Origin of the sequence: Pseudomonas nitroreducens (assembly GCF_014204515.1) — a bacterium.
In the GTDB taxonomy this organism is placed as follows: domain Bacteria; phylum Pseudomonadota; class Gammaproteobacteria; order Pseudomonadales; family Pseudomonadaceae; genus Pseudomonas; species Pseudomonas nitritireducens_A.
The window spans coordinates 1-55,290 of sequence record NZ_JACHLI010000037.1 but is presented as its reverse complement, the minus strand read 5'-3'; the positions used below and the strand labels follow the sequence as shown (position 1 = coordinate 55,290).

Sequence of the window (55,290 nt, the reverse complement as noted above, 5' to 3'; positions counted from 1 at the left end):
CGAGTAGCCCTTGAGCGGGTACACCGGGGCGTCGATGCCCAGCGGCTTGAGCATCTGCGGCGAGTAGCTGCCCAGCGCCAGCACGTAGCGGTCGGCGGTGACCAGCTGGCCATCGACCCACACGCCGTTGATGCGGTCGCCGGCGAAGTCCAGGCGCTGGATGTCCTGGCCGAAGCGGAATTCCACGCCCAGGGCCTTGGCCATTTCGGCCAGCTTGGTGGTGAACATCTGGCAGTCGCCGGTCTGGTCGTTGGGCAGGCGCAGGGCGCCGACCAGCTTGTCGGCCACCTTGGCCAGGGCCGGCTCGACGCGGGCGATGCCGGCGCGGTCGAGCACTTCATAGGGAACGCCGGTGCTTTCCAGCACCGAGATATCCTTGGCGGCGGCGTCCAGCTGGGCCTGGGTACGGAACAGCTGGGTGGTGCCCAGGGAACGGGCTTCGTAGCTGATGCCAGTCTCTGCGCGCAGCTCGTCGAGACAGTCGCGGCTGTACTCGGACAGACGCACCATGCGCTCCTTGTTCACCGCGTAGCTCTTGGCGTTGCAGTTGCGCAGCATCTGCCACATCCAGCTGTACTGGAAGGGATCGCCGGTCATGCGGATGGCCAGCGGCGCGTGGGTCTGCAGCAGCCACTTCATGGCCTTGAGCGGAATGCCCGGAGCCGCCCAGGGCGAGGCGTAGCCAGGGGAAACCTGGCCTGCGTTGGCGAAGCTGGTCTCCAGGGCCGGGCCGGGCTGGCGGTCGACGACCACCACTTCGAAGCCCGCACGGGCGAGATAGTAAGCACTGGCGGTACCGATCACACCGCTGCCGAGCACCAGAACACGCATCTTTGCCTCCTACGTCGCGCCGGGGGCGCAGACGTTTCTTATTCTGAACGTAGATGCGCGCAGTATAGGAAGTCAGGCTCAGCGATATTCACTGATTGCTACGGGGTATTTGACGAAAATTCCTGGTAAAAGTCGCTTTCACGGAGGGACATCCACCAGGATTAGCGCATTTTAACCCGAGACCGGATGGTCGAGGATCTGGCGAAAATTTCACCAGATCCAGAGGAAATAGCGAACGGAGAGGGATTGGCCAGAACTTCTCTTGCGAGAACCGAGGCCGGCGGGAATTACCTGCTCTGGCGACCAGCCTCCCCGCTCGCCGCGACAGGCGGCGGCAAGCAGGGAAATCCCCTTGATGCGCCTACTTGCGCACCCACTGACCATTGACCTGCACGTACTGCCCCGACGGCGTACGTTCGATGGCCTTCTTGCCGGCCAGGGATTCCACGTCTTTCAGGGTGGCGCCGCTCTGGCTGGCGACCTTCTGGTACTCGGCGCGGCGCGCGGCGTTGATCTGCGCAGCAATGTCGGAGGCGTCGCCGCCGTTCTTCACGACGCCCAGGTAGCCGTCGGCCTGCTCGCCGACCAGCCCCTGGGACTTGGCGCCGCCCAGGGCGGACATCGCCTGTTCCAGGCTCATGGCCATAACTGGCAGGCTCAGGCAGAGGGCGACCAGCGCGACGCCCAGTTTGCGGTGCAATCTCATGCAAAGGCTCCTTTAGAACAGGCCGCTGTTCTCGTTGATGATGCCATCGAGCGCCTTGTCGACCTTGATATAGATCTCGTGCTCGATCTTCACGTTGAGGTTGATGTTGATCGGCTCCTTGGGCGCCGCCAGCTGCACGGTGGGCGTGCAGCGCTGGGCCAGCGCGGCCAGGAGCAGGATGGAGATGAGGGCGCTCAGGCGCATTGCTGGGTTCTCCTTGCGGTCATGGCGCGGCGGTCGGGTCGTTGCGCAGGCGTTCCTGCACGCGCTTGCGGATGGTGTCGCTGACCCGGTCGCTCAGTTGCAGGCTGGTGAGCAGCTTGGGCACGTTCTCCTCCAGGTTGACGTTAAGGTTGATCGGCCGGCCCTGCTCCAGCGCGGGGTTGCGCCCGCTCAGGCTGAGGGCGAGGAGCAGCTTGCCGGATTCATCATAATCCACGCGGCTGCTCAGCTTGTCGTAGCGGAAATCGTCGATGGCCGTGGCCACCAGCTGCATGGCCGGGTTGCTTTGACCGAGCGCCTGGATCTTCGCCGAACGGAACTGCAGCACGCCCGGCTCACGCGCGGCCACCTCGCCGCCGTGAATCACCAGCTTGCCGGCGTTCAGGCCCAGCGGCAGGTTGCCGTCGAGGATGCCGTTGCCCGACAGGCCCTCCGCCGGATAGGCCGCGAGGATCGCCTCCAGCGCCAGGCCTTCGAGCTTCAAGGTCAGACCCTGGCCGCGGGCGGAAAGATCCACCGCGCCGGGCGGCAGCCAGGCGCGACCGTTGAACAGCCCCAGCTCCGCCTGTTGCCAGTCGACACGTCCGGCCAGCGGCGCGTCCAGCGAGCCTTTGTAGTTGCCCTGCAGGGACAGCGGCCCCAGCGTGACGCCTGGATTAAGCGTGGCGACTTTTACCTGTGGCAGCTGCAACTCCATCTGCAACCCCTTGAGCAGGAACTTCGCCTGCAGGTCGAGGCCATGGACTTCGCTGCGGTCGTAGACGCCTTCCAGCCCGCTGCCCCGCAGGTTCAGCTCCAGGCTTTGCGGCGCGCTGCCCGGCGGCAGGCGCCAGTTCAGGTCGAGACTGGCCTTGCCGTTGTTCAGGCTGAGCAGGCCCGGCCAGTCGCCGAGGGATTTTTCCAGCGGGTTGCCGGTGCGCAGGAAGAACTCCGGCTGCCGCGCGACCAGGGCCACACCCTGCTTCGTGGAATGGTTCAGATCAACTTCGGCATTCAGGCCGCCGCTGTTCAGCAGCCGGCCCTTGAACTGCTGGGCGTCGAGGCTCGCCGCCAGAGTGCCCATGGCGTTCCAGGACAAGGGTTTGACGTGGGGCTGGCGCAGTTCGCCCAGGGCGAGTTTCAGCGGGGCATCGAGTTGCAGCGTCGGCGGCGCTTCGCTGGCGTAACCTAGGGACAGCGTGCCTTTGCCCAGCGTGGCGGCGAGCTTGCTGGCCTTGAGCGACGCCGGGCCAGACAGCGTGCCGACCTGCAGTTGCGCGCCATCGGCGAAGTCGAAGCGCGCCGCCTGCTGGTCGGCGCGGGCATTGAAGCTCAGGTCCACGCGGCTGTTGTCGCCGCGCAGGCCGGCCAGCTCCAAGTGCGGGATTTTGCCCTCCAGCCGCGAGTCATTCAGTTGCAGCGCCAGCGGCGTGGCTTCCAGCAGCGCCACACGGGAACGCAGACGCAGATCGGCGGCGCCGACCGCGCGAAGATCGGCGCGCACGCTGCCGGCTTCTTCATCCACGCCGGGCTCCAGGTGCAACGTCAGGCGCGCCGGGCGCAGACCGACCGGCAGCGCCTGCAGCCAGTCGCCGTAAAGGTCGGAAAGACGCAGGTCGCCGCTGACCACCGAAGGGCGCCAACCGATGTCGGTTGCGCTGGCGATCAGCCGCAGATCGCCCTGCAGGTTGCCCACACCCGGCAGCGGCCAGGGCTGCGGCAATTGCAGGGCGAGATCGATGCTGCCGCGACCGTCGCGCAGGCCGGGCCAGTCCGGCCAGGCGGCGTCGCCGGCCAGTCGAGTCTCCCAACTCAGGCGCAGGCGCCCGGCTTCAGGAATCGGCAGCGGCAGGTTCGGCGTCGGCAGCCACATGCCCAGCCAGTTGCGCACGGCCTGCACCGGCGGTACGGCGGGGCTGGCAATACTGCCGCTGAGCTGGCGGCTGGCGGGTGCCCAGGTGGAGTCCAGGGACAGCAGCGGGTCGTTGTCCAGGTAGCTGTCCAAGTGCAGCCGCCATTGGCCATCGCCGGGTTGCAGCAGGCCGTTGAACGCCAGCTGCTGGCCACCTTGGCGCAGTTCGCCGCCCAGTGCTGCGGCGCCGCCCTGCAACTGCTGCCAATGCGCGCTGCCATTGAGGGTGCAGCGTTGCTCGCGGGCACAGGGCAATTCGAGGAACACCCGCTCCAGCGCCAGCCGTCCGGGCAGCAGCGCCAGCCAGCGGTTGAGCTGCGCGATGTCCGGCAGTGCAGCAGCTTCCTCCGGCGTCCCCTGCCCCGGCCATTGGCGTACGTCGATGTTGCCGGCGGCCAGCTCCTTCAGTCGCCAGCGCCCGTCTTCATGTTCTGGCCAGCCGACGCGCAGGTCCTGCAGCTGGGCCGCCAGGCGCGCGCCGTCCGGCGTCTGGCGCTGCAGGGCAAGGCGCTGCAGCGTCAATCCCTGGCGCGAAACGCCCAGCCCCTGCCACTGCTCGATGCTCACCCCGGCATTCGCCAGCAGACGCGGAACCGCCAGCCACGCCGCACCGACCGCCAGTGCCAGGAGCAGCAACAGCAGCAGGAGAACGGTGCGCAGGCGGGGAAGCGACATGCGAAAGCCTCTGCGGAAACAGGCGGTTTCGCCCGGCAGGGGCGAAGCGTTGGCCTACAGGCTGGCCGTCCGACGCGGGAAGTTCAAGGGTTGCCAGTGATATTCCCTGCACAACCGACTATATTGCCGACATTCCCCCAAGGCCAATCGGCCGACTTCAGAGCCATCCCATGAGAACCCAGCATCAGAGCCGCCGCGAACTGGACAAGATCGACCGCAATATCCTGCGCATCCTGCAGGAGGAAGGTCGCATCTCCTTCACCGAACTGGGCGAGCGCGTCGGCCTCTCCACCACACCGTGCACCGAGCGCGTGCGCCGGCTGGAGCGCGAAGGGATCATCATGGGCTACAACGCCCGGCTGAACCCGCAGTACCTGAAGGCCAGCCTGCTGGTGTTCGTCGAGATCAGCCTGGACTACAAGTCCGGCGATACCTTCGAGGACTTCCGCCGCTCGGTGCTCAAGCTGCCCCACGTGCTGGAGTGTCACCTGGTCTCGGGCCACTTCGACTACCTGGTGAAGGCGCGCATCTCCGAGATGGCCTCCTACCGCAAGCTGCTGGGCGACATCCTGCTCAAGCTGCCCCACGTGCGCGAATCCAAGAGCTACATCGTCATGGAAGAGGTGAAGGAAAGCCTCACCCTGCCCATCCCGGACTGAAACACGGCGGCAAAGCCCGCCAGTCCAGAAGATTTATTTACGACTTCCCGGCGCTTTTTGCCGCCCGGCTATTGGCTGGGCGGGAAGTCGGCGTTTATCCTGCGTAAAATTTTAACAACATAAAAATCAGGATATCGCACATGAACGCCCGCGTTCACCAGCCGGTGCACACCGACCAGCACGCCCCTTCCTATTACGCCGCCAGCGCCAATCGCCGCCTCGAGGTGCCGTGCCTGGCCGGCGAGGAGCAGGCTGACGTGTGCATCATCGGTGGTGGCTTCTCCGGGTTGAACACGGCGATCGAACTGGCCGAGCGCGGTTTCTCGGTGATCCTGCTGGAAGCCCACCGGATCGGCTGGGGCGCCAGCGGGCGCAACGGCGGCCAGCTGATCCGCGGCGTCGGCCACGGCCTGGAGCAGTTCGAGCCGGTGGTCGGCGCCGATGGCGTCCACGCGATGAAGCTGATGGGCCTGGAAGCGGTGGAGATCGTCCGCCAGCGCGTCGAAAAATACGCCATCGACTGCGACCTGACCTGGGGCTACTGCGACCTGGCCAACAAGGCCTCCGATGTCGCCGGCTTCCAGGAAGACTTCGACGAACTGAAAAGCCTCGGCTACCGCCACGAGCTGCGCCTGGTGCCCAAAGAGGACATGCACAGCATCGTCGGCTCCGACTTCTACGTCGGCGGTATGGTGGACATGGGCTCGGGCCACCTGCACCCGCTCAACCTCGCCCTCGGCGAAGCCGCCGCGGCGCAGAGCCTGGGCGTGAAGCTGTTCGAGAACTCCGCCGTCACCGCCATCGACTACGGCAGCGAGGTGCGCGTGCGCACCGCCAAGGGCAGCGTCCGCGCCAAGTCCCTGGTGATCGCCTGCAACGCCTACCAGAACGGCCTGAACAACTACCTCGACGGCAAGGTGCTGCCCGCCGGCAGCTACGTGATCGCCACCGAGCCGCTGTCCGCCGAACAGGCCCACGCCCTGCTGCCGCAGAACATGGCGGTGTGCGACCAGCGCGTGGCGCTGGACTACTACCGCCTCTCCGCCGACAACCGCCTGCTATTCGGCGGCGCCTGCCACTATTCCGGGCGCGACCCGGCGGATATCGCCGCCTACATGCGGCCGAAGATGCTCAAGGTGTTCCCGCACCTGGAAAACCTGCGCATCGACTACCAGTGGGGCGGCATGATCGGCATCGGCGCCAACCGCCTGCCGCAGATCGGCCGCCTGCCCGACCAGCCCAACGTGTACTTCGCCCAGGCCTACGCCGGCCACGGGGTGAACGCCACGCACCTGGCCGGCAAGCTGCTCGCCGAGGCCATCGCCGGCCAGCAGGGCAGCGGCTTCGAGCTGTTCGCCAGGGTGCCGCACATCACCTTCCCCGGCGGCAAGCTGCTGTGCTCGCCCCTGCTGGCGCTGGGCATGGCCTGGTACCGGTTCAAGGAAGCGCTGGCGAGCTGACCCTATCCACCGACGAGCGGCTAGAATCTCCGGCAGCCCGCCACCGGCGCGCTTGCCGGAGAAACTCGCGTTGTTGCCACGCTTCCTGCTGCTGATCCTGCTGACCCTGGGTGGTTGCGCCAGTGCGCCGCCGCCCGAGCCGTCGCACGTGCTGCCGGTGCAGGGCAGCGCGCTGGCCGACGATATCGACCAGCGCGCCACGGCCCATCCCGGCCAGTCCGGCTACCACCTGCTGGCTTCCAGCGTCGACGCCTTCCTCGCTCGCGCCGAGCTGATCCGCAAGGCCCAGCGCAGCCTCGACCTGCAGTACTACATCGTCCACGACGGCCTCACCACGCGCGCGCTGATCCGTGAGCTGATCAAGGCCGCCGACCGCGGCGTGCGCGTGCGCATGCTGATCGACGACACCAGCAGCGACGGCTGGGACTACGAACTGGGCACCCTGGCCGCCCACCCGAACATCCAGGTGCGCCTGTTCAACCCGCTGCACCTGGGCCGCAGCACCGGCGTCACGCGCAACCTGGGGCGCCTGCTCAACCTGTCCGAGCAACACCGGCGCATGCACAACAAGCTGCTGCTGGCGGACAACAGCGTGGCCATCGTCGGCGGCCGCAACCTGGGCGACGAGTACTTCGACGCCAAGGCCGAGATGAACTTCAGCGACCTCGACCTGCTGGGCGTCGGCCCGGTGGCGCAGTCGCTGGGGCAGAGCTTCGACCAGTACTGGAACAGTCGCATCAGCCGGCCCATCGAGGACTACCTGTGGAGCGCACCGGACCTTGCCGAGCTGCAGAACGTGCGCCACAAGCTGGACCGCTACCTGGCCAAGGAGCGGGTGAAGAGCTCCAGCTACATCGCCCGACTGAACCGCAACAGCGATCGCCCGCACCTGCAGAACTGGCTGGATGACCTGGTCTGGGCGCCGGGCAAGGCAGTCTGGGATACGCCGCTGAAAGTGCTCGACCAGGGCGACCCGAAGGGTGAGCAACTGCTCAGCACCCAGCTGCAGCCGCTGTTCGACGGTGTCTCGAAGGAACTGATCCTGGTCTCGGCCTACTTCGTGCCCACCAGCACCGGCGTCGATTACCTGACCCAGCGCGCCGACCGTGGCGTCAGCGTGCGCCTGCTGACCAACTCGCTGGAAGCCACCGACGTGCCCGCCGTGCACGCCGGATACGCGCCCTACCGCCTGGAGCTGCTGGAGCACGGCGTGAAGCTCTACGAGCTGCGCGCCGACCCGGACCAGCGCCTGTCCGGGGCACCGTGGATGGTGCGCGGGTCGAGCAGCGCCAGCCTGCACAGCAAAGCGGCGGTGTTCGACCAGCGCCAGGTGTTCGTCGGCTCGCTGAACTTCGATCCGCGCTCGGTGCTGTGGAACACCGAGGTCGGCATCATCGTCGACAGCCCGGAGCTGGCCGACCAGGTGCGCCGCCTGGCGCTGGCGAGCATGGCGCCCAACGTCAGCTACCAGGTGCGGATCGAGCCGGGCAGCGAGCCGCCCAGGCTGGTCTGGGTCGAGGAGCGCAACGGCAAGCTGGTGGCGCTGGAGCGCGAGCCGGGCAACGTCTGGCGCCGGCTCAACGCCTGGATCGCTGGCGCCATCGGCCTGGAGAAGATGCTCTAGGAGCGCTCCTGCTGCAGTTGCGCATCGGTAGCGCGCATCACCGGCGGCAGACCGCGCAGGCTCACCAGGACCACGAAGCCGAACGCCCCCAGGGCCATCACCAGCGGCAAGGCGTGGCCGCTGACCCACTGGCTGGCCGCGCCGGTGGCCAGCGGCCCGATCAGGCAGCCGATCCCCCAGAGCTGGGCGATGTGCGAGTTGGCGCGGACCAGTGCGTCATCGCGGTAGCGCTCGCCGATGAGGATCAGCGACAGGGTGAACAACCCGCCCGCACTGGCGCCGAACAGCACCAGCACCGGCCAGATGGTGATGTGATGCAGCAGCATGGGCATGGCCAGGCTGCTCGCGCAGAGAACGATGCCGCAGCCCTTGAACAGCGTCTGCCGCGAGATGCGGTCGGCCAGCCAGCCGATCGGCAGTTGCAGCAGCGCATCGCCGACCACCACGGTGCTGACCATCGCCAGCGCCACGGACTGGGTGAAGCCCTGCTGGATGCCGTAGACCGGCAGCAGGGTGAGGATCATCGCTTCGAAGCCGGCGAACAGCACCACGGCCCAGGCGATCGCCGGCAGCTGGCCGCAGAAGGCGAACAGCCCACGGCCATTGGCGCTGTGCGGGTCGACCTTGGGCGCGCCGGTACGCCCCAGCAGCAACAGCGAGCCGCCCACCAGCAGGCAGACGCTGATCCAGAAGCCACGGTTGTCGGCGGTGCCGATGAAGGTCAGCAGCACCGGGCCGGACAGTTGGCTCAGCGCGTAGCCGGTGCCGTAGAGGGCAACCAGGCGACCGCGCCATTTCTCGATGGCCAGCTGGTTGATCCAGCTCTCGCCGAGGATGAACACCACGGTGAGTTGCACGCCGATCAGCAGGCGCAGGAACAGCCAGATCGGGTAGCTCTGCAGCAACGCCAGCAGGCCGACGGAAAAGGCCCCGGAAATCAGGCACAGGCGCATCAGCCGCGGCGTACCGACCCGCGCGGCGAGGCGCCCGGAAATCATCGCGCCCAGCAGCACGCCCACCGCCGGCGTAGAAGCCATGACGCCGATGGCAAAAGTGCCGTAGCCCCAGCCTTCCAGGCGCAGCGAAACCAGCGGCATGGTCAGGCCCAGGGCCAGGCCGATGCTGATCACGGCGGCACAGACAGCGAAATACGGTCCCCAACGCATTGTTGTTCTCCTGTCGGAGCGCACGTCGGGCGCGCGGGTGCCCGATGCGCAAAGCACAGCGGCCGGGCTTCCCTGAGGGAAACCCGGCCGCGGGTGTGGCTCTGTGTCAGAGCCGGCCCCAGGCTCAGGGCCGACCTGCTTCAGCTATGGATTACAGCTTGATCCAGGTAGCTTTCAGCTCGGTGTACTTGTCGAACGCGTGCAGCGACTTGTCGCGGCCGTTGCCGGACTGCTTGAAGCCACCGAACGGCGCGGTCATGTCGCCGCCGTCGTACTGGTTCACCCACACGCTGCCGGCGCGCAGCGCCTTGGCGGTCAGGTGGGCCTTGGACAGGTCGCTGGTCCACACCGCAGCGGCCAGGCCGTACGGGGTGTCGTTGGCGATGCGCACAGCTTCTTCGGCATCGGTGAACTCGATGACCGACAGCACCGGGCCGAAGATCTCTTCACGGGCGATGCGCATGGCGTTGGTCACGCCGTCGAAGATGGTCGGCTCGACGTAGGTGCCGCCAGTCTCTTCCAGGGTGCGCTTGCCGCCGGCGACCAGCTTGGCACCGTCGTCGTGGCCGGCCTGGATGTAGCTGAGCACGTTGTTCATCTGGGTGGTGTCGACCAGCGCACCGACGTTGGTTTCCGGGTCCAGCGGGTTGCCCGGCTTCCAGCCCTTGATGGCTTCGACGACCATCGGCACGAACTCGGCCTTGATCGACTTCTCCACCAGCAGGCGCGAGCCGGCGGTGCAGACTTCGCCCTGGTTGAAGGCGATGGCGCTGGCGGCGGCTTCGGCGGCGGCTTTCAGGTCCGGGGCGTCAGCGAAGACGATGTTCGGGCTCTTGCCGCCGGCTTCCAGCCAGACGCGCTTCATGTTCGACTCGCCGGCGTAGATCATCAGCTGCTTGGCGATCTTGGTCGAACCGGTGAACACCAGGGTGTCGACGTCCATGTGCAGGGCCAGGGCCTTGCCCACGGTGTGACCGAAGCCCGGCAGGACGTTGAACACGCCTTTCGGGATGCCGGCCTCGATGGCCAGCTGGGCAACGCGGATGCCGGTCAGCGGGGACTTCTCGGAGGGCTTGAGGATCACCGAGTTACCGGTGGTCAGCGCCGGGCCGAGCTTCCAGCAGGACATCAGCAGGGGGAAGTTCCACGGCACGATGGCGGCAACCACGCCAACCGGCTCGCGAGTGACCAGGCCCAGCTCGTTGTGCGGGGTGGCGGCCACTTCGTCGTAGATCTTGTCAATGGCCTCGGCGCTCCAGCGCAGGCTGTTGGCCGCACCGGAAACGTCGACGTTCAGCGAGTCGCTGATCGGCTTGCCCATGTCGAGGGTTTCCAGCAGGGCCAGTTCCTGCGCGTTCTCCAGCAGCAGCTCGGAGAAGCGGATCATGACCTTCTTGCGCTTGGCCGGAGCCATGCGCGACCACACGCCGGAATCGAAGGTGGCACGGGCAACCTGCACGGCACGTTCGGCATCGGCCAGGTCGCAGCTGGCGACCTTGGCCAGGAAACGGCCATCCACAGGGCTGAGGCAATCGAAGGTGGCGCCGGATATGGCGTCGACGTATTCACCGTTGACGAAGGCGCGGCCTTCGATCTTCAGATCCTTGGCGCGAGCTTCCCAATCGGCGCGAGTGAGGGTACCCATGACAACGTGTCCTCTTATTAATGTACTTATCAGATGCAGGCGCCCGGCGGGCGCGCTGTCAAAAATTCCGCAAGGCGGAGCGAACGCATGCTGTTCGCCACCCTAAACCGGAGCCTGCCAATTTTCAATATTTTTTACACTAAGTGGCCAAATGGCCTTGTCACGTTCGTTTTATTAAACATAGACTGCCCGGATTCGTCGGCTGATGGTTTTCCGACAGCCGCTTCGGAGTAAATATCCAACAGCGCTGCGCGTGCCCGCACGCACTCTCGCCAACAACTCTAAAGAACCGAGACCGCCATGAACGTCGAGCAGATCGTCGATTTCGCCCAGGCCACCACCGCCCCCGAACACTACCGCCCCGCCCCGGAGCGCATCATCAAGGGCGACCCGGCGCAGAACGTGCGCAACCACTACGCCAGCGACTGCGGCCAGTTCAACGTGGGCATCTGGGAAGGCGAGCCGGGCCACTGGAACGTCAGCTACACCGAACACGAGTACTGCGAGATCCTCCAGGGCGTGTCGGTGATCCGCGATGCCAACGGCGGCGCCAAGACCGTGCGCGTCGGCGACCGCTTCGTCATCCCGGCCGGCTTCAGCGGCACCTGGGAAGTCCTGGAGCCCTGCCGCAAGGTCTACGTGATCTTCGAACAGAAGGCCTGAGCCCCCGAACATGAAAAAGCCCGCCGCTCGGCGGGCTTTTTTTCGTCTGCGATCTTCGCAAGGGAAAATCGCAGGCAAGAAAAAACCCGCCACGAGGGGCGGGTTTCTTCACAAGGGCGAAGATCAATTACTTGATCTTGGCTTCCTTGTAGATCACGTGCTTGCGAACAACCGGATCGTATTTCTTGATCTCGATTTTCTCAGGCTTGGTGCGCTTGTTCTTGTCGGTGGTGTAGAAGTGGCCGGTACCGGCGCTGGACACCAAACGGATCAGTTCACGCATGATTCGCTCCTTAGAATTTTTCGCCGCGGGCGCGCAGGTCGTTCAGAACGGCCTCGATACCACGCTTGTCGATGATACGCATGCCTTTGGCGGAAACGCGCAGACGCACGAAGCGCTTCTCGGCCTCAACCCAGAAACGGTGGTGCTGCAGGTTCGGCAGGAAACGGCGGCGGGTTTTGTTGTGTGCGTGGGAAATGTTGTTCCCGGTAACCGGACCCTTACCGGTCACTTGGCAAACTCTCGACATGGCTCAGCCCTCTGTAAACCACATGCCAAACCCGGCATGGGTTGGCTGCTTAACTCAATAGGATTCTCAGTTTAACCGGGGTCTTAACTGCCGCTTCGCCGCGATCGGGTCGCAGGATCAGGCAGGGCCCCAGAAAAGAGCGCAGCTTTATATCAGAAAGTCACTTCAAGCTGCAAGGGAAAGCATGAGTCGAAAAAGCCGATGCCAGCCCCCGCGGGCCGCGGCGCCGGTGCCGTTCGTCGCCTGTGATCGTTGTGACGGGCGGCGGCTTGGTCTAGGGTAGCTCCTTCGAGGCTGCCAACAGCCTTGCATGACCCCGCCCAGCCTCGCGGATGGGCATCTTGCCAGTTCACACGGAGTCCGTCATGCGTCTTGCCCTTCTCGCCCTCCTGCTTTCCCCGGCCTTCGCCAGCGCCGCCTCGCTGAGCGTGTGCACCGAAGCCAGCCCCGAAGGCTTCGACGTGGTCCAGTACAACTCGCTGACCACCACCAATGCTTCGGCCGACGTGCTGATGAACCGCCTGGTGGACTTCGACGCATCGCGCGGCGAAGTGGTGCCGAGCCTGGCCGAGAGCTGGAAGGTCGCCGATGACGGCCTGACCTATGACTTCCAGTTGCGCAACGGCGTGGCCTTCCACCACACCGACTACTTCAAGCCGAGCCGCGCGCTCGCTGCCGACGACGTGGTGTTCAGCTTCCAGCGCATGCTCGACCCGGCGCAGCCCTGGCACAAGGTGGCGCAGAGCGGCTTCCCCCACGCGCAGTCGATGCAGCTGCCGAGCCTGGTCAAGGCGGTGGAGAAGGTCGACGCGCAGCACGTGCGCTTCACCCTCAACCACCCCGATGCAACCTTCCTGTCGATGCTCAGCATGGGCTTCGCCTCCATCTACTCCGCCGAGTACGCCGACCAGTTGATGAAGGCCGGCACCCCGGAGAAACTCAACGCCCAGCCGATCGGCACCGGCCCCTTCGTCTTCAAGCGCTTCCAGAAGGACGCCGTGGTGCGCTACAGCGCCAACGCCGAATACTTCGGCGGCAAGCCGGCGGTGGATAACCTGATCTTCGCCATCACCCCGGACGCCGCCGTGCGCCTGCAGAAGCTCAAGCGCGGCGAGTGCCAGATCGCCCTGTCGCCCAAACCGCTGGATGTCGAGGAAGCGACGAAGAACCCCGACCTCAAGGTCGAGCAGACCCCGGCCTTCATGACCGCCTTCGTCGGCATCAACAGCCAGCACCCGCCGCTGGATGACCCGAAAATCCGCCAGGCGATCAACCTGGCATTCGACAAGGCCAGCTACCTCAAGGCGGTGTTCAACGGCACCGCCATCGCCGCTGACGGCGTCTATCCGCCCAATACCTGGAGCTACGCCAAGGACATCCCCGGCTACGCCTACGACCTGCAGAAGGCACAGCAGCTGATGGGCGAGACCGGTCGCAAGCAGGGCTTCAAGACCACCATCTGGACCCGTCCCTCCGGCAGCCTGCTCAACCCCAACCCGGCCCTCGGCGCGCAGATGCTCCAGGCCGACCTGAAGAAGATCGGCATCGACGCGCAGATCCAGGTGATCGAGTGGGGCGAGCTGATTCGCCGTGCCAAGGCCGGCGAGCACGACCTGCTGTTCATGGGCTGGGCCGGCGACAACGGCGACCCGGACAACTTCTTCACCCCGCAATTCTCCTGCGCCAGCGTCAAGTCCGGGCTGAACTTCGCGCGCTACTGCGACGCGAAGCTCGACGGCCTGATCAGCCAGGGCAAGACAGTGGCTGACCAGGCCAAGCGCAGCGAGCTGTACCACCAGGCCCAGCAGATCATCCACGAGCAGGCGCTGTGGCTGCCGCTGGCGCACCCGACCGCCGCGGCGCTGACCCGCAAGGACGTGAAGGGTTACTCGGTCAGCCCGTTCGGCCGCCAGGATTACTCGAAGGTGCAGCTCTGAGCGCGGAATTGCTCGACCATCTGCTGCCGCAATTCCAGTTCGCCGAGCGCCACTCGCTGGCCATGCGCGCGACCCCGGCGCAGGTGCTGGAGGCGGTGAGCCAGCTCAGCGCCGAGCACGACCCGCTGGTGCAGCGCTTCCTGCAGCTGCGCGAGGCGCCAGCCCGGCTGGCCCTGCGCCTGGGCCTGCGCAATGCCCTGGCGGAGCGACCGCGCTTCGGCCTGCAGGAGTTCACCCTGCTGGGCCGCGACGGCGACCGCGAGATCGCCTACGGACTGATCGGACGCTTCTGGCGCAGCGACTTCGGCCTGCGCCCATGCGCCGACGGCGAAAGCTTCCGGCGCTTCGCCGAGCCCGGAACGCCCCGGCTGGTCCTGCACTTTTCCTGCGAACCCGGCGAGCGTGAGGGTGAAGTCCACGTGCACACCACGACCCGCGTGCACTGTCCGGATCGCCGCAGCCGCCTGCTGTTCACCCCGTACTGGCTGGCCATCCGCCCGGTCAGCGGGCTGATCCGCCGACGCCTTCTGCGCGACATCCAGCGCCGGGTCTCAGAGCAGCCCCAGCTCGGCCATTGATTGCGGCTCGCCATCGCCGACGATGAAGTGATCGAGCACGCGCACGTCGATCAGCGCCAGCGCCTGGACGATGCGCCGGGTCAGCAGGTCGTCAGACTGGCTCGGCTCGGCGATTCCCGAGGGGTGGTTGTGGGCCAGGATCACCGCGGCGGCGTTGTGCGCCAGGGCGCGCTTGACGATCTGCCGCGGGTAGACGCTGGCGCTGTCGATGGAGCCATGGAACAGCACCTCGAACTCCAGCATCCGATGGCGGTTGTCCATGAACAGGCAGGCGAACACTTCATGGGGCTCGTGACGCAGCCGTGCCTTGAGGAAATCCCGCACCGCCTGCGGGCTCTCCAGGGCGGGGCCGCGGTCCATGTCCTCGGCCAGGTGGCGCCGGCCCATCTCCAGCACCGCCTGCAGCTGGGCGAATTTCGCCGGGCCCAGGCCGTGGTGGCGGCAGAAGGCCTCCAGGTTCGCCTCCAGCAGCGCCCGCAGGCTGCCGAACTCCACCAGCAGCCGGCGCGCCAGGTCGACGGCGCTGCAACCGGCCACGCCGGTGCGCAGGAAGATGGCCAGCAATTCGGCGTCGCTCAGGCTGGCCGCGCCACGCTCGAGCAGCTTCTCCCGCGGGCGCTCCGCCGCCGGCCAATCAAGAATTCTCACGCCACCTCCCAGCTCAGGGGCCCCGCTGTTCCCGCGCAGGCGCTGTGCTATCTTAGCCCCCTCGCTTCGCGCAGCCGGAGGCCTGGGGAGGCGTCATCGGCTTCAGCGCGCGTCATCCATTTCCGTATTTAAGGCTGGCCTATGCAGCGGCTCTATCGTAAACGCATCGTTCTGGGCGTCGGCGGCGGTATCGCCGCCTACAAGAGCGCCGAACTGGTCCGCCGGTTGCGCGACCAGGGCGCCGAGGTGCGTGTCGTGATGACCCAGGGCGGCCGCGAGTTCATCACCCCGCTTACGCTTCAGGCGCTTTCCGGCCATCCGGTACACCTGGACCTGCTCGACCCCGCCGCCGAAGCGGCCATGGGGCATATCGAGCTGGCCCGCTGGGCCGACCTGGTGCTGATCGCCCCCGCCACCGCCGACCTCATGGCGCGCCTGGCCCAGGGCGTGGCCAACGACCTGCTGACCACCCTGGTGCTGGCCACCGATGCGCAGATCGCCCTCGCCCCGGCGATGAACCAGGCCATGTGGCGCGACCCGGCCACCCAGGTCAACGCCGAGCTGCTGCGCTCGCGCGGCCTGCACTTCTTCGGCCCGGCTGCCGGCAGCCAGGCCTGCGGCGACGTCGGCCCCGGGCGCATGCTCGAAGCCGAGGAGCTGGCGCAACGGGCCGCCGACTGCTTCGAGTTCAAGGCCCTGACCGGCCAGCACATCCTGATCACCGCCGGGCCGACCCAGGAAAACATCGACCCGGTGCGCTACATCACCAACCACAGCTCCGGGAAGATGGGCTTCGCCCTGGCCGAGGCCGCCGCCGAAGCCGGCGCACGCGTGACCCTGGTGACCGGCCCGGTGCACCTGCCGACCCCGGACCGGGTGAGCCGCGTCGACGTGGTCAGCGCCCGCGACATGCTCGCCGCCTGCGAAGCGGCGATGCCGGCGGATATCCTGATCGCCTCCGCCGCCGTGGCCGACTACCGCCCGGAACTGGTCGCAGCGCAAAAACTCAAGAAAGACCCCACCAAGGGTGACGGCCTGCTCTTGCAGCTGGTGCGCAATCCCGACATCCTCGCCACCCTTTCGCTGCGCGAGGACCGGCCCTTCAGCGTCGGCTTCGCCGCGGAGACCGAGAACCTGCTCGAGTACGCCTCGCGCAAGCTCAAGGACAAGAATCTCGACCTGATCGTGGCCAATGACGTGGCGAATCCGTCCATTGGCTTCAATAGTGAAGAGAACGCCATCACGGTCATCGACCGCGAATTGCACAAGACTGCGTTCGCCCAGACCAGCAAGGGCAAGATCGCCCGCCAGCTGATCGCCTTCATCGCCGAACGCATCAATCAACACTGAGAACTCAATGCATTCCCTGCAAGCCAAGATCCTCGATCCCCGCCTGGGCAGCGACTTCCCGCTGCCGCAGTACGCCACCCCGGGTTCCGCCGGCCTCGACCTGCGCGCCATGCTCAAGGAGGACTGCGTCCTCGAGCCCGGCCAGACCGTGCTGATCCCCACCGGCCTGTCCATCTACATCGCCGATCCGGGCCTGGCTGCGCTGGTCCTGCCGCGTTCGGGCCTGGGCCACAAGCACGGCATCGTGCTGGGCAACCTGGTCGGCCTGATCGACTCGGACTACCAGGGCGAGCTGATGGTCTCCTGCTGGAACCGCGGCAATACCGCTTTCAGGATCGCCATTGGCGAACGCATCGCCCAGCTGGTGCTGGTGCCGGTGGTGCAGGCGCATTTCGAGCTGGTCGAAAGCTTCGACGAGAGCCAGCGCGGCGCCGGCGGCTTCGGTCACTCCGGCAGCCATTGACCCTTTCCCTTTTCAGGATGAATCGCCGAGGAGACGTTGCATGAAACTTTTCCAACGCACCGCCAAGGACAGCGATGAACTGCCGGAACTCGTTCCGGCGGAGAAAGCCGTCAGAGGGCCCGCCCCCAAGGTCGACCTCAAGCCGCTGCTGCCCGCCTTTATCGTTGCCGTCGGCGGTATCGCGGCGGCAGGCGCGCTGCTCTGGTTCAGCCTGTTCGGCCAGGCCGGGCAGACCCATACCGCACAGCTGAGCAGCGCCTGGTCGGAAAGCCAGGCCGGCGCGCTGCGCCAGTCGCTGGGCCTGCTGGCGGCTGACAGCCGCAGCATGGCCACCGACCCGCAGCTGCTGCCGACGCTGCAGAGCAACGATCCGTCGCGCATCGCCGCGCTGGAGAAAGCGCTGGCCCAGGGGCACCTGGATGGCCTGGTGGATGTCCACCTCAACGCCAATGGCCAGGCCGTGCAGGACGCCAACCGCCCCGGTCCGCTGAACTACGCCGCCCTGGACATGCTGCACCGCGTCGAAAGCGGGCAGAACGTGGCGCCGGAAGCCTACAAGGTCGGCAACCGCTGGCTGGTCTACAGCCCCACCGCGCTGCGCGCCGCGGACAACTCGATCCAGGGCTCGCTGCTGCTGGTGGTGGACCTGCAGCGCCTGCTCGGCAGCCTGCCGCCGATGTCCGCCGATATCGGCCAGCTGCAACTGTCCCAGCAGTTCGGCAACTCGCCGGCGCAGGTCCTGCTGCAGCGCGGCGAGGCTTCCGCCGTCCAGGCGCAACCCCTCTCCAGCGGCAATCCGAACTGGAAGCTGAGCTTCACCCCCGGCCCGAGCCTCACCGAGCCGCTGTACTCGCCGGCCCTGCTGGGTATCGCTACGCTGCTGGCACTGGTCGGCGCCCTGCTCGGCCTCTACCTGGCGCAAAGTGCGATGCAGCGCCGGGTCAGCAAGGATGCCCAGGCCCTGGGCCAGTTCCTTCAGGAACTCGCCGGCCAGCGCACTGCCAAAGCACCTGAGCTGAGCCTGCCGAGCCTGCAGGCGCTGGCTCAGGCGCTGGCCCGCCAGCCACGCCGCAAGACCGAGACAAACGGTGCCAGTGCCCCGGCCGCCACCCCCGCAGCGCCCGCCCAACCCGCCCCGGCGATGGTTGAGGTTGGCGCCCCGGTCGTCGCCGCCGAGTCGTCACTGGTCGACCCGCTGTTCCAGAACACCGACATTCTGGACATCGACATACTTGATGAAGACCAGGATCTCCTGGGATTGGAGCAAACACCCGTTATGAGCACGCCCAAAGCCCCGCAACTGCCCGCCAGCATCTTCCGCGCCTACGATATCCGCGGCGTGGTCGGCGACACCCTGACCGCCGAGACCGCCTACTGGGTCGGCCGCGCGATCGGTTCCGAAAGCCTCGCCCGTGGCGAGCCGTGCGTCTCCGTCGGCCGCGACGGCCGCCTGTCCGGCCCCGAGCTGGTGCAGCAGCTGATCCAGGGCCTGCTCGACTGCGGTTGCCAGGTCACTGACGTCGGCATGGTGCCGACCCCGGTGCTGTATTACGCGGCCAACGTGCTGGAAGGCAAATCCGGGGTGATGCTCACCGGCAGCCACAACCCGCCGGACTACAACGGCTTCAAGATCGTCGTCGCCGGCGAGACCCTGGCCAACGAGCAGATCCAGGCCCTGCGCGAGCGCATCCAGAACAACGACCTCGCCTCCGGCGTGGGCAGCGTGCAGCAGGTCGACATCCTGCCGCGCTACTTCCAGCAGATCCGCGACGACATCGCCCTGGCCAAGCCGCTGAAAGTGGTAGTGGACTGCGGCAACGGCGTCGCCGGCGTGATCGCCCCGCAGCTGATCGAAGCTCTGGGCTGCACCGTCATCCCGCTGTACTGCGACGTCGACGGCACCTTCCCCAACCACCACCCGGACCCGGGCAAGCCGGAGAACCTGGAAGACCTGATCGCCAAGGTCAAGGAAACCGGCGCCGACCTCGGCCTGGCCTTCGACGGCGACGGCGACCGCGTGGGCGTGGTGACCAACGAAGGCACCATCATCTACCCCGACCGCCTGCTGATGCTGTTCGCCAAGGACGTGGTCTCGCGCAACCCGGGCGCCGACATCATCTTCGACGTCAAATGCACCCGTCGCCTGATCTCGCTGATCAGCGGCTACGGCGGCCGTCCGGTGATGTGGAAGACCGGCCACTCGCTGATCAAGAAGAAGATGAAGGAAACCGGCGCTCTGCTCGCCGGCGAGATGAGCGGCCACATCTTCTTCAAGGAGCGCTGGTACGGCTTCGACGACGGCATCTACAGCGCCGCGCGCCTGCTGGAAATCATCAGCCTGGACAAGCGCGACGCCGAGCGCGTGTTCTCTGCGTTCCCGCTGGACATCTCCACCCCGGAAATCAACATCACCGTCACCGACGAGGGCAAGTTCGCCCTGATCGAGGCGCTGCAGGCCCGCGGCCAGTGGGGTGAAGCCAACCTCACCACCCTCGACGGCGTGCGCGTGGATTACCCCAAAGGCTGGGGCCTGGTGCGTGCGTCCAACACCACACCGGTGCTGGTGCTGCGCTTCGAGGCGGACACCCAGGAAGAACTGGAACGCATCAAGGAAGTGTTCCGTACCCAGCTGAAAGCGGTCGACCCCGCCCTCAGCCTGCCCTTCTGACACTTACCTAGCACTATGCCGGAGCCCACCATGACCCAGAGCCGCGATGACGCCGCCCAGGTTGCCCGCGTCCTTGCCGAAGCCCTGCCCTACATCCGCCGCTTCGTCGGCAAGACGCTGGTGATCAAGTACGGCGGCAACGCCATGGAAACGGACGAGCTGAAGAACAGCTTCGCCCGCGACGTGGTGCTGATGAAAGCCGTCGGCATCAACCCGGTGGTGGTCCATGGTGGTGGTCCGCAGATCGGCGACCTGCTCAGCCGCCTGTCGATCGAAAGCCACTTCATCGATGGCATGCGCGTCACCGACGCGCAGACCATGGACGTGGTGGAAATGGTCCTCGGCGGCCAGGTGAACAAGGACATCGTCAACCTGATCAACCGTCATGGCGGCAGCGCCATCGGCCTGACCGGCAAGGACGCCGAGCTGATCCGCGCGAAGAAGCTCACCGTCACCCGCCAGACGCCGGAAATGACCAAGCCGGAAATCATCGACATCGGCCATGTCGGCGAGGTCACCGGGGTCAACGTCGACCTGCTGAACATGCTGGTGCAGGGTGACTTCATCCCGGTCATCGCGCCGATCGGCGTAGGCGCCAACGGCGAGTCCTACAACATCAACGCCGACCTGGTGGCCGGCAAGGTGGCCGAAGCGCTGAAGGCCGAGAAGCTGATGCTGCTCACCAACATCGCCGGCCTGATGGACAAGCAGGGCCAGGTCCTCACCGGCCTGACCACCGAGCAGGTCAACGAGCTGATCGCCGACGGCACCATCTACGGCGGCATGCTGCCGAAGATCCGCTGCGCCCTCGAAGCGGTGCAGGGCGGCGTCACCAGCGCGCACATCATCGATGGTCGCGTGCCCAACGCGGTGCTGCTGGAGATCTTCACCGACAGCGGTGTCGGCACGCTGATCACCAACCGCAAGTCGCGCTGATCGAATCAACGCCCGCCTGGAGCGATCCACGCGGGCGTTTTTCTGCCTGGAGGTTTCGCATGGCCGCGTCCCCCGTTTCCCGTAATGACTTCGGTTTCTTCCACGGCCTGCGCGTGCGCTGGTCGGAGGTCGACCCGCAGGGCATCGTCTTCAACGGCAACTACCTGACCTACGCCGACGTCGCCACCAACGAGTACTACCGCCACCTGGGCGTGAGCTACCCGGCCGACCTGCTGCGCGGCGGCGGCGACCTGTTCGCGGTGAAGACCACCCTGGAATACCTGGCGCCAGCACGCTTCGACGACTGGCTGGAAATGGGCGTGCGCGTCAGCCGGCTGGGCCGCAGCAGCCTGACCTTCCAGGTATCGATCTGGTGCGATGAGCAGTTGCTGACGTTGGGCGAGCTGATCTACGCCTACGCAGGCGAAGACCGCACGAGCCAGCCCCTGCCGGACTGGCTGCGCGGGAAGATCAACGAATTCGAGCGCTGCTCGCCGCAGCAGTAAGAGCGGCGAGCGCCAGCCTCAGTTACCGCTGGAGATCTGGGCGAAACGCGCGCGGTCGGCGGCGAAGCTGTCCTGCGCCTGGGTGCGCAGCTGCTGGTAGCGAGCGATGTCCTGCTGCAGGCGCTGCTCGTCCTCGCGCAGGTTGCCCAGTTGCGCCACCAGGTCATCGGGCACCTGGCGCCCGGCGCGCTCCTGGTCGGCCGCGCGGGCCTGCAAATTGGCCTGCTGGGTCTTGAGCGACTGCAGGTTGCCGCGGGCGACGCTGGCCAGGCCGTCGAGCTCGGCCAGCTTGCGGTCGCGGGCGCGGTCGACGTCTTCCACGCTGGTGTACATGCGCATCAGTTGCTGGTCGGAACTGGCGCGGGCGGCGTCCGCCTTGCGCTGTTCGATTTCCGCGGCGGTCGGCGCCGGTGGCACCTCGCGGACGACCCGGCCCTGGTCATTGAGCACCTGGTAACCCTTGCCGATGTACTGCGGCGGCACGCCCAGGCGGTCGATGACGGTGATGCCCTTGTCGTTGACGTAGCGATACATCTCGACCCCGGCCGCCCCGACCTGGCCTGCCAACAGAATACCCAGCAACCCCAACAACGCCTTGTAGTGGAAAGCACCCTGCTTGGTCATGCCAGATACCCTGTTCGGTTAGATGCCGTACTGCGCCCGATAAGCCTCGACTGCCGACAGATGCTGCTTGAGTTGCGCATCGCCTGCCAGATATTCAAGCACCTGTTCCAGCGAAACGATGCTCACCACCGGAATCGAGAAGTCGCGTTCGACTTCCTGGATCGCCGACAGCTCGCCCTTGCCGCGCTCCTGGCGGTTCAGCGCGATCAGCACGCCGGCAGCCTGGGCGCCCTGGGCGTCGATGATCTGCATGACCTCGCGGATCGCGGTGCCAGCGGTGATCACGTCATCGATGATCAGCGCGCGGCCGACCAGCGGAGCGCCAACCAGCGTGCCGCCCTCGCCGTGGTCCTTGGCTTCCTTGCGGTTGAAGCACCAGGGCAGGTCGCGGCCGTGCTGTTCGGCCAGTGCAATGGCTGTAGCGGCCGCCAGTGGGATTCCTTTATAGGCGGGGCCGAACAACACGTCGAAAGGTATGCCGCTGTCGACCACCGCACTGGCGTAGAAACGGCCCAGCTGGGACAGCGCAATCCCGGTGTTGAACAGACCGGCATTGAAGAAGTAAGGACTGGTGCGCCCGGACTTGAGAGTGAACTCGCCGAAGCGCAGAACGCCGCGCTCGATGGCGAAGCGGATGAAATCGCGTTGATATGCGTGCATGGGAAAGAACCGGCCGGTATGAATTTAGCTAAACCGTTTGAGCTCGGGTATCATACACACACGTGATTTTGGGGGCCATTTATGCGGATCATCAGTGTGAACGTGAATGGTATTCAGGCTGCGGCCGAGCGTGGTTTGCTCAGCTGGCTGCAAGCCCAGAATGCCGACGTGATCTGCTTGCAGGATACCCGCGCCTCCGCTTTCGATCTGGATGACCCGTCCTACCAACTGGATGGCTACTTCCTGTACGCCTGCGATGCCGAAGTGCCCAGTCAGGGCGGCGTCGCAATCTATAGTCGTCTGCAACCCAAGGCTGTCATAAGCGGCCTGGGTTTCGAGATGGCCGATCGTTACGGGCGCTACCTGCAAGCCGATTTCGATAAGGTGAGTATCGCCACTCTCCTGCTGCCTACCGGGCAGGAAGGGGACGAGAACCTGAACCACAAGTTCAAGTTCATGGACGATTTCGCCCAGTACATGAACAAGCAGCGCCGCAAGCGCCGCGAATACATCTATTGCGGTTCGCTGTACGTGGCGCACCAGAAGCTGGACGTGAAGAACTGGCGCGAATGCCAGCAATCCCCCGGTTTCATGGCACCCGAGCGTGGCTGGATGGATGAGATCTTCGGCACCATGGGCTACGTCGACGCCCTGCGCGAAGTCAACCGCGAAGGCGACCAGTACAGCTGGTGGCCGGAAAGCGAACAGGCCGAGCTGCTCAACCTGGGCTGGCGTTTCGACTACCAGATCCTCACGCCGGGTCTGCGTCGCTTCGTGCGCAATGCCAAGCTGCCGCGCCAGCCGCGCTTCTCCCAGCATGCGCCGCTGATCGTCGACTACGACTGGACGCTGAGCATCTGAGATCGCGCCTGACCAGGCAGAAAAAAGCCGGCTATAAGCCGGCTTTTTCGTCTCTGGCAATCACCTACTTGATCGGCCGCCAGGTGAAGGGATAGCGGTAATCCAGCCCCTCGTTGGCCTTGATCCCGGCGATGATGGTCAGCACCAGCGCGCCGATGCTCACCAGGCCGAGCAGGAAGAAGCCGATCACCACCAGCATCAGCAGGAAGCTGACCACCACCGCGAGGCTCACGGTGATCTGGAAGTTCAGCGCTTCCTTGCCCTGGCGGTCCACGAACGGGTCCGATTCACGCTTGACCTGCCAGACGATCAGCGGCCCGATCAGGTTGCCGAAGGGGAAGATGAAGCCGAGGAAGGCGGCGAAGTGGCAGAACATCGCCCACTGCCGGGCTTCCTGGCTCGGCTGAACCTGCTGTACCGGGACTTCGTCGCTCATCCTGTCGCTCCTTGCACGTGAAGAGCGGGCGGCGCCGCCGCCCGTCGGGTCAATCCGCCAGCGCGGTGCGTTGCAGCTCGAACAGCTCGCGCAGGCCCTGTTGCGCCAGTTCCAGCATGGCATTCAGCTCGGCCGGCTGGAAGGGTGCCCCCTCGGCAGTGCCCTGGACTTCGATGAAGCCGCCGGCATCGGTCATGACCACGTTGAGGTCGGTCTCGGCAGCGGAGTCTTCCAGGTAGTCCAGGTCCAATACCGGCACACCCTGGTACATGCCCACGGACACCGCAGCGACCATCTGCTTGAGCGGGTTGCCCTTGAGCGCGCCGCGCTTCTTCAGCACGGCCAGGGCGTCGATCAGCGCCACGGTGGCGCCGGTGATGGAAGCGGTGCGGGTGCCGCCGTCGGCCTGGATCACATCGCAGTCGATGTACAGGGTGTTCTCGCCCAGCTTGGTCAGGTCCAGCGCGGCGCGCAGGGAACGGCCGATCAGGCGCTGGATTTCCAGGGTACGGCCACCCTGCTTGCCACGCGCGGCTTCGCGCTGGTTACGCTCGCCGGTGGAACGCGGCAGCATGCCATATTCGGCGGTCAGCCAGCCCTGGCCCTGGCCCTTGAGGAAACGCGGCACACCGGATTCGGCGCTGACGGTGCAGATCACCTTGGTGTCGCCGAACTCGACCAGCACGGAGCCCTCGGCGTGCTTGGTGTAATGGCGGGTGATACGGATCGGGCGCAGTTGGTCGGCGGCGCGGCCACTGGGACGGTTCATGGAGGCATCCTGTACAGATTGCTGGCGGGGAATGTCCGCCATTATAGAGGCCAGCGGACGGGCGCAACCACCGCCGGCGTGCGGCTGCGCGCCACGCTGGGGTACAATTACCGGTTTCCGACGACCTGTCGGCCGTTTTCCCAGTCCTTTAGAGAGGTGACTCCATGGTCCACAGCATGACCGCCTTTGCCCGCGTCGAGCGCGCCGGCACCCATGGAACCCTGAGCTGGGAGCTGCGCTCGGTCAACCATCGCTACCTCGAACCCAACCTGCGTCTGCCCGAAGCCTTCCGTGACCTCGAAGGCGCGGTCCGCGAAGCGCTGCGCCAGGGCCTGTCGCGCGGCAAGGTGGAATGCACCCTGCGCTTCAACGAGGAGAGCGCCGGCAAGCCGCTGCAGGTCGACCGCGAGCGCGCCGCGCAGCTGGTCGCCGCCGCCGAGACCGTCGCCGGCCTGATCCAGCAACCCGCTCCCCTCGACCCGCTGGCCGTGCTGGCCTGGCCGGGCGTGCTGGTGGGCGATGCGGCCGATCCGCAGGCGCTCAACGCCAGCGCCCTGGCCGCCTTCAACCAGGCCCTCGACGAGCTCAAGGCCGGCCGCGCCCGCGAAGGCGCCGAGCTGTCGAAGATCATCGACGAGCGCCTGAGCGCGATGCAGGAAGAAGTGGTCAACCTGCGCGAGCTGGTGCCGCAGATGCTCGCCAACCAGCGCCAGAAGATCCTCGACCGCTTCACCGAGATGAAGGCCGAGCTCGACCCGCAGCGCCTGGAGCAGGAAATGGTCCTGCTGGCGCAGAAGAGCGACGTCGCCGAGGAACTGGATCGCCTGACCACCCACGTCACCGAGGTGCGCCGCGTGCTCAAGGCCGGCGGCGCCGCCGGCCGGCGCCTGGACTTCCTCATGCAGGAACTCAACCGCGAGGCCAACACTCTAGGCTCGAAGGCTTTCGACCCGCGCTCCACCCAGGCCGCGGTCAACCTCAAGGTGCTGATCGAGCAGATGCGCGAACAGGTCCAGAATATCGAGTAGGCCGGCGCGCCCGGCTTCAACCACCGTCAACCGCAACTCCAGGAACGCGCCATGTCCGGCACCCTCTACATCGTTTCCGCTCCGTCCGGCGCCGGCAAGACCAGCCTGGTCAAGGCCCTGCTCGACGCCATGCCCAGCGTGCGCGTCTCCGTCTCCCACACCACCCGCGGCATGCGCCCGGGCGAAGTGGACGGGGTGAACTACCACTTCGTCGGCCATGACACCTTCCGCGCCATGCTCGAGCGCAACGAATTCCTCGAGCACGCGCAGGTCTTCGACAACCTCTACGGCACCTCGCAGCGCTGGGTCGAGAAGACCCTCGCCGAAGGCAACGACCTGATCCTGGAGATCGACTGGCAGGGCGCGCAGCAGGTGCGCCGGCTGATGCCCCAGGCGCAGTCGATCTTCATCCTGCCGCCGACCCAGGAAGCCCTGCGCCAGCGCCTGACCAACCGCGGCCAGGACAGCGACGAGGTGATCGAGCGGCGCATGCAGGAAGCCGTCAGTGAAATGAGCCACTATGTGGAATACGATCACCTGGTGATCAACGACGACTTCGCCCACGCGCTGGAGGATCTCAAGGCGATCTTCCGCGCCCGCCAGCTGCGCCAGGATGCCCAGCAGCAGCGCCACACCGAGCTGCTGCAGCGCCTGCTGGCCTGAAACAGGCGAGCAAAGGCACTTCCATAAAGATTGGCGATTTTTTAGACTATCCAGTCCGCCCGGTATTTCTCCGGGTCTCCATTTGCGTAATGAGGAACACCATGGCCCGCGTCACCGTTGAAGACTGCCTGGACAACGTCGATAACCGTTTCGAACTGGTCATGCTCGCCACCAAGCGTTCGCGCCAGCTGGCGACCGGCGGCAAAGAGCCCAAGGTACCGTGGGAAAACGACAAGCCCACCGTCGTCGCCCTGCGCGAAATCGCTTCCGGCCTGATTGACAACGAAATCGTTCTGCTGGAGGACGTGGTTGAAGAAGAACCGCTGTTCGCTGCCTTCGAAGACGAGGCCAACAACGAGGCCCTGTAAGTCGATGTCCGGCCGACGAATCGGTGCACTGCGACGTACCGCTCGGCAGGGGGTGAACCCATGCCGAGCATAGATGCCTTCGCCGACCGTCTGTCGAGCTACCTGGGCCCGGATCAGGTCAACCTGGTCCGCCGCGCCTACTACTACGCCGAGCAGGCCCACGACGGGCAGCGCCGCCGCAGCGGCGAGGCCTACGTCACCCATCCGCTCGCCGTCGCCAATATCCTCGCCGACATGCACATGGACCATCAGAGCCTGATGGCAGCCATGCTGCACGACGTGATCGAGGACACCGGCATCGCCAAGGAAGCGCTCACCGCGCAGTTCGGCGAGACCGTCTCGGAACTCGTCGACGGGGTCAGCAAGCTGACCCAGATGAACTTCGAGTCCAAGGCCGAGGCGCAGGCCGAGAACTTCCAGAAGATGGCCATGGCCATGGCGCGCGACATCCGCGTGATCTTGGTGAAGCTGGCCGACCGCCTGCACAACATGCGCACCCTGGAAGTGCTGTCGGGCGAGAAACGCCGGCGCATCGCCAAGGAAACCCTGGAAATCTACGCCCCCATCGCCAACCGGCTGGGCATGCACAGCATGCGCGTGGAATTCGAGGACCTGGGCTTCAAGGCCATGCACCCGATGCGCTCCGAGCGCATCCGCCAGGCGGTGAAGAAGGCCCGCGGCAACCGCCGCGAGATCGTCGGCAAGATCCAGGAATCGCTGGTCAACTGCCTCGCCCGCGAAGGCATGGAAGGTCAGGTCCTGGGCCGCGAGAAGCACCTGTTCAGCATCTACAAGAAGATGCGCGGCAAGCGCAAGGCGTTCAACGAGATCATGGACGTCTACGCCTTCCGCATCATCGTCGACAAGGTCGACACCTGCTACCGCGTGCTCGGCGCCGTACACAACCTGTACAAGCCGTTCCCCGGTCGCTTCAAGGACTACATCGCGATTCCCAAGGCCAACGGCTACCAGTCGTTGCACACCACCCTGTTCGGCATGCACGGCGTGCCCATCGAAATCCAGATCCGCACCCGCGAGATGGAAGAGATGGCCAACCACGGCATCGCCGCGCACTGGCTGTACAAGTCCGATGAGGACGAGTCGCCCAAGGGCACCCACGCCCGCGCGCGCCAGTGGGTGAAGGGCATCCTCGAACTACAGCAACGCGCCGGCAACTCGCTGGAATTCATCGAGAACGTGAAGATCGACCTGTTCCCGGACGAGGTCTACGTGTTCACGCCCAAAGGCCGCATCATGGAGCTGCCCAAAGGCTCCACGGCCGTCGACTTCGCCTACGCGGTGCACACCGACGTCGGCAACAGCTGCATCGCCTGCCGCATCAACCGCCGCCTGGCGCCGCTGTCCGAACCGCTGCAGAGCGGCGCGACGGTGGAGATCGTCACCGCGCCGGGTACCCGGCCAAACCCGGCCTGGCTCAACTTCGTGGTCACCGGCAAGGCGCGCACGCACATCCGCCACGCGCTCAAGCTGCAGCGCCGCTCCGAGTCGATCAACCTCGGTGAGCGCCTGCTGAACAAGACCCTGGCCGGCTTCGACAGCCACCTGGAGAAGATCCCCCAGGAACGTATCCAGGGCGTGCTCAACGAATACCGCATGGAAGTCTTCGAGGACCTGCTCGAAGAGATCGGCCTGGGCAACCGCATGGCCTACGTGGTCGCACGCCGCCTGCTGTCCAGCGAGGGCGAGGAAGCGCCGAGCGCCGAAGGGCCGCTGGCGATCCGCGGTACCGAAGGCCTGGTGCTCAGCTACGCCAAGTGCTGCACGCCGATCCCCGGCGACCCGATCGTCGGCCACCTGTCGGCCGGCAAGGGCATGGTCGTGCACCTGGAGAACTGCCGGAACATCAGCGAAATCCGCAACAACCCGGAAAAATGCATCCAGCTCAGCTGGGCCAAGGATGTCACCGGCGAGTTCAACGTCGAGCTGCGCGTCGAGCTGGAGCACCAGCGCGGCCTGATCGCCCTGCTGGCGACCAGCGTCAACGCTGCCGACGGCAACATCGAGAAGATCAGCATGGACGAGCGCGACGGTCGCATCAGCGTGGTCCAGCTCGTCGTCAGCGTGCATGACCGTGTGCACCTGGCCCGCGTCATCAAGAAGCTGCGCGCGCTCAAGGGCGTGATCCGCATCACCCGCATGCGCAGCTGATCCCCACCCCAAGGAGTCGACATGACCAAGACCGTTATCCACACCGACAAGGCCCCGGCCGCCATTGGCACCTACTCCCAGGCGATCAAGGCTGGCAACACCGTCTATGTCTCCGGTCAGATCCCGCTGGACCCGAAAACCATGGAACTGGTCGAGGGCTTCGAAGAGCAGACCGTCCAGGTCTTCGAGAACCTCAAAGCCGTCATCGAAGCCTCCGGCGGCTACCTGCACGACGTCGCCAAGCTGAACATCTTCCTCACCGACCTGTCGCACTTCGCCAAGGTCAACGAGATCATGGGCAAGTACTTCGTCCAGCCCTACCCGGCCCGCGCCGCCATCGGCGTTGCCGCGCTGCCCAAGGGCGCCCAGGTCGAGATGGACGCCATCGTCGTCCTCGAATAAGCGTCACGAAACACCTACGGGGCCCCAGCGGCCCCGTTACTTTGTCTGCAAGGAGCAAACATGCGTCGCGCCCTGATCCTGAGCGCCCTGATCGGCCTGCTCACCGGCTGCGCCGGCACCCCTTCCGACCCTTCCGGGGTCTGGGTCAACCAGGCCGCCATCGATGCCGCCGGCAAGGGTGGCAAGCTGCGCGAGGCGCTGCTGGCCTACGGCCCGAACCTGGAATGGAAGCTGGACACCAAGGCCAGCCAGGCCACCTTCAGCAACGGCTTCGAGCTGGGCGAAGGGCAGTTGACCCAGACCGATCCCAAGCACTACCGCGTCGAGTTCTACGGCAGCAACCAGGAGGCCCTGGAGCTGGACGGCAAGGAGCTGGTGCAGGTGGGCAGCGACAACTGGCCCGAACAACGCTTCCTGCGTCCCAAGGAGCAGCCCGCCGCGCAGACGTCGGCCGGCAGCACCTTCGAGAACGCCCTGTACGCCGCCTACCTGAAGGGCACCTGGATCATCGAGGAAGGCCAGGGCAAGGGCAGCAAGGTCAAGTTCCAGCCCAACGGCAACCTCGAAGGCTTCCCCGGCGCCGACCGTTACGCGCTGTGCCTGGCCGGCGACTGCGCGGCCATGAGCGGCGACAACGACAGCATCTGGCTGCAACAGGGCCAGCAGGGCCGCGAATACCTGTTCGAACGCGACGGCGACAAGCTGGAGCTGTTCGAAGCGGTGAACCGCGCCCAGGCCGACGAGATGCCGCAGTACGCGCCCGGCAACAAGGTCTGGACCCTGGAGCGCGACTGAGCGCGCGAGCGGGCTGCCAGGCTCGAATGACCACCCTCAGCGCAGCCCGCTCCACAGCAGCCAGCCGCCCAGCGCCAGCAGCAGGCCGCCGCACAGGCGGTCCAGCGCCGTGACCCGGCGCTGGAGCCAGCCGCGCCAGCGCGGGCGATCCAGCAGGCGCACCAGCGCCATATCCCACAGCAGCACCACCGCGCCCATCCACAGCACGCAGACGCCCAGCGCCCAGCCCGGCAGGTGAAACTGGCCGAGCACGCCGAACAGCCCGGTGTAGAAGATCGGCAGCTTGGGATTCAGGCTGCTGGCCAGCAGGCCTTCGCGCATACCCTTTAAAAATCCGCCGCTGCGTTGCTCACCCCGCTGCGTGGGAATCTCCAGCTCCCGTCGTGCCAGCAGCGCCTGGGCGCCGAGCCAGACGAAGTAGGCGCCGCCTAGCAGCTGCACCACTCGCAGCCCGTGGCTCGCCACCTCAGGCAGCAGCCCCAGGACGAACAGCACCAGCAGCATGCTCGCCAGATTGGCCAGGGCGATACCCGCCGCGCAGCCGTCGGCATGGCGCCGACCGCGCAACAGCGCAGCGCGGATCAGCAGGAAGAAATCCGGCCCCGGCGACAACAGAGCGGCGAAGTGGGTGCTGGCAACCAAGGCGAATGCGGCGAACATGACGATCTCCCGGAAAGCGGTGGATCGGCAGTCTGGGAGCGCCGGGGTTCGGCGGTCTTGGAAGAAAGTCAGGTGCGCGTGGCGCGCAGGAAGCGGCCCGGCGTGACACCGGTGAAGCGGCGGAAGGTGCCGGAGAAATGCGCCTGGTCGTAGAAGCCCAAGGTCAGCGCGACCTCCAGCGGCTTCTCGCCGGCCACCAGCAGGCGCTTGGCCTCGCGGATGCGCCGTTGCAGCAGGTAGGTATGCGGCGGCACGCCATAGGCGTTGCGGAAGGCTTCAATGAGATGACGCGGATGGCGCTGCAGCAGCGCGGCGAGCTCTTCGAGGCTGACTGCCTCGCGATAATGCGCTTCCAGATAATCACGCAGCTTGGCCGTGACGCTTCCGTCACGCGAAGCCGAGGCAGTCGGGCGCATACCGCCGTGGCGGACGAACACCAGCTCCAGCAACGTCAGCAACTCGCTCTCCAGCGCCAGTGCATCGTTACGCTCGAACTCCGTGGCGACGCGGCGCAGCGCTTCGGCCACTTGCCCGTCGTCGTGTGGATTGAGCGCCTGGAAGCCGCGCGGCAACTGCTTGCGGCCGAGCAGCGGCAGCAGCCGCGACTCCTCGATGTAGAGCATGCGATAGACCAGCCGCTCCGACTCGGCATTACCGGTGTGCGGCTCCTCCGGGTTCATCAGCGACAGGGTGCCGGCCGGCAGCACATGGTGCGCGCCGCGGCACTGGTAGCCGCCGGCGCCGTGGAGGATGGCGCCGATGGCGAAAGCATCGTGACTGTGGCGGCCGAACGGCTGGCCGGAGAAGTCCGCATGGAACAACTCCACCCCCGGCAACCAGGGGCGCGCCAGCAGCCGGTTGGCGTCCATCAGTCCTGTTTGCCCGCAAGAATAGCGGCGTAGCCTTCGCGGAAGCTCGGGTAGCGCGGCTCCCAGCCCAGCGCGCGGGCGCGGGCGTTGCTGCAGCGCTTGCTGCCAGCGCGGCGCACGGTCTGCTCTTCGGACCACTGGGTGACGCCCAGTTGCTCGCGCAGCCAGCCGACCACTTCGTGCAGCGCGGCCGGGTCATTGTCGACGCCGATATAGCAGTCATCCAGCGCGACGCCGCTGCGGTCGGCTTCCAGCAGCGCAGCGAGCAGGCCCGCGGCGTCCTCGGCATGGATGCGGTTGGCGTACAGCGGCGGCTCGCTGGCCACGCGGTAACCCTCGCGCACCTGCTTGAGCAGCCACTCGCGGCCGGGCCCATAGATGCCGGTGAGGCGCACCACGCTGGCGGGTATCCCGCTGTGCAGCGCCACCTGCTCGGCTTCGAGCATCACGCTGCCGGAGTAGCTCTGGGCTTCGGCGGGCGAAGTCTCGTCGATCCACTCACCCTCGCACTGCGCATAAACGCCGCTGCTGGAAACGAACAGCAGGCGCTTGGGCACCTGGCCGCGCTGCTGCAGCCAGCCGAGGGTATTGCGCAGGCCTTCGACGTAGGCGGCGCGATAACCGGCTTCATCGTGCTGGGTCGCGGCGGCGCAGAACACCAGGTAGTCCAGCTGGCCCAGCGGCCAGGTATCCGGGCATTCGAGCTGGCCGAGGTCGCCGGCCACCGGCAGCACTTCCAGCGGCAGCGCGGCCACGTTGCGGCGCAGGCCATGGACGCGCCAGTCGCGCACCGCGAGTTGGCGACCCAGGCGGCTGCCGACGTCGCCACAACCGACGATCATCAGGCTGGGAAAGGTGCTCTTGCTCATGCTTGGCTCCGCGAATCAAAGCTCGGCAGTTTAGCGCGGTTGGTTCGCGGCGGTGCAGCCGCTATGCTTGGGCCACCTCAACGGATTCCCTGCCATGACCCTGACCGAACTGCGCTACATCGTCACGCTTGCCCAGGAGCAACACTTCGGCCGCGCCGCGGAGCGCTGCCACGTCAGCCAGCCAACCCTGTCGGTGGGCGTGAAGAAGCTGGAAGACGAACTCGGCGTACTGATCTTCGAACGCAGCAAGAGTGCGGTGCGCCTGACCCCGGTCGGCGAAGGCATCGTGGCGCAGGCGCAGAAGGTGCTGGAGCAGGCCCAGGGCATCCGTGAACTGGCCCAGGCCGGCAAGAACCAGCTGACCTCGCCGCTCAAGGTCGGCGCCATCTACACCATCGGCCCGTACCTGTTCCCGCACCTGATCCCGCAGCTGCACCGGGTCGCCCCGCAGATGCCGCTGTACATCGAGGAAAACTTCACCCACATCCTGCGCGACAAGCTGCGCACCGGCGAGCTGGACGCGATCATCATCGCCCTGCCGTTCCAGGAAGCCGACGTGCTGACCCTGCAGCTGTTCGACGAGCCCTTCTACGTCCTGATGCCGGCGGACCATCAGTGGACCGCGAAGAAGACCATCGACCCGGAGCTGCTCAACGACAAGAGCCTGCTGCTGCTCGGCGAAGGCCACTGCTTCCGCGACCAGGTCCTGGAAGCCTGCCCGACCACTCACAAGGGCGGCGAGAACAAGCACACCACGGTGGAATCCAGCTCGCTGGAAACCATCCGCCACATGGTTGCCTCGGGCCTGGGCGTATCGGTGCTGCCGTTCTCCGCGGTGGACAGCCATCACTACGCGCCGGGCGTGCTGGAAGTGCGCCCGTTCAGCGCGCCAGTACCCATGCGTACCGTCGCCATCGCCTGGCGCGCCAGCTTCCCGCGGCCGCGCGCCATCGAGGTGCTGGCCGACTCGATCCGCCTGTGTTCGGTCGCCAAGCCGACCGTCAAGGGTGAAGCCGAGCCGGCATGACCGATCTGTCGAACGTCCCGGTCACCGCGCTCAAGGGCGTGGGCGCCGCGCTGGAAGAGAAACTGGCGAAGGTCGGCCTGGAGAACCTCCAGGACATCCTCTTCCACCTGCCGCTGCGCTACCAGGACCGCACCCGCATCACCCCCATCGGCGCGCTGCGCCCGGGGCAGGATGCGGTGGTCGAAGGCGTGGTCTCCGGCGCCGACGTGGTGATGGGCAAGCGTCGCAGTCTGCTGGTGCGCCTGCAGGACGGCACCGGCACCCTGAGCCTGCGCTTCTACCATTTCAGCCAGGCGCAGAAGGAAAACCTCAAGCGCGGCACGCACCTGCGCTGCTACGGCGAAGCACGCCCCGGCGCGTCCGGTCTTGAGATCTACCACCCCGAATACCGCTCGCTCACCGACGCTGCCGCAGCCCCGGTGGAACAGACGCTGACGCCGATCTACCCGACCACCGAAGGCCTCACCCAGCAGCGCCTGCGCCAGCTCAGCGAGCAGACCCTGGCGCGCCTGGGCCCGTCGAGCCTGCCGGACTGGCTGCCGGCGGAGCTGGCCCGCGACTACCGCCTGGGCCCGCTGGACGAAGCCATCCGCTACCTGCACCGGCCGCCGCCGGACGCTGACCTCGAAGAGCTCGCCGAAGGCCGCCACTGGGCACAGCACCGTCTCGCTTTCGAGGAACTGCTGACCCACCAGTTGTCGCTGCAACGCCTGCGCGAGAGCGTACGCTCCCAGGCCGCGCCGCAACTGCCGCCGGCCAAGCGGCTGCCGGCGCTGTACCTGAAGAACCTCGGCTTCAAGCCCACCGGCGCGCAGCAGCGGGTCGGCGCGGAGATCGCCTACGACCTCGCGCAGCCCGAACCCATGCTGCGCCTGGTGCAGGGCGATGTCGGCGCCGGCAAGACCGTGGTCGCCGCCCTCGCCGCCCTGCAGGCGCTGGAAGCCGGCTACCAGGTGGCGCTGATGGCGCCCACCGAGATCCTCGCCGAGCAGCACTTCCTCAACTTCACCAAGTGGCTGCAGCCGCTGGGCATCGAAGTCGCCTGGCTGGCCGGCAAGCTCAAGGGCAAGGCCCGCGCCAGCGCGCTGGAACAGATCGCCGGCGGCGCACCGATGATCGTCGGCACCCACGCGTTGTTCCAGGACGAGGTGAAGTTCAAGCGCCTGGCCCTGGTGATCATCGACGAGCAGCACCGCTTCGGCGTGCAGCAGCGCCTCGCCCTGCGCCAGAAAGGCGTGGACGGCCGACTCTGCCCGCACCAGCTGATCATGACCGCCACGCCCATCCCACGCACCCTGGCGATGAGCGCCTACGCCGACCTCGACACCTCGATCCTCGACGAGCTGCCGCCCGGCCGTACCCCGGTGAACACCGTGCTGGTGGCCGACAGCCGCCGTATCGAAGTGATCGAGCGGGTGCGCGCCGCCTGCGCGGAAGGCCGCCAGGCGTACTGGGTATGCACGCTGATCGAGGAATCCGAAGAGCTGACCTGCCAGGCCGCCGAGACCACCTACGAGGAACTCTCCTCGGCGCTGGGTGAACTGCGCGTCGGCCTGATCCATGGGCGCATGAAGCCGGCGGACAAGGCCGTGGTCATGGAAGCCTTCAAGGAAGGCCTGCTGCAACTGCTGGTGGCGACCACGGTGATCGAGGTCGGCGTGGACGTACCCAACTCCAGCCTGATGATCATCGAGAACCCCGAGCGGCTTGGCCTCGCCCAATTGCACCAGTTGCGCGGCCGCGTCGGCCGGGGCAGCGCGGCGAGCCACTGCGTGCTGCTCTACCACCCGCCGCTGTCGCAGATCGGCCGCGAGCGCCTGGGGATCATGCGCGAGACCTGCGACGGCTTCGTCATCGCCGAGAAGGACCTGGAACTGCGCGGCCCCGGCGAAATGCTCGGCACCCGCCAGACCGGCCTGCTGCAGTTCAAGGTGGCCGACCTGATGCGCGACGCCGACTTGCTGCCAGCGGTGCGCGATGCCGCCCAGGCCCTGCTGGCGCACTGGCCGCAAGCGGTCAGCCCGCTGCTGGCACGCTGGCTGCGACACGGACAGCAATACGGACAAGTGTGATGTATTTCACTCTCATCGATCAGTTGACCGCTCGGTCACGCTGACTGCGTGGTTATACTCCGACCCAGCCGTTGATAACCGGATCACATTCATGAGCGACCTTGCACGCGCCCCATCCGACTCCTCGCAGGCCCCCGAGGTCATCCTGCAGCTGCTCGACAAGCTGGGAATCCCCTATCGCGAGGTCAGCGATTCCACCACCCTGCCGGCTGCCCGCCGGGTCCAGGCCAGCCTGCTGGAAGATGCCGTCGGCACCCTGCTGGTGCTGTTCCCGCAGAGCCAGCTGCTGGACCTCAACCGCCTGGCCGAGCTCACCGGACGCAAGCTGGTGGCGGTCAAGCCCGACCGCCTGGAGCGCATGCTCGGCAAGCATCAGCTCGGCCGCCTGCCAGCGCTGCCGCCGCTGACCAGTTCGCCCTGCCTGTACGACGAGCGCCTGCTGCAGGAAGCCCAGCTGCTGATCGAATCCGGCGCCGCGGGCACGCTGCTGGAAATCCCCACGGCGTCCTTCCGCAGCCTGCTGGAAAAAGCCAGCGCCGCACGCTTCGGCGTACGGCTGGAGTCGATCCGACCGAACCTCGACCGCCCGGACGACGACCGCAAGGAAATCACCCAGGCCGTGCAGGCGTTCACCGCCCGCCGCATCCAGCAGCGTCTCGAGGAAACCATCGAGATTCCGCCGCTGCCGGAAACCGCGCAGAAGATCATCAAGCTGCGCGTCGACCCCAACGCCACGGTGGACGACATCACAGGCGTGGTGGAAACCGACCCGGCGCTCGCCGCGCAAGTCGTCAGCTGGGCCGCCTCGCCCTACTACGCCGCGCCGGGCAAGATCCGCTCGGTGGAAGACGCCATCGTCCGCGTGCTGGGCTTCGACCTGGTGATCAACCTCGCCCTCGGCCTCGCTCTGGGCAAGACCCTGAGCCTGCCCAAGGACCAGCCGCAGCACGCCACGCCCTACTGGCACCAGGCGATCTACACCGCCGCGGTGATCGAGGGCCTGACCCGCGCCGTGCCGCGCGCCGAACGTCCGGAAGCCGGCCTGACCTACCTGGGAGGCCTGCTGCACAGCATCGGCTACCTGGTCCTGGCGCACATCTTCCCGCCGCATTTCTCGCTGATCTGCCGGCATCTGGAGGTGAACCCGCACGTCGAGCACAACCTCGTCGAGCAGCACCTGCTGGGTATCACCCGCGAGCAGATCGGCGCCTGGCTGATGCGCACCTGGGACATGCCGGAAGAGATCTACACCGCGCTGCGCTTCCAGCACGACCCTTCCTATGCCGGCGATTGCTCGGCCTACGCCAACCTGGTGTGCCTGGCGACCCGACTGCTGCGTAACCACGGCATCGGCAGCGGCCCGGGGACAGACATCCCGCAGGACCTGCTGGACCGCCTGGACATCCCCCGCGAGAAGGCCGAAGACGCCGTGCGCAAGGTGCTCGACGCCGAAGCGGTGCTGCGCGAACTGGCCAGCCAGTTCAACCCGTCGCATTGAATGTACAACGCTGAAGCCGTCGCTATGCAAACCAGAAAAAGGCCCCTTCGAGGGGCCTTTTCCTTTGCTCGCTTTCCCATCACACGAAAAAGGCCCCGTCAGGGGCCTTTTTGCTGGGCGCCGAAAAGTGCCTCAGGCGGCTTTCTTGTCGCTGCCCGGCGCGGCCTTCTTCTTCGGCTTGAGGTACTTCACCAGACCCTGGAACCAGATCACCAGGCCGGGGTTGCCCTGGATCTGGATGTCCTTGTTCTGGATGCCCTGCATGAACGCCAGCTGCGGGTTCTTCGAGGTCATGGTGGCGAAGCCGTAGGCGCCATCCTTGAAGCCCAGCGCAAAGGCCGGCGCAGGATGGGTGCCGCGACGGGCACTGACCTTGAGGTCCTTGACGATGTAGTGGCGGGCAACCTTGCCGTCGAGGGTGTGGAGCTGGAACACCAGGTCCTTGCCTTCGAGCTGCTTCTGGAATGCCGGGTTTTCGCGGCTGGCCTTGGCCATCAAGCGACCGAGCATCCACAGGAGTAGACGGAATTTCATGCACAAACCTCGACGTTCGAGACAAAAGTCTGCGCATTGTAGCCACTTTGAAAAGGGACTACATCCGGTCTTTTGGAGGGATTGTGTAACTGGAGGAGGCAACCCGGAGCCGCTCTGGCTCCGGGCCTGACGCGATCAGTTGACGGCGTCTTTGAGCGCTTTGCCCGGTTTGAAGGCAACGGTGTTGCTGGCTTTGATCTTGACCGGCTGGCCGGTTTGCGGGTTCTTGCCGGTACGGGCGCCACGGTGGCGCTGAACGAAGGTACCGAAACCGACAAGGGTAACGCTGTCCTTGCGGTTGAGCGCGCCAGTGATTTCATCCAGCAGCGCGTTCAGCACCTTGTTGGCTTGTTCTTTGGTGAGGTCGGCCTTTTCGGCGATCGCGGCGGCGAGTTCTGGTTTACGCATAAATGCCTCTTTGACGGTTTGTTGTTGTTGTGTCCGTGCTGTCTTCCCAACAGCGCCCAAGGCACCGCAGGCTTGCCGTACAGGCTCTAGGCTGCGGCAGACGGGGGGAGAATGGCACGCCGAAAGCTGGTACGCCAGTATCGTCTGACAATTTGCGGGCACATTCCCAAGGCAAATCCGCCATTGGCGAGGACTGTCACGCCAGCAGGGCCGGCAACTCCTTGTTCAGGGAGAGTTTTTCGCTCACGGCGGCCCCCGTCAGGGCATAGCCGAGCAATCGACCGGCGGTATCCCGGCACAGCACCTTGAGGTCCGGGCCAGAGCCTTCCACCTGCCATTCGCCGTCGCTGCCGCGCGGCGGCGGCGAGACCACCAGCGGGCACACCGGGGTCTTCACGGTAACCGGCATGGCGCCATAGGCCACCGGGGTCGGTTTGCCGGCCAGGGTCTGCGCCAGCGCGCGGGCGCAGGACATCAGCGGCATCACGTAGAGCAGGTTGAGGCCGTCGACCTCGGCACAGTCGCCCAGGGCGTAGATGTTGGCGTGGGAGGTGCGCAGCTCGCGGTTGACCATTACGCCGCGGTTGATATCCAGGCCGGCGGCGGCGGCGAGGTCGATGCGCGGGCGCAGGCCGACAGCGGAAACCACCAGGTCGCAGGGGATCACCTGGCCGTCGGAGAGATGCGCTTCCAGGCCGTCGCCGGCACGCACCAGGCTGTTGAGCACCGGGCCGAGGTGGAAGCGCACGCCGAGGCCTTCCAGCCCCTGCTGCACCGCCTGGGCGGCGGCCGGATGGAGCAGGCCGGGCATGACCTGCTCGCAGGGCGCCACCACGTCGAGCTGGTAGCCGCCGCTGGAGAGGTCGTTGGCGAACTCGCAGCCGATCAGGCCGGCGCCCAGCAGCAGCACGCGGCGCTTGCCGGCGGCGGCGCTACGGAAGCGCGCGTAGTCTTCCAGGTCGTTGATCGGGAAGATCAGGTCCTGCGCATCACCCTCGACCGGGACGCGGATGGTCTCGGCGCCCCAGGCCAGCACCAGGTCGCGGTAATGGATTTCTTCCTCGCCGATCCAGATGCGCCGGTGGCCCGGATCGATGCCGGTGACGCGGGTGTGGGTGAGGATGCGCGCCTTGAGCTGGTCGGCCATGGCGCCCGGCTCGGCCATGGCCAGGCCGTCGGCGTCCTTGTCCTTGGAGAAGCCGGTGGAGAGCATCGGCTTGGAGTAGGAGCGGCCGTCATCGGCGGTGATCAGCAGCAGCGGCGTGTCGCTGTCCAGCTTGCGCCACTCGCGGGCAAGGTTGTAGCCGGCCAGGCCGGTGCCGATGATCACCAGCGGTGCGTTCTCGCTCATTGCTCTCTCCACATCTTCAAGACGGCACGGCGGCCCTCGGGCCGCCGCATGAATTCGTTCGGTTCGGCTGGTCTCAGGAAATCTCGATCATCTCGAAATCGATTTTTCCTACGCCGCAATCCGGGCAGACCCAGTCCGCCGGGATGTCTTCCCAGCGCGTGCCGGGGGCGATGCCCTCTTCCGGCAGGCCCAGTGCCTCGTCGTAGATGAAGCCACAGACCACGCATTGCCATTTGCGCATCGGCCAAGCCCTCCTGCGGTTGCCCGGTGAAGCTAACGGATCGGCGCGCCCCGGCCAACGGCGGGCGCGACGCCGGGCTCCGTCAGCAGGGTCAACCCGGCGCGCCTCCAGTCTAACCCGTCAGGCGCGGGCCTGCCGGGCGCCGCAACGCAAACGGCGGCCCGAAGGCCGCCGTCGCGAGAATCCATCCTGGCGCGATCAGCCGATCTCGATCATCTCGAAATCCAGCTTGCCGACGCCGCAATCCGGGCACAGCCAGTCTTCCGGCACGTCTTCCCAGCGGGTGCCGGCGGCGATGCCCTCTTCCGGCCAGCCCTGCTTCTCGTCATAGATCAGGCCACAAACCACGCACTGCCACTTCTTCATCAGCTATCACCCTCATGTTCTTGTCGCTTGGACGTCAGTGCATCCAATGTCCGGCTTTGTACTGGCGATGGGCGTGCGGTGCAAGCCCCTGGAAAAATGCGCGCGACCGGCCAAACCTTTGGTGGGGTATTGCGCAAGGCACTGTTGCGGACAACGCAATCGGAGCCGCAAAGCCGCCATGTTAAGCTGCCGCGTCCCTGGCCAACCGCAGTCGAAACCGTGCCCGAAGCCGCCCTGATCCACCCGCCCCGCTGGCTCACCGCCGCCCAGTTGCACCCCGCTCCCGCCGCCCAGGTGGTGGACTGGCTGTTCGACGAGGGTTCGCTGACGCGCCGGCTGACCGCGCTGTCCGCCGGCGCCTTCGCCGTGCAGCCGCTGGCCGAGGGCTGGCACCGCCTGCGTACCGACGAGTGCGCCGCGCTGGGCGTGGCCGATGGCAGCCAGGGCTGGGTGCGCGAGGTCTATCTGAAAGGCCACGACACGCCCTGGGTGTTTGCCCGCAGCGTGGCCGCGCGCTCGGCGCTGGAAGGCTCCGGCTTCGACCTGCGCCTGCTGGGCACGCGCTCCCTGGGCGAATTGCTGTTCAGCGACCGCGCCTTCCAGCGCGGACCCATCGAGGTCTGCCGCTACCCCGCCGCCAGCCTCCCGACCGAAGTACGCGCCGAGCGCCTCTGGGGTCGCCGCTCCTGCTTCAGCCGCGACGGGCTGGGCGTGCTGGTCGCCGAAGTATTCCTGCCAACCCTCTGGCAACGGCTGGAACAACAGCCCGTATAATTCCCGGATCGTTTTCCGGAGGCCGCCATGTTCGTCGCCCTGATCAAACCCCTCGCCCGCCTGCATCCCCGCGCCTGGGACTTCATCCAGCTGACGCGCATGGACAAGCCGATCGGCATCTACCTGCTGCTCTGGCCGACGCTGTGGGCGCTGTGGATGGCCAGCGGCGGCGTGCCGAGCGCGAAGAACCTGGCGATCTTCATCCTTGGCACCGTGCTGATGCGCATGGCCGGCTGCGTGATCAACGACTTCGCCGACCGCAAGCTCGACGGCCACGTCGAGCGCACCAAGGCGCGCCCGCTGGCGACCGGCAGGATCAGCGTGCGCGAGGCCTGGATCGCCTTCTTCACGCTGCTGGGACTGAGCTTCCTGCTGGTGCTGTGCACCAATGCGCAGACCATCTGGCTGTCCTTCGGCGGCGCGGCCATCGCGGCGCTCTACCCGTTCATGAAGCGCTACACCTACTACCCGCAGGTGGTGCTGGGCGCGGCGTTCTCCTGGGGCATCCCGATGGCCTTCACCGCAGCCAGCGGCACGCTGCCGGCGGTGGCCTGGCTGCTGTTCTTCGCCAACGTGCTGTGGACGGTGGCCTACGACACCTACTACGCGATGACCGACCGCGAGGACGACCTGAAGATGGGCATGAAGTCCACGGCGATCCTCTTCGGCGACGCCGACCGGGTGATCAACCTGAGCCTGCAGGGCCTGATGCTTCTGCTGCTGATCCTCGCCGGCAACAAGCTGGCGATGCACCTGACCTACTACCTGGGCCTGGCGGTGGCGGCCGGCTGCTTCGCCTGGCAGTTCCATTCGACCCGCGACCGCGAGCCGATGAAGTGCTTCAAGGCCTTCCTGCACAACCACTGGGCGGGGCTGGCGATCTTCCTCGGCACCGTGCTGGACTTTGCCCTGCGCTAAAGGCCAGACGTCACGTAGGAGCGGACTCCGTCCGCGATAGGTCCGCATCGCGCCGGAAGCCATCGCGGACGGAGTCCGCTCCTACGCCAATACCAACCTGTAGGAGCGAGCTTGCTCGCGAACCATTCCTGGCGCCATGTGCGTCAAGCGGATTCGCGAGCAAGAACTAGGCGTCCCCCTCGCTCCTACGAAAGGCCGTTACGGCTTGGCCATGTGCCAGGCGCCCATCTTGCCCTCGCCGGACATATCACCCGCCGCCATGTCCTTGACGAAGGTGTACAGCGGCTTGCCCTTGTAGGCCCACTGGTGGGTGCCGTCGTCGCGCTTGATCACCGTCCAGTCGCCCATCGCCTTGGCATCCGCACCCGCGCTCAGGGGTGGCCAGTTCTCCGCGCACTGGCCGGCGCAGGCCGACTTGCCGCCGCTGTCCTTGTCGTAGGTGTAGAGCGTCATGCCCTTGGCATCGACCATCATGCCGTTTTTCACCGTGGCAGGCTCGGCGGCCAGGGCCGACAGCGCCGGCAGCATCAGGCCCAGTGCCAGGGCCGGGAATAGCAGTTTCATCACGCTTCTCCTCTGGTGAGGTGGAAACGGCGCGAGCTTCGACCCAGAGGCAGGCGGACTTGCAGGCAGGGCCGGCCAGGGCGACAAACGCACTCACTACCGTCATCGCTTGATCCGACAAAGGCTCTGCCGGCCGCGCCGCCGACCGGGCCGGCGCGTTCCGTTGGCACCGCGCAGGAATCGCGCGGCGACCCGTTCAGCATAGACGAGCGCTCTGCAGCGAGGCTCGGCTACCATCGGGATGTCACATTCATGAAATATTTCCGTTATCTAATGCGGCGCAACACAGAATTTCTGAGGCCTCAGCATGGTTGGCAAGACAATCCTCATCGTCGATGACGAAGCTCCGATCCGGGAAATGATCGCCGTGGCCCTGGAGATGGCCGGCTACGAATGTCTGGAGGCCGACAGCGCCCAGCAGGCCCACGCGGTGATCGTCGATCGCAAGCCGGACCTGATCCTGCTCGACTGGATGCTTCCGGGCACCTCCGGCATCGAGCTGGCCCGCCGCCTCAAGCGCGACGAGCTGACCGCGGCCATCCCGATCATCATGCTCACCGCCAAGGGTGAAGAGGACAACAAGATCCAGGGTCTGGAAGTCGGCGCGGATGACTACATCACCAAGCCGTTCTCCCCCCGCGAACTGGTTGCCCGCCTGAAAGCCGTGCTGCGTCGCACCGGCGCTGGCGACAGCGAGACGCCGATCGAAGTCGGCGGCCTGATGCTCGACCCGATCAGCCACCGCGTGACCATCGACGGCAAGCCCGCCGAGATGGGCCCGACCGAGTACCGCCTGCTGCAGTTCTTCATGACCCACCAGGAGCGCGCCTACACCCGTGGCCAGCTGCTGGACCAGGTCTGGGGCGGCAACGTCTACGTCGAGGAGCGCACCGTCGACGTGCATATCCGCCGCCTGCGCAAGGCCCTGGGCGAGGTATACGAAAATCTGGTTCAGACCGTGCGCGGCACCGGGTATCGTTTCTCGACCAAAAGCTGACCGGGTCCCTGACCCGACGGGCACAAGGAACGGAATTTCGTGACCCAGAACTGGAGTGGCGTGCTGATACGCCACCTGCTGCTAGTCGTAGCCGCCGGCGCCCTGCTCGGCCTGATCACCGGCCAGTACGGCTGTGCCGTCGCCGTGGCGCTGGGCGCTTACCTGGGCTGGTCGACCTGGCAGCTGCTGCGCCTGCACAAGTGGCTGAAGAACCACCAGCCCGACGAAGCACCGCCCGATGGCTACGGCCTGTGGGGCGAGATCTTCGACAGCATCTATCACCTGCAGCGCCGCAACCAGAAGGCCCGCGGCCGCCTGCAGGCAGTGATCGACCGCATGCAGGAGTCCACCGCGGCGCTGCGCGACGGCATGATCCTGCTCGACCGCGACGGCAACCTGGAATGGTGGAACCAGTCCGCCGAGCGCCTGCTGGGCCTGAAGAGTCCGCAGGACGGTGGCCAGCCGGTGACCAACCTGGTGCGCCATCCGCGCTTCAAGGAATACTTCGAGGGCGAGGATTACCGCGAGCCGCTGGAGCTCTCCTCGCCGATCAGCGACAACCTGCGCCTGCAGTTCCACATCACCCTCTATGGCGCCGGCGAGCACCTGATGCTGGTGCGCGACGTGACCCGCGTCCACCAGCTGGAACAGATGCGCAAGGACTTCGTCGCCAACGTTTCCCATGAGCTGCGCACGCCGCTGACGGTGATCGCCGGCTACCTGGAGACGCTGCTGGACAATGTCGAGGACGTGAACCCGCGCTGGACCCGCGCCCTGCAGCAGATGCAGCAGCAGGCCGGACGCATGCAGAACCTGCTCAACGACCTGCTCCTGCTGGCCAAGCTGGAAGCCACCGACTACCCGGCGGACAACAAGCCGGTGGCGGTGGACCTGATGCTGCTGTCGATCCGCAACGACGCCCAGGCGCTCTCCGCCGGCCGCAACCACCGCATCAGCCTGGAGGCGGATGCGAAGGTGAAGCTCAAGGGCAGCGAGGCGGAACTGCGCAGTGCCTTCTCCAACTTGGTATTCAACGCCGTGAAGTACACCCCCGACGAGGGCGAGATCCGCATTCGCTGGTGGGCTGACGAGCAAGGCGCGCACCTGGCCGTGCAGGACAGCGGCATCGGCATCGATCCCAAACACCTGCCGCGCCTGACCGAGCGCTTCTACCGCGTCGATTCCAGCCGCAACGCCAGCACCGGCGGCACCGGCCTGGGCCTGGCCATCGTCAAGCACGTGCTGCTGCGCCACCGCGGCACCCTGGACATCAGCAGCGTGCCGGGCAAGGGCAGCAGCTTCACCTGCCACTTCCCGCCGCAACAGGTGGAGAGCCGCGCATAACCATGGCCGACTTCGCCTGCGCTACAGACGGGCTTGCCAGCCAGGCCCCACGAACCGCATCCTTGTCCGTCCATTCTTGAACCAACAGAACCATGGACCCTTCCCCTAGTAGCAACTTCCTCACCTATTTCGCCGATTTCGGCCTGATCCTGTTCGCCCTGTTCCTCGTCGTGCTCAACGGCTTCTTCGTCGCCGCCGAGTTCGCCATGGTCAAGCTGCGCTCCACCCGGGTGGAGACCATCGCCAACCAGCACGGCTGGCGCGGCACCATCCTGCGCAAGGTGCACAACCAGCTCGACGCCTACCTCTCGGCCTGCCAGCTGGGCATCACCCTGGCCTCCCTGGGCCTGGGCTGGGTCGGCGAGCCGGCCTTCGCCGAACTGCTCGAACCGCTGCTGGCCTGGGCCGGCGTGCACTCCGAGGAAGTCATCCGCGGCGTGTCGTTCTTCACCGCGTTCTTCATCATCTCCTACCTGCACATCGTGGTCGGCGAGCTGGCGCCCAAGTCCTGGGCGATCCGCAAGCCCGAGCTGCTGTCGCTGTGGACCGCGGTGCCGCTGTACCTGTTCTACTGGGCGATGTACCCGGCCATCTGGCTGCTCAACGCCAGCGCCAACGCCATCCTCAAGATCGCCGGGCAGGGCGAGCCGGGGCCGCACCACGAGCACCACTACAGCCGCGACGAGCTCAAGCTGATCCTGCACTCCAGCCGCGCCCACGACCCCAGCGACCAGGGCATGCGCGTGCTGGCCTCGGCGGTGGAGCTGGGCGAGCTGGAGGTGGTGGACTGGGCCAACTCCCGCGAAGACCTAGTCTACCTGGAACGCACTGCCCCGCTGGACGACATCCTCGCCACCATCCGCCGCCACAAGTACAGCCGCTACCCGGTTTACGACAGCGAGAAGGGCGAGTTCATCGGCCTGCTGCACATCAAGGATCTGCTGCTGGCCCTGGCCACGCTGGACAGCCTGCCGGAGTCCTTCGACCTCGATGAGCTGACCCACCCGCTGGAAATGGTCACCAAGCACCTGCCGCTGGCGCGCCTGCTGGAACAGTTCCGCCAGGGCGGCTCGCACTTTGCGCTGGTGGAGGAAGCCGACCACAAGGTCGTCGGCTACCTGACCATGGAAGATGTGCTGGAAGTGCTGGTCGGCGATATCCAGGACGAACACCGCAAAGCCGAGCGCGGCATCGTCGCCTACCAGCCCGGCAAGCTGCTGGTGCGTGGCGACACCCCGCTGTTCAAGCTGGAGCGCCTGCTGGGCATCGATCTGGACCACGTCGAGGCGGATACCCTCGCCGGCCTGGTCTACGACACGCTCAAGCGCGTGCCGGAAGAAGAGGAAGTGCTGGATACCGAAGGCCTGCGCATCATCGTGAAGAAGATGAAGGGCCCGAAGATCGTCCTCGCCAAGGTGGTGAAGCTGGACTGAGTCCTGCCCTCGCCCATGAAAAAAGGCTGCCTTCGGGCAGCCTTTTTTCTTTACCGGAGGAAGCTCAGTTGCCCTTCACCACCGCGAAGTTCGGCAGGGTATCCACCGGCTGGGAGAAGTCGTAGGGAATCGAGACCAGCTCCAGGCCGACGTTGCGCTGCACCACGAAATGCAGGTGCGGGCCGCTGCTGTTGCCGGTATTGCCCGATTTCGCCAGCGGCGAACCGGTAGCGACACGCTGGCCTTCGTGGACCAGCACCGAGCCGCGCATCAGGTGCAGGTAGACGCCCATGGTGCCGTCGTCGTGGAGGATGCGCACGAAGTTGCCGGACGGATTCTTGCCGCGGCCATCCTGGCCGTTCTCGATCTTCACCACGGTGCCGCCGCGCGCCGCGATGATCGGCGTGCCCACCGGCATGGCGATGTCCATGGCGTAGCGGCCCTTGGGGGTGAAATGGCTGTAGCGGCCATTGGCGCCCTGGGTCAGGCGGAACGGCCCGCCGGTCCAGGGCAGCGCGTACTGGTAGGACAGCGGCGTCGGCCGCGGGTCGCCCAGGGCATAGCGCAGCTTGGGCTTGTAGCGCAGCGGCTTGGACGGATCGAGCGCGGTCAGGGTGGCCAGGCGGATCGAACTGCGCGGCGCCAGCACCCAGCGGATCGGCTTCTGCGGCACGCCCACGGCGTTCTGCGCGCCGGTCACGCTCAGCTCCACCTCCACCGGTGCGTACAGGTCATTGCGCACCTGCAGCGTCTCGCCGCCGGCATGCTTCCTGGTCTCCAGCTTCACCTGCAGTTCCAGGTGCTCGACCATGCGATCGCGGAAGACGAACACCGCCGCACCCGCCACGGCCTTGTCCGTGTAGGTGACCACGCCATTGGCGTCGGTGTACTTGTAGATGGTCACGGCCGAAGCCGTGCCCGATGCGGCCAATAGACCGCACAGGAGGATACTGCGCCCTAGCATGTCGACTCTGGTTATAGGTATGGCGACGCAGGCAAGACTAGCAGCGTAGGCTCTGCGTCGCGACCTGCCGCCGGTCGGCGTGTGAAGCAGTACTGCCCGTCGGTCGGCGCGGGGCAGTCGGCTCAGGCGCCGGGGACGTAATGCTTCTGGGTGCTGCCGCGGGCAATCAGGCGCGACAGGTAGTCGAGCTTCTGCGGGTCGCGGTCGACGAAACGGAAGGTCAGCTGCAGCCACTCGCTGTCCGGCTTGGGCTCCAGCGCCGCCACCGCGTGCAGGTAGCCGTTGAGGCGGGCGACATCGCTGTCTTCTTCCAGGTCCAGCACGGCGCTCTCCAGCACCTGCGGCAGCGGCGTGCCGCGTTTGACCACCAGCAGCGCCTCCTTGAGGCTGATCGCCTTGATCACACAAGGCAGACTGATCGAAGGCAGCCGCAACTGGCCCTGCTGGCCCTTGGCACCACTGCGGGCCGCCGGCGCCGCAGCAGCAGGGGCTGGAGCCTCCGCGGCAGGGCGCGCTGCGGCGGGCGCCGCCGGGCGCACGACATCGGCCTTGCCACCGGTGAGAGCGGCGAGCGAGTCATTGGGCATCGACCCCACCAGGCTGCGCTGCGGCGCCTGGGCGGCCAGCGCTTCGAGCTTGCCGGCGCGCGACAGCGCCTTCTTCACCTTGCTCACCAGCTGGTCGTTGGAGAACGGCTTGCCGATGAAGTCGGAGACGCCGGCCTGGATCGCCTGCACCACGTTGTCCTTGTCGCCACGGCTGGTGACCATGATGAAGGGCGTGGTCTTCAGGCTGTCCTGCTCGCGGCACCAGGTGAGCAGCTCGATGCCCGACAGTTCGGGCATTTCCCAGTCGCAGAGGATCAGGTCCACCGCCTGGCGCGCGAGGAACTGCTGGGCCTTGCGGCCATTGACCGCCTCCTCGATCTGCAGACCGGGGAAATGGTCGCGCAGCCCTTTCTTCACCAGGTCACGGATGAACGGAGCGTCATCCACCACCAGCACACTGACCTTGCCCATCGGCATCTCCGGAAAATCGATAGGGCGAAGGATAGCCTTGCCGGGTGGCTACGTGCCATTGGCACGGGACCGTCCGGCCATAAAATGACGAACCCGGCGCAAGGCCGGGTTCATCGAGCAGCAGGCGGGTGCTTATTCGGGCTTGCTCTCGGGCTGGCTCGCGGACTTGCCCTGCACTTCTTCCTTCATGCGGGTCAGGCCGAGGTGGCGCACGTCGGTACCGCGCACCAGGTAGATCACCAGTTCGGCGATGTTGCGTGCGTGGTCGCCGATGCGCTCCAGCGAACGCAGGGCCCAGATGACGTTGAGCACGCGGGAGATCGCCCGCGGGTCTTCCATCATGTAGGTGACCAGCTCGCGCAGGGCGGTCTTGTACTCGCGGTCGACGGTCTTGTCGTACTGGGCGACCGACAGGGCGAGGTCGGCGTCGAAGCGGGCGAAGGCGTCCAGCGCCTCCTGCACCATCTTGCGCACCTGGTTGCCGATGTGGCGCACCTCGACGTAGCCGCGCGGCGACTCGCCTTCCTCGCACAGCTGGATGGCGCGGCGGGCGATCTTCGAGGCTTCGTCACCGATGCGCTCCAGGTCGATCACCGACTTGGAGATGCTGATGATCAGACGCAGGTCGGAGGCGGCCGGCTGGCGACGGGCGAGGATGCGCAGGCATTCCTCGTCGATGTTGCGCTCCATCTGGTTGATCTGGTCGTCGATCTCGCGCACCTGCTGGGCCAGGCCCGAGTCGGCGTCGATCAGCGCGTTGACCGCGTCGTTGACCTGCTTTTCCACCAGCCCGCCCATGGCCAGCAGATGGCTGCGCACTTCCTCCAGCTCGGCATTGAACTGCTGCGAGATGTGGTGGGTGAGGCTTTCTTTGTTGATCATGTTCGCTCCGCGAAAGCCGCAGGCTCCGGGCCGCTGGCTTGTGATGTTCTCCGGGAAGTTCTACCGCGCACGCAAGACCGCGAGACTAGCCGTAACGACCGGTGATGTAGTCCTCGGTCTGCTTCTTGGCCGGGTTGGTGAACAGGGTATCGGTATCGCCGAACTCGATCAGCTTGCCCATGTACATGAACGCCGTGTAGTCGGAGACGCGCGCGGCCTGCTGCATGTTGTGGGTGACGATGACGATGGTGAACTTGGATTTCAGCTCGTAGATCAGCTCTTCGATCTTCAGGGTGGAAATCGGGTCCAGCGCCGAGCAGGGCTCGTCGAGCAGCAGGACTTCCGGCTCCACGGCGATGGTGCGGGCGATTACCAGACGCTGCTGCTGGCCGCCGGAGAGGCCGAGGGCGGACTCGTGCAGGCGATCCTTCACCTCGTCCCACAGCGCAGCACCCTTGAGGGCCCATTCGACGGCTTCATCGAGCACACGCTTCTTGTTGATGCCCTGGATGCGCAGGCCGTACACCACGTTCTCGTAGATGCTCTTGGGGAACGGGTTGGGCTTCTGGAACACCATGCCGACGCGGCGGCGCAGCTCGGCGACGTCGACGTTCTTGGCGAAGATGTTGTGGCCGTCGAGGAGGATCTCGCCCTTCACGTTGCAACCGTCGACCAGGTCGTTCATGCGGTTGAAGCAACGCAGCAGGGTCGACTTGCCGCAGCCGGACGGGCCGATGAAGGCGGTCACGCGCTGCTTGGGAATGTTCATGCTGACGTCGAACAGCGCCTGCTTCTCGCCGTAGAACAGGCTCAGGCCGGGCACTTCGAGGGCGACGGTCTCGCTTTCCAGGTTCATGCCCTGGCGGTCGCCGCGGCCGAGCGCGCCGATGTCGATGCCGTGGGATCCGGTTTCTTGTTGCATGGTCAGTCTCCTTGGGAGGCCTGGCGGCGGGCGTGGCCCGCCGCCTGCAGAATCAGTTTTCCAGCGCCTTGTACTTTTCGCGCAGGCGGTTACGGATGGCGATGGCCGAGAAGTTCAGCAGGGCGATCACCATCACCAGCAGCAGCGCAGTGGCGTACACCAGCGGGCGCGCGGCTTCGACGTTGGGGCTCTGGAAGCCGACGTCGTAGATGTGGAAGCCCAGGTGCATGATCTTCTGGTCCAGGTGCACGTAGGGGTAGTTGCCGTCCACCGGCAGTGCCGGAGCCAGCTTCACCACGCCCACCAGCATCAGCGGCGCCACTTCACCGGCGGCGCGGGCCACGGCGAGGATCAGGCCGGTCATCATCGCCGGGCTGGCCATCGGCAGCACCACTTTCCACAGGGTCTCGGCCTTGGTCGCGCCCAGGGCCAGGGAGCCTTCGCGGGTGGCGCGCGGAATGCGCGCCAGGCCTTCCTCGGTGGCCACGATCACCACCGGTACCGCGAGGATGGCCAGAGTCAGCGAGGCCCAGAACAGCCCCGGTGTGCCGAAGGTCGGCGCCGGTAGCGCTTCGGGGAAGAACATGCGGTCGAGCGAGCCGCCCAGCACGTAGACGAAGAAGCCCAGGCCGAACACGCCGTAGACGATCGCCGGCACACCTGCGAGGTTGTTCACCGCGATGCGGATGACGCGGGTCAACAGGCCCTGGCGAGCGTATTCGCGCAGATAGACTGCCGCGATCACGCCGAACGGGGTAACGATCACGGCCATCACCAGGGTCATCATCACGGTGCCGAAGATGGCCGGGAAGATGCCGCCCTCGGTGTTGGCTTCACGGGGGTCGTCGCTGAGGAACTCCCACAGTTTCTTGAAGTAGAAGCTCAGCTTGGCGCCGACGCCCATCTGGTTGGGCTGGTAGGCGTGCACCAGCTTGCCGACGCTGATCTCGGTCTGCTGGCCGCTGGCGTCGCGCATGACGATGCTGTCGCGGTTGAACTCCGCATGCAGGGCGTTGAGCTGCTCTTCCAGCACCTTGTACTGGGCGTTCAGCTCGGCGCGGCCGGCGGCGATGTCGGCCTCGGCGGTGGCGTCCAGCTGGTTGTTCAGCTGCAGGCCGCGCTCTTTCAGGCGCAGGCGCTCCAGGCCGTGGTTGATGCCGCCGATGTCCTTCTTCTCCAGCTGGTACAGCTTGGAATAGAGCTCATCGACGCGCTTCAGACGGGTCTGCAGTTCGGCCATGGCGCCGGCACCTTCGGCGACCACCTTGCCGCTTTCCTTGACACTCAGCAGGTAGCCATAGAAGTTGCCCCATTCGCGGCGTTCCAGGGTCACCAGCTCGGCCGGGTGACGACGGTCGGTCAGCCACTCGCCGATCACCCAGGAGAAGTCACTGCCGTAGAGGTCGCGGTTGCCCAGCTTGAGCAGTTCGCGGGTCATGAACTCCGGGCCGTTGTCCGGCACCGGCAGGCCGGCGCTGCGCAGGCGTTCGCGCGGCACCTGCTCGATCTGCACTTCCTCGCCGATCAGGGTCTTGGCGGCTTCACCGGGGACGCTGTAGGTCGCCTCGATCACATCCGCCGGCCAGAAGTGGCCGAGACCGCGCACGGCGATCACGGCGAGCAGGCCGATGGTCATGATCACGGCGATGGACACCGCACCCGCGTTCATCCACACCCAGGGAGAACCGCTGGCGAACCACGCTTTGACGGATTCCTGTTTCTGTTTCACGGAACGTAGCCTCGTCGGGCGTCGCTCAGAGCGACGCGTATTTCTTGCGCAGGCGCTGACGGATCAGCTCTGCCAGGGTGTTCATCACGAAGGTGAAGGACAGCAGCACCAGTGCCGAGAGGAACAGCACGCGGTAGTGAGTCCCGCCCACCTCCGACTCGGGCATCTCCACCGCGACGTTCGCCGCCAGCGTCCGCATGCCCTGGAAGATGTTCACGTCCATCACCGGGGTGTTGCCGGTGGCCATCAGCACGATCATGGTCTCGCCCACGGCGCGGCCCATGCCGATCATCAGCGCGGAGAAGATGCCTGGGCTTGCGGTCAGGATCACCACGCGGGTCAGCGTCTGCCAGGGCGTGGCGCCCAGGGCCAGGGAGCCGTAGGTCAGGCTGCGCGGCACGCTGAAGATGGCGTCTTCGGCAATGGAGAAGATGTTCGGGATCACTGCGAAGCCCATGGCCAGGCCGACCACCAGAGCGTTGCGCTGGTCGTAGGTGATGCCCAGGTCGTGGCTGATCCACAGGCGCATGTCGCCGCCGAAGAACATGGTTTCCAGGTGCGGGCTCATCCACAGGGCGAAGGCGCCAGTGGCGAGGACCACGGGGATCAGGATCGCCGCTTCCCAGCCTGCCGGCAGGCTCAGGCGGATGCGTTCAGGCAGGCGGCTCCAGATCAGGCCGGCGGCCAGGATGCCCAGCGGCGTGAGCAGCAGCAGGCTGAAGATACCCGGCAGGTGGCCTTCGACGTACGGCGCCAGGAACAGGCCAGCGAAGAAGCCGAGGATCACCGTCGGCAGCGCCTCCATCAGCTCGATCACCGGCTTGACCTTGCGGCGCATGCCCGGAGCCATGAAGTAGGCGGTGTAGACGGCCGCGGCGATAGCCAGCGGCGCGGCGAGGATCATCGCGTAGAACGCCGCCTTCAGCGTACCGAAGGTCAGCGGCGACAGGCTCAGCTTGGGCTCGAAGTCGGTGGTCGCGGCGGTGGACTGCCAGACGTAGGACGGCTTGTCGTAGCTCTCGTACCAGACCTTGCCCCACAACGCGCTGAAGGAGACTTCCGGGTGCGGGTTGCTCAGGCTGAAGCGACGCAGCTCGCCGCCCTGTTCGAGGATCAGGCGGTTGGCGCGCGGCGACAGGGCCATCGGGCCGGCGGACGGAGCGACATTCTCCACCAGCAGCGTGCGGTGCGCGGTGCTGTGGAAGATGCCCAGGTTGCCTTGCTTGTCGAGGACCAGGAAGCCCTTGCGGCGCTGTTCCGGGGCGATGCTGGCGATCGGCTGGTCGCCCAGCTTGAAGTCACGCACGTGGGACAGGCGCGGTTCGCCATCCTCACCGCGGGCCATGAACCACTGGCCGATGCCACCCTTGGAGTCGCCGACCATCAGCGAGATGCCACCCAGCAGCTGGCTGCTGGCGGTCACTTCGGCGGAGGCGTCATCCAGCAGCTTGTAGCGGCCGTTGAGCTGGCGGGTATTCAGGTCGAAGACATCCGCCTGGGCGCGGCCGTTGAGCACATAGAGCCACTGCTTGCGCGGGTCCATGTAGAGGGCCTTCACCGGGTCGGCGATCTGCGGCAGGTTGATGCGTTCTTCCTGCAGGCTGCTCTCGCCGGTCAGCATGTTTTCCTGCTGGGTCAGGCCCAGCAGCATCAGCTGGCTACCGCTGGAAGCGGCGAGCAGCAGGCTTTCATCACCGGTGACGATGGCCACGTGCTCCAGCGGACGGCCCTGGGTGTCCAGGTTCATCGGCGCATCGCCATAGGGATAGTCGATGTGCGGGGTGATGGTCTTCTGGTTGTCCGGGTAGGTGACCTTGTAGTTGTGCTTGAACACCAGCACCTGGCCGTTGGACAGGCCCAGCGCCACGGTCGGGTGACCCGGCTGGTCCTCGGCGATGGAAGTCACGCTGGTGCCGGCGGGCAGCTTCAGTGCCACGCGGTCCATCTCGTCGCCTTTCCTGGCGTCGAAGAACACCACTTCGCCATTGGCGGCGACGCGCATGCCGACCATGTTCTGCTCTTCGATGCTCAGCAGCAGCGGCGCTTGCGCCGTCTTCAGCCAGGCCGGAGTCAGGGGATCACGCGCATCCAGCTCGGCGCCACGGAACAGCGGCAGCACGACATAGGCGAGGTAGAAGAAAATCAGGGTAATGGCGGCCAGCACGGCGAGACCGCCGACCAGCACGTACCAGCGGGTCAGTCGATCCTTGAGCGCCCGGATACGGCGCTTGCGCTGCAGGGCAGGCGTATTGAAATCGATGCGCTCGGGAAGAGAAGAAGTCATCGGGGAGTTGGCCATGTCGTTCATGGAGTGACACCCTAGCGGCCCTATATGACAGAAAGATGACATGGAAGTGACGCGACAAAGCCCGCCAGCAGAGCCTTGCTGGCGGGCCCGGTCGAGTATGCGTCAGCCCATGCCGGGCGGGGATTTCCGCCCGGTTGGAGGACTGATTACAGACCCAGATCCTTGATCGCTTTCTCGGCGACCTTGGACGGCAGCGGGATGTAGCCGTCTTTCACGACAACCTGCTGACCGGTCTTGGACAGAACCATTTTCAGGAACTGGGCTTCCAGCGGGTTCAGCGGCTTGTTCGGCGCCTTGTTGACGTAGACGTAGAGGAAGCGCGACAGCGGGTAAGAGCCGTTCAGGGCGTTCGCCTCGTTGTCTTCGATGAACTCGCCGCCTTCTTTCTTGGCCAGGGCAACGGTCTTCACGCTAGCGGTCTTGTAACCGATACCGGAGTAGCCCACACCGTTCAGGGACTGGCTGACCGACTGCACCACGGAAGCCGAACCCGGCTGCTCGTTCACGTTCGGCTTGTAGTCGCCTTTGCACAGGGCTTCTTCCTTGAAGTAGCCGTAGGTGCCGGAGACGGAGTTACGACCGAACAGCTGGACCGGCTTGTTGGCCCAGTCACCGGTCAGGCCCAGGTCACCCCAGGTCTTCACTTCCGACTTGCCGCCGCACAGGCGGGTGGAGGAGAAGATGGCGTCGACCTGTTGCATGGTCAGGCCTTTGATCGGGTTGTCCTTGTGCACGAAGATCGCCAGGGCGTCCACGGCTACCGGAACAGCGGTCGGCTTGTAGCCGTACTTCTGTTCGAAGGCCTGCAGCTCGACGTCCTTCATCTTGCGGCTCATCGGGCCCAGGTTGGCGGTGCCTTCGGTCAGAGCCGGCGGCGCGGTGGAGGAACCGGCGGCCTGGATCTGCACGTTCACGTTCGGGTACAGGCGCTTGTACTCTTCCGCCCACATGGTCATCAGGTTGGCCAGAGTGTCGGAACCGACGCTCGACAGGTTACCCGACACACCGCTGGCTTTCTGGTAGTCCGGCAGAGCCGGATCGATCGCGGCCACCGCACTGGCGGTGCCTACGCCTGCGGCGACAAAAGTCAGGGCCGCCATCAAACGCTTGAGTTTCATGCCTTGCTCCTTGAGGAGAATGGGGTTGGATGGAACGGGGGCCAGTATTGTCAGACCGCATGAAGACTCTATGACGCAAATGTGACAGTTGGATGAAATGCCATCAGTCTGCCGGCAGGCGGTTGTAACCAGTCAAATCGGATGGACTGTACATGCGGGAAATGGCGTTCCAGAGCCTCTACTGGGCCGCTCACGCCCTTGGTAGGAGCGAGCTTGCTCGCGAACATCTCTTGCCTTGGCGCTGCGAATTCGAGCTCGCAGCGCCCATGACCGTCCGCAGTTTCACTGCCGTCCATGACACTCCCCACGACGACGATTTACGCCTCCTGGAGTGAGTGCCCAGCCTCATTGCAAGGCCAATTTCCGGCGCGCAAAAGCAAAACCCCCGGCCAGCTATGCTGACCAGGGGTCTTGGGATAGGAGCTTGACGATGACCTACTCTCACATGGAGAAACTCCACACTACCATCGGCGATGCGTCGTTTCACTAC

55 protein-coding genes (1 of these 55 only partly in view) are annotated in these 55,290 nt (G+C 66.1%); 26 read left to right on the top strand and 29 right to left on the bottom strand.

The features are described 5' to 3' along the window. From dadA to HNP46_RS30515, 4 genes are all read right to left on the bottom strand, one after another. On the bottom strand, window positions 1-831 hold the 5' portion of the coding sequence (gene dadA, locus HNP46_RS30530) for a D-amino acid dehydrogenase (protein WP_184596598.1). 465 nt of this gene lie to the left of the window's left edge; 831 of the gene's 1,296 nt are visible here — the first part of the coding sequence; the start codon lies at window positions 829-831; its stop codon lies off the left edge, out of view. 361 nt (window positions 832-1,192) lie between these two features. Next, a complete protein-coding gene (locus HNP46_RS30525; RefSeq protein WP_184596596.1) occupies window positions 1,193-1,537 on the bottom strand; it encodes a YdbL family protein in 345 nt (114 codons plus the stop codon). Window positions 1,538-1,549: 12 nt separating this feature from the next. Then, window positions 1,550-1,741, bottom strand: coding sequence for a YnbE family lipoprotein (locus HNP46_RS30520; protein WP_184596594.1), 192 nt, complete (start codon window positions 1,739-1,741; stop codon window positions 1,550-1,552). A gap of 19 nt (window positions 1,742-1,760) precedes the next feature. After that, window positions 1,761-4,325 carry an intermembrane phospholipid transport protein YdbH family protein gene (locus tag HNP46_RS30515; protein WP_184596592.1) on the bottom strand — a complete coding sequence of 855 codons (2,565 nt, stop codon included), beginning with the start codon at window positions 4,323-4,325 and terminating at the stop codon, window positions 1,761-1,763. Window positions 4,326-4,495: 170 nt separating this feature from the next. On the opposite strand from HNP46_RS30515, the gene dadR reads away from it, so the two are divergent. The 3 genes from dadR to HNP46_RS30500 all read left to right on the top strand — a co-directional run bounded on the left by dadR (window position 4,496) and on the right by HNP46_RS30500 (window position 8,068). Then, window positions 4,496-4,984, top strand: coding sequence for a transcriptional regulator DadR (dadR, locus tag HNP46_RS30510; RefSeq protein ID WP_015479539.1), 489 nt, complete (start codon window positions 4,496-4,498; stop codon window positions 4,982-4,984). Window positions 4,985-5,124: 140 nt separating this feature from the next. Next, window positions 5,125-6,444 carry an NAD(P)/FAD-dependent oxidoreductase gene (locus tag HNP46_RS30505; RefSeq protein ID WP_184596590.1) on the top strand — a complete coding sequence of 440 codons (1,320 nt, stop codon included), beginning with the start codon at window positions 5,125-5,127 and terminating at the stop codon, window positions 6,442-6,444. A 70-nt stretch (window positions 6,445-6,514) separates the two neighbouring features. Continuing rightward, entirely contained in the window at window positions 6,515-8,068 is a 1,554-nt protein-coding gene (locus HNP46_RS30500) for a phospholipase D family protein (protein ID WP_184596589.1), read from the top strand. Here HNP46_RS30500 and HNP46_RS30495 read toward each other — a convergent pair. Together HNP46_RS30495 and HNP46_RS30490 are read right to left on the bottom strand one after the other, a co-directional pair. Further along, window positions 8,065-9,234: an MFS transporter gene (locus HNP46_RS30495; RefSeq protein WP_184596587.1), complete on the bottom strand. Its 1,170-nt coding sequence runs from the start codon at window positions 9,232-9,234 to the stop codon at window positions 8,065-8,067. The genes HNP46_RS30500 and HNP46_RS30495 overlap by 4 nt on opposite strands. A gap of 151 nt (window positions 9,235-9,385) precedes the next feature. Next, entirely contained in the window at window positions 9,386-10,879 is a 1,494-nt protein-coding gene (locus tag HNP46_RS30490; protein ID WP_184596585.1) for an aldehyde dehydrogenase, read from the bottom strand. A gap of 300 nt (window positions 10,880-11,179) precedes the next feature. Here HNP46_RS30490 and HNP46_RS30485 point away from each other — a divergent pair, with 300 nt between their 5' ends. Beyond that, the gene (locus tag HNP46_RS30485) at window positions 11,180-11,542 is read left to right on the top strand and encodes a cupin domain-containing protein (RefSeq protein ID WP_184596583.1); all 363 of its coding nucleotides are present in this window, start codon (window positions 11,180-11,182) and stop codon (window positions 11,540-11,542) included. A gap of 127 nt (window positions 11,543-11,669) precedes the next feature. Here HNP46_RS30485 and rpmG read toward each other — a convergent pair whose 3' ends face one another. Then, window positions 11,670-11,825 carry a 50S ribosomal protein L33 gene (rpmG, locus tag HNP46_RS30480; RefSeq protein ID WP_017520721.1) on the bottom strand — a complete coding sequence of 52 codons (156 nt, stop codon included), beginning with the start codon at window positions 11,823-11,825 and terminating at the stop codon, window positions 11,670-11,672. 10 nt (window positions 11,826-11,835) lie between these two features. Next, on the bottom strand, window positions 11,836-12,072 hold the full coding sequence (rpmB, locus tag HNP46_RS30475; protein ID WP_184596581.1) for a 50S ribosomal protein L28: 237 nt from the start codon (window positions 12,070-12,072) through the stop codon (window positions 11,836-11,838). Window positions 12,073-12,437: 365 nt separating this feature from the next. Between rpmB and HNP46_RS30470 the strand changes: the two genes are divergently transcribed. Both HNP46_RS30470 and HNP46_RS30465 read left to right on the top strand, forming a co-directional pair. Next, a complete protein-coding gene (locus HNP46_RS30470; protein ID WP_184596579.1) occupies window positions 12,438-14,009 on the top strand; it encodes an ABC transporter substrate-binding protein in 1,572 nt (523 codons plus the stop codon). 8 nt (window positions 14,010-14,017) lie between these two features. Further along, window positions 14,018-14,587: a DUF2867 domain-containing protein gene (locus HNP46_RS30465; RefSeq protein WP_260403312.1), complete on the top strand. Its 570-nt coding sequence runs from the start codon at window positions 14,018-14,020 to the stop codon at window positions 14,585-14,587. Here HNP46_RS30465 and radC read toward each other — a convergent pair. Next, window positions 14,561-15,235 (bottom strand): RadC family protein, encoded by a 675-nt coding sequence (gene radC, locus HNP46_RS30460; protein WP_184596577.1) that lies wholly within the window; start codon window positions 15,233-15,235, stop codon window positions 14,561-14,563. The two genes, HNP46_RS30465 and radC, sit on opposite strands and share 27 nt — an antisense overlap. 141 nt (window positions 15,236-15,376) lie before the next feature. On the opposite strand from radC, the gene coaBC reads away from it, so the two are divergent. The 5 genes from coaBC to HNP46_RS30435 are packed head-to-tail and all read left to right on the top strand — an operon-like array spanning window position 15,377 to window position 21,158. Then, window positions 15,377-16,585, top strand: a complete 1,209-nt coding sequence (coaBC, locus tag HNP46_RS30455; protein WP_184596575.1) for a bifunctional phosphopantothenoylcysteine decarboxylase/phosphopantothenate--cysteine ligase CoaBC — start codon at window positions 15,377-15,379, stop codon at window positions 16,583-16,585. A gap of 7 nt (window positions 16,586-16,592) precedes the next feature. Further along, the gene (gene dut, locus HNP46_RS30450; RefSeq protein ID WP_184596573.1) at window positions 16,593-17,048 is read left to right on the top strand and encodes a dUTP diphosphatase; all 456 of its coding nucleotides are present in this window, start codon (window positions 16,593-16,595) and stop codon (window positions 17,046-17,048) included. Window positions 17,049-17,088: 40 nt separating this feature from the next. Next, complete coding sequence (locus HNP46_RS30445) at window positions 17,089-19,716, top strand: phosphomannomutase/phosphoglucomutase (RefSeq protein WP_184596571.1); 2,628 nt, start codon at window positions 17,089-17,091, stop codon at window positions 19,714-19,716. A 30-nt stretch (window positions 19,717-19,746) separates the two neighbouring features. Next, window positions 19,747-20,652, top strand: coding sequence for an acetylglutamate kinase (gene argB / locus HNP46_RS30440; protein ID WP_184596569.1), 906 nt, complete (start codon window positions 19,747-19,749; stop codon window positions 20,650-20,652). Between the two features lie 59 nt (window positions 20,653-20,711). Continuing rightward, on the top strand, window positions 20,712-21,158 hold the full coding sequence (locus HNP46_RS30435) for an acyl-CoA thioesterase (protein WP_184596567.1): 447 nt from the start codon (window positions 20,712-20,714) through the stop codon (window positions 21,156-21,158). Window positions 21,159-21,176: 18 nt separating this feature from the next. On the opposite strand, the gene HNP46_RS30430 is transcribed toward HNP46_RS30435, so the two are convergent. Next, window positions 21,177-21,782 carry a DUF4124 domain-containing protein gene (locus HNP46_RS30430; RefSeq protein ID WP_184596565.1) on the bottom strand — a complete coding sequence of 202 codons (606 nt, stop codon included), beginning with the start codon at window positions 21,780-21,782 and terminating at the stop codon, window positions 21,177-21,179. A gap of 18 nt (window positions 21,783-21,800) precedes the next feature. Further along, the gene (pyrE, locus tag HNP46_RS30425) at window positions 21,801-22,442 is read right to left on the bottom strand and encodes an orotate phosphoribosyltransferase (RefSeq protein WP_184596563.1); all 642 of its coding nucleotides are present in this window, start codon (window positions 22,440-22,442) and stop codon (window positions 21,801-21,803) included. A gap of 81 nt (window positions 22,443-22,523) precedes the next feature. Here pyrE and HNP46_RS30420 point away from each other — a divergent pair, with 81 nt between their 5' ends. Continuing rightward, complete coding sequence (locus HNP46_RS30420; protein ID WP_017520710.1) at window positions 22,524-23,303, top strand: exodeoxyribonuclease III; 780 nt, start codon at window positions 22,524-22,526, stop codon at window positions 23,301-23,303. 64 nt (window positions 23,304-23,367) lie between these two features. Here the strand turns inward: HNP46_RS30420 and HNP46_RS30415 are convergent, their stop codons facing one another. Beyond that, complete coding sequence (locus tag HNP46_RS30415; RefSeq protein WP_184596561.1) at window positions 23,368-23,739, bottom strand: DUF4870 domain-containing protein; 372 nt, start codon at window positions 23,737-23,739, stop codon at window positions 23,368-23,370. Window positions 23,740-23,788: 49 nt separating this feature from the next. Next, window positions 23,789-24,508: a ribonuclease PH gene (rph, locus tag HNP46_RS30410; RefSeq protein ID WP_184596559.1), complete on the bottom strand. Its 720-nt coding sequence runs from the start codon at window positions 24,506-24,508 to the stop codon at window positions 23,789-23,791. A gap of 164 nt (window positions 24,509-24,672) precedes the next feature. Here rph and HNP46_RS30405 point away from each other — a divergent pair, with 164 nt between their 5' ends. From HNP46_RS30405 to HNP46_RS30380, 6 genes are all read left to right on the top strand, one after another. Continuing rightward, complete coding sequence (locus tag HNP46_RS30405) at window positions 24,673-25,536, top strand: YicC/YloC family endoribonuclease (protein WP_184596557.1); 864 nt, start codon at window positions 24,673-24,675, stop codon at window positions 25,534-25,536. A gap of 51 nt (window positions 25,537-25,587) precedes the next feature. Then, entirely contained in the window at window positions 25,588-26,199 is a 612-nt protein-coding gene (gmk, locus tag HNP46_RS30400; RefSeq protein ID WP_045217706.1) for a guanylate kinase, read from the top strand. A gap of 101 nt (window positions 26,200-26,300) precedes the next feature. Beyond that, window positions 26,301-26,567 carry a DNA-directed RNA polymerase subunit omega gene (gene rpoZ, locus HNP46_RS30395; RefSeq protein WP_045217709.1) on the top strand — a complete coding sequence of 89 codons (267 nt, stop codon included), beginning with the start codon at window positions 26,301-26,303 and terminating at the stop codon, window positions 26,565-26,567. A 60-nt stretch (window positions 26,568-26,627) separates the two neighbouring features. Beyond that, window positions 26,628-28,736 (top strand): bifunctional GTP diphosphokinase/guanosine-3',5'-bis pyrophosphate 3'-pyrophosphohydrolase, encoded by a 2,109-nt coding sequence (gene spoT / locus HNP46_RS30390; protein WP_184596555.1) that lies wholly within the window; start codon window positions 26,628-26,630, stop codon window positions 28,734-28,736. 21 nt (window positions 28,737-28,757) lie between these two features. Continuing rightward, the gene (locus tag HNP46_RS30385) at window positions 28,758-29,138 is read left to right on the top strand and encodes a RidA family protein (RefSeq protein WP_017520704.1); all 381 of its coding nucleotides are present in this window, start codon (window positions 28,758-28,760) and stop codon (window positions 29,136-29,138) included. Window positions 29,139-29,198: 60 nt separating this feature from the next. After that, window positions 29,199-29,933, top strand: a complete 735-nt coding sequence (locus HNP46_RS30380; protein WP_184596547.1) for a hypothetical protein — start codon at window positions 29,199-29,201, stop codon at window positions 29,931-29,933. 36 nt (window positions 29,934-29,969) lie between these two features. On the opposite strand, the gene HNP46_RS30375 is transcribed toward HNP46_RS30380, so the two are convergent. The 3 genes from HNP46_RS30375 to HNP46_RS30365 form a co-directional block, all read right to left on the bottom strand. After that, entirely contained in the window at window positions 29,970-30,593 is a 624-nt protein-coding gene (locus HNP46_RS30375) for a LysE family translocator (RefSeq protein WP_184596545.1), read from the bottom strand. A gap of 68 nt (window positions 30,594-30,661) precedes the next feature. Then, window positions 30,662-31,462 (bottom strand): helix-turn-helix transcriptional regulator, encoded by an 801-nt coding sequence (locus tag HNP46_RS30370; RefSeq protein WP_184596543.1) that lies wholly within the window; start codon window positions 31,460-31,462, stop codon window positions 30,662-30,664. After that, window positions 31,462-32,331: an NAD-dependent epimerase/dehydratase family protein gene (locus tag HNP46_RS30365; RefSeq protein ID WP_184596541.1), complete on the bottom strand. Its 870-nt coding sequence runs from the start codon at window positions 32,329-32,331 to the stop codon at window positions 31,462-31,464. The genes HNP46_RS30370 and HNP46_RS30365 overlap by 1 nt, the downstream gene beginning before the upstream one ends. Window positions 32,332-32,425: 94 nt before the next feature. On the opposite strand from HNP46_RS30365, the gene HNP46_RS30360 reads away from it, so the two are divergent. The 3 genes from HNP46_RS30360 to HNP46_RS30350 all read left to right on the top strand — a co-directional run bounded on the left by HNP46_RS30360 (window position 32,426) and on the right by HNP46_RS30350 (window position 36,928). Further along, window positions 32,426-33,358 carry a hydrogen peroxide-inducible genes activator gene (locus tag HNP46_RS30360; RefSeq protein WP_138217111.1) on the top strand — a complete coding sequence of 311 codons (933 nt, stop codon included), beginning with the start codon at window positions 32,426-32,428 and terminating at the stop codon, window positions 33,356-33,358. Continuing rightward, window positions 33,355-35,430: an ATP-dependent DNA helicase RecG gene (gene recG / locus HNP46_RS30355; protein WP_184596539.1), complete on the top strand. Its 2,076-nt coding sequence runs from the start codon at window positions 33,355-33,357 to the stop codon at window positions 35,428-35,430. The genes HNP46_RS30360 and recG overlap by 4 nt, the downstream gene beginning before the upstream one ends. A gap of 91 nt (window positions 35,431-35,521) precedes the next feature. Continuing rightward, the gene (locus HNP46_RS30350) at window positions 35,522-36,928 is read left to right on the top strand and encodes an aminoacyl-tRNA deacylase and HDOD domain-containing protein (RefSeq protein ID WP_184596537.1); all 1,407 of its coding nucleotides are present in this window, start codon (window positions 35,522-35,524) and stop codon (window positions 36,926-36,928) included. A gap of 132 nt (window positions 36,929-37,060) precedes the next feature. Here the strand turns inward: HNP46_RS30350 and HNP46_RS30345 are convergent, their stop codons facing one another. The 5 genes from HNP46_RS30345 to HNP46_RS30325 form a co-directional block, all read right to left on the bottom strand. Beyond that, window positions 37,061-37,462 (bottom strand): helicase, encoded by a 402-nt coding sequence (locus HNP46_RS30345; protein ID WP_184596535.1) that lies wholly within the window; start codon window positions 37,460-37,462, stop codon window positions 37,061-37,063. Window positions 37,463-37,597: 135 nt separating this feature from the next. After that, entirely contained in the window at window positions 37,598-37,870 is a 273-nt protein-coding gene (locus tag HNP46_RS30340) for an HU family DNA-binding protein (RefSeq protein WP_017520695.1), read from the bottom strand. Between the two features lie 196 nt (window positions 37,871-38,066). Then, a complete protein-coding gene (locus HNP46_RS30335; protein ID WP_184596533.1) occupies window positions 38,067-39,221 on the bottom strand; it encodes an NAD(P)/FAD-dependent oxidoreductase in 1,155 nt (384 codons plus the stop codon). A gap of 73 nt (window positions 39,222-39,294) precedes the next feature. Further along, entirely contained in the window at window positions 39,295-39,462 is a 168-nt protein-coding gene (locus tag HNP46_RS30330; RefSeq protein WP_065085359.1) for a rubredoxin, read from the bottom strand. 198 nt (window positions 39,463-39,660) lie between these two features. Then, on the bottom strand, window positions 39,661-39,828 hold the full coding sequence (locus tag HNP46_RS30325; protein ID WP_184596531.1) for a rubredoxin: 168 nt from the start codon (window positions 39,826-39,828) through the stop codon (window positions 39,661-39,663). 234 nt (window positions 39,829-40,062) lie between these two features. Here HNP46_RS30325 and HNP46_RS30320 point away from each other — a divergent pair, with 234 nt between their 5' ends. Together HNP46_RS30320 and ubiA are read left to right on the top strand one after the other, a co-directional pair. Further along, on the top strand, window positions 40,063-40,602 hold the full coding sequence (locus HNP46_RS30320; RefSeq protein ID WP_184596620.1) for a chorismate lyase: 540 nt from the start codon (window positions 40,063-40,065) through the stop codon (window positions 40,600-40,602). A 27-nt stretch (window positions 40,603-40,629) separates the two neighbouring features. Further along, window positions 40,630-41,520 carry a 4-hydroxybenzoate octaprenyltransferase gene (gene ubiA / locus HNP46_RS30315; protein ID WP_184596530.1) on the top strand — a complete coding sequence of 297 codons (891 nt, stop codon included), beginning with the start codon at window positions 40,630-40,632 and terminating at the stop codon, window positions 41,518-41,520. Between the two features lie 198 nt (window positions 41,521-41,718). On the opposite strand, the gene HNP46_RS30310 is transcribed toward ubiA, so the two are convergent. Continuing rightward, the gene (locus tag HNP46_RS30310) at window positions 41,719-42,084 is read right to left on the bottom strand and encodes a COG4315 family predicted lipoprotein (RefSeq protein WP_184596528.1); all 366 of its coding nucleotides are present in this window, start codon (window positions 42,082-42,084) and stop codon (window positions 41,719-41,721) included. 307 nt (window positions 42,085-42,391) lie between these two features. On the opposite strand from HNP46_RS30310, the gene phoB reads away from it, so the two are divergent. From phoB to HNP46_RS30295, 3 genes are all read left to right on the top strand, one after another. Continuing rightward, window positions 42,392-43,081, top strand: a complete 690-nt coding sequence (gene phoB / locus HNP46_RS30305; protein WP_184596526.1) for a phosphate regulon transcriptional regulator PhoB — start codon at window positions 42,392-42,394, stop codon at window positions 43,079-43,081. A gap of 39 nt (window positions 43,082-43,120) precedes the next feature. Continuing rightward, the gene (phoR, locus tag HNP46_RS30300) at window positions 43,121-44,425 is read left to right on the top strand and encodes a phosphate regulon sensor histidine kinase PhoR (protein WP_184596523.1); all 1,305 of its coding nucleotides are present in this window, start codon (window positions 43,121-43,123) and stop codon (window positions 44,423-44,425) included. A 92-nt stretch (window positions 44,426-44,517) separates the two neighbouring features. Then, window positions 44,518-45,858 carry a hemolysin family protein gene (locus HNP46_RS30295; RefSeq protein WP_184596521.1) on the top strand — a complete coding sequence of 447 codons (1,341 nt, stop codon included), beginning with the start codon at window positions 44,518-44,520 and terminating at the stop codon, window positions 45,856-45,858. 64 nt (window positions 45,859-45,922) lie between these two features. Here HNP46_RS30295 and HNP46_RS30290 read toward each other — a convergent pair whose 3' ends face one another. The 7 genes from HNP46_RS30290 to HNP46_RS30260 form a co-directional block, all read right to left on the bottom strand. Further along, a complete protein-coding gene (locus tag HNP46_RS30290; protein WP_184596520.1) occupies window positions 45,923-46,822 on the bottom strand; it encodes a peptidoglycan DD-metalloendopeptidase family protein in 900 nt (299 codons plus the stop codon). Between the two features lie 122 nt (window positions 46,823-46,944). Continuing rightward, window positions 46,945-47,841: a response regulator gene (locus HNP46_RS30285; RefSeq protein WP_184596518.1), complete on the bottom strand. Its 897-nt coding sequence runs from the start codon at window positions 47,839-47,841 to the stop codon at window positions 46,945-46,947. Between the two features lie 132 nt (window positions 47,842-47,973). Beyond that, window positions 47,974-48,723: a phosphate signaling complex protein PhoU gene (gene phoU / locus HNP46_RS30280; protein WP_184596516.1), complete on the bottom strand. Its 750-nt coding sequence runs from the start codon at window positions 48,721-48,723 to the stop codon at window positions 47,974-47,976. 85 nt (window positions 48,724-48,808) lie between these two features. After that, window positions 48,809-49,645 carry a phosphate ABC transporter ATP-binding protein PstB gene (gene pstB, locus HNP46_RS30275; protein ID WP_184596514.1) on the bottom strand — a complete coding sequence of 279 codons (837 nt, stop codon included), beginning with the start codon at window positions 49,643-49,645 and terminating at the stop codon, window positions 48,809-48,811. A 52-nt stretch (window positions 49,646-49,697) separates the two neighbouring features. Further along, window positions 49,698-51,374, bottom strand: coding sequence for a phosphate ABC transporter permease PstA (gene pstA, locus HNP46_RS30270; protein WP_184596512.1), 1,677 nt, complete (start codon window positions 51,372-51,374; stop codon window positions 49,698-49,700). 25 nt (window positions 51,375-51,399) lie between these two features. Then, the gene (locus HNP46_RS30265) at window positions 51,400-53,433 is read right to left on the bottom strand and encodes an ABC transporter permease subunit (RefSeq protein ID WP_184596618.1); all 2,034 of its coding nucleotides are present in this window, start codon (window positions 53,431-53,433) and stop codon (window positions 51,400-51,402) included. 395 nt (window positions 53,434-53,828) lie between these two features. After that, complete coding sequence (locus HNP46_RS30260; RefSeq protein ID WP_054910037.1) at window positions 53,829-54,800, bottom strand: phosphate ABC transporter substrate-binding protein PstS; 972 nt, start codon at window positions 54,798-54,800, stop codon at window positions 53,829-53,831. Between the last annotated feature and the right edge of the window lie 490 nt (window positions 54,801-55,290).

Coding starts and splice junctions, on each gene's coding strand:
- HNP46_RS30405 (WP_184596557.1), top strand. CDS start 24,673: ATGGTCCACAGCATGACCGCCTTTGCCCGCGTCGAGCGCGCCGGCACC.
- HNP46_RS30435 (WP_184596567.1), top strand. CDS start 20,712: ATGGCCGCGTCCCCCGTTTCCCGTAATGACTTCGGTTTCTTCCACGGC.
- argB (WP_184596569.1), top strand. CDS start 19,747: ATGACCCAGAGCCGCGATGACGCCGCCCAGGTTGCCCGCGTCCTTGCC.
- coaBC (WP_184596575.1), top strand. CDS start 15,377: ATGCAGCGGCTCTATCGTAAACGCATCGTTCTGGGCGTCGGCGGCGGT.
- HNP46_RS30360 (WP_138217111.1), top strand. CDS start 32,426: ATGACCCTGACCGAACTGCGCTACATCGTCACGCTTGCCCAGGAGCAA.
- HNP46_RS30445 (WP_184596571.1), top strand. CDS start 17,089: ATGAAACTTTTCCAACGCACCGCCAAGGACAGCGATGAACTGCCGGAA.
- HNP46_RS30325 (WP_184596531.1), bottom strand. CDS start 39,828: ATGAAGAAGTGGCAGTGCGTGGTTTGTGGCCTGATCTATGACGAGAAG.
- HNP46_RS30490 (WP_184596585.1), bottom strand. CDS start 10,879: ATGGGTACCCTCACTCGCGCCGATTGGGAAGCTCGCGCCAAGGATCTG.
- HNP46_RS30365 (WP_184596541.1), bottom strand. CDS start 32,331: ATGAGCAAGAGCACCTTTCCCAGCCTGATGATCGTCGGTTGTGGCGAC.
- HNP46_RS30375 (WP_184596545.1), bottom strand. CDS start 30,593: ATGTTCGCCGCATTCGCCTTGGTTGCCAGCACCCACTTCGCCGCTCTG.
- HNP46_RS30430 (WP_184596565.1), bottom strand. CDS start 21,782: ATGACCAAGCAGGGTGCTTTCCACTACAAGGCGTTGTTGGGGTTGCTG.
- dadR (WP_015479539.1), top strand. CDS start 4,496: ATGAGAACCCAGCATCAGAGCCGCCGCGAACTGGACAAGATCGACCGC.
- dut (WP_184596573.1), top strand. CDS start 16,593: ATGCATTCCCTGCAAGCCAAGATCCTCGATCCCCGCCTGGGCAGCGAC.
- HNP46_RS30520 (WP_184596594.1), bottom strand. CDS start 1,741: ATGCGCCTGAGCGCCCTCATCTCCATCCTGCTCCTGGCCGCGCTGGCC.
- ubiA (WP_184596530.1), top strand. CDS start 40,630: ATGTTCGTCGCCCTGATCAAACCCCTCGCCCGCCTGCATCCCCGCGCC.
- rpoZ (WP_045217709.1), top strand. CDS start 26,301: ATGGCCCGCGTCACCGTTGAAGACTGCCTGGACAACGTCGATAACCGT.
- pyrE (WP_184596563.1), bottom strand. CDS start 22,442: ATGCACGCATATCAACGCGATTTCATCCGCTTCGCCATCGAGCGCGGC.
- rph (WP_184596559.1), bottom strand. CDS start 24,508: ATGAACCGTCCCAGTGGCCGCGCCGCCGACCAACTGCGCCCGATCCGT.
- HNP46_RS30295 (WP_184596521.1), top strand. CDS start 44,518: ATGGACCCTTCCCCTAGTAGCAACTTCCTCACCTATTTCGCCGATTTC.
- spoT (WP_184596555.1), top strand. CDS start 26,628: ATGCCGAGCATAGATGCCTTCGCCGACCGTCTGTCGAGCTACCTGGGC.
- HNP46_RS30470 (WP_184596579.1), top strand. CDS start 12,438: ATGCGTCTTGCCCTTCTCGCCCTCCTGCTTTCCCCGGCCTTCGCCAGC.
- phoU (WP_184596516.1), bottom strand. CDS start 48,723: ATGATCAACAAAGAAAGCCTCACCCACCACATCTCGCAGCAGTTCAAT.
- HNP46_RS30515 (WP_184596592.1), bottom strand. CDS start 4,325: ATGTCGCTTCCCCGCCTGCGCACCGTTCTCCTGCTGCTGTTGCTGCTC.
- HNP46_RS30505 (WP_184596590.1), top strand. CDS start 5,125: ATGAACGCCCGCGTTCACCAGCCGGTGCACACCGACCAGCACGCCCCT.
- recG (WP_184596539.1), top strand. CDS start 33,355: ATGACCGATCTGTCGAACGTCCCGGTCACCGCGCTCAAGGGCGTGGGC.
- HNP46_RS30330 (WP_065085359.1), bottom strand. CDS start 39,462: ATGCGCAAATGGCAATGCGTGGTCTGTGGCTTCATCTACGACGAGGCA.
- pstB (WP_184596514.1), bottom strand. CDS start 49,645: ATGCAACAAGAAACCGGATCCCACGGCATCGACATCGGCGCGCTCGGC.
- HNP46_RS30345 (WP_184596535.1), bottom strand. CDS start 37,462: ATGAAATTCCGTCTACTCCTGTGGATGCTCGGTCGCTTGATGGCCAAG.
- HNP46_RS30335 (WP_184596533.1), bottom strand. CDS start 39,221: ATGAGCGAGAACGCACCGCTGGTGATCATCGGCACCGGCCTGGCCGGC.
- HNP46_RS30380 (WP_184596547.1), top strand. CDS start 29,199: ATGCGTCGCGCCCTGATCCTGAGCGCCCTGATCGGCCTGCTCACCGGC.
- rpmG (WP_017520721.1), bottom strand. CDS start 11,825: ATGCGTGAACTGATCCGTTTGGTGTCCAGCGCCGGTACCGGCCACTTC.
- HNP46_RS30340 (WP_017520695.1), bottom strand. CDS start 37,870: ATGCGTAAACCAGAACTCGCCGCCGCGATCGCCGAAAAGGCCGACCTC.
- gmk (WP_045217706.1), top strand. CDS start 25,588: ATGTCCGGCACCCTCTACATCGTTTCCGCTCCGTCCGGCGCCGGCAAG.
- HNP46_RS30310 (WP_184596528.1), bottom strand. CDS start 42,084: ATGAAACTGCTATTCCCGGCCCTGGCACTGGGCCTGATGCTGCCGGCG.
- HNP46_RS30290 (WP_184596520.1), bottom strand. CDS start 46,822: ATGCTAGGGCGCAGTATCCTCCTGTGCGGTCTATTGGCCGCATCGGGC.
- HNP46_RS30415 (WP_184596561.1), bottom strand. CDS start 23,739: ATGAGCGACGAAGTCCCGGTACAGCAGGTTCAGCCGAGCCAGGAAGCC.
- HNP46_RS30485 (WP_184596583.1), top strand. CDS start 11,180: ATGAACGTCGAGCAGATCGTCGATTTCGCCCAGGCCACCACCGCCCCC.
- rpmB (WP_184596581.1), bottom strand. CDS start 12,072: ATGTCGAGAGTTTGCCAAGTGACCGGTAAGGGTCCGGTTACCGGGAAC.
- HNP46_RS30525 (WP_184596596.1), bottom strand. CDS start 1,537: ATGAGATTGCACCGCAAACTGGGCGTCGCGCTGGTCGCCCTCTGCCTG.
- HNP46_RS30495 (WP_184596587.1), bottom strand. CDS start 9,234: ATGCGTTGGGGACCGTATTTCGCTGTCTGTGCCGCCGTGATCAGCATC.
- HNP46_RS30285 (WP_184596518.1), bottom strand. CDS start 47,841: ATGGGCAAGGTCAGTGTGCTGGTGGTGGATGACGCTCCGTTCATCCGT.
- HNP46_RS30350 (WP_184596537.1), top strand. CDS start 35,522: ATGAGCGACCTTGCACGCGCCCCATCCGACTCCTCGCAGGCCCCCGAG.
- HNP46_RS30420 (WP_017520710.1), top strand. CDS start 22,524: ATGCGGATCATCAGTGTGAACGTGAATGGTATTCAGGCTGCGGCCGAG.
- HNP46_RS30370 (WP_184596543.1), bottom strand. CDS start 31,462: ATGGACGCCAACCGGCTGCTGGCGCGCCCCTGGTTGCCGGGGGTGGAG.
- phoB (WP_184596526.1), top strand. CDS start 42,392: ATGGTTGGCAAGACAATCCTCATCGTCGATGACGAAGCTCCGATCCGG.
- HNP46_RS30260 (WP_054910037.1), bottom strand. CDS start 54,800: ATGAAACTCAAGCGTTTGATGGCGGCCCTGACTTTTGTCGCCGCAGGC.
- HNP46_RS30385 (WP_017520704.1), top strand. CDS start 28,758: ATGACCAAGACCGTTATCCACACCGACAAGGCCCCGGCCGCCATTGGC.